General features: G+C 69.2%; 37 protein-coding genes and 1 tRNA gene. 31 read left to right on the top strand and 7 right to left on the bottom strand.

Going from position 1 to position 40440, the window contains the following annotated elements; genetic code table 11:
- Positions 1-100 precede the first annotated feature (100 nt).
- From G6034_RS17595 to G6034_RS17535, 13 genes are all read left to right on the top strand, one after another.
- Positions 101-1300, top strand: coding sequence for an amidohydrolase (locus tag G6034_RS17595; protein WP_176636406.1), 1200 nt, complete (start codon positions 101-103; stop codon positions 1298-1300).
- A gap of 158 nt (positions 1301-1458) precedes the next feature.
- Complete coding sequence (locus G6034_RS17590; RefSeq protein ID WP_176636405.1) at positions 1459-1896, top strand: MarR family winged helix-turn-helix transcriptional regulator; 438 nt, start codon at positions 1459-1461, stop codon at positions 1894-1896.
- 31 nt (positions 1897-1927) lie between these two features.
- Positions 1928-2362 carry an organic hydroperoxide resistance protein gene (locus G6034_RS17585; RefSeq protein ID WP_176636404.1) on the top strand — a complete coding sequence of 145 codons (435 nt, stop codon included), beginning with the start codon at positions 1928-1930 and terminating at the stop codon, positions 2360-2362.
- A complete protein-coding gene (locus tag G6034_RS17580) occupies positions 2359-3372 on the top strand; it encodes an NADP-dependent oxidoreductase (protein ID WP_176636403.1) in 1014 nt (337 codons plus the stop codon). The genes G6034_RS17585 and G6034_RS17580 overlap by 4 nt, the downstream gene beginning before the upstream one ends.
- A 149-nt stretch (positions 3373-3521) precedes the next feature.
- Complete coding sequence (locus G6034_RS17575; RefSeq protein ID WP_425485544.1) at positions 3522-4640, top strand: BMP family lipoprotein; 1119 nt, start codon at positions 3522-3524, stop codon at positions 4638-4640.
- A gap of 123 nt (positions 4641-4763) precedes the next feature.
- A complete protein-coding gene (locus G6034_RS17570) occupies positions 4764-6332 on the top strand; it encodes an ABC transporter ATP-binding protein (RefSeq protein ID WP_176636401.1) in 1569 nt (522 codons plus the stop codon).
- A complete protein-coding gene (locus G6034_RS17565) occupies positions 6329-7537 on the top strand; it encodes an ABC transporter permease (RefSeq protein ID WP_343038148.1) in 1209 nt (402 codons plus the stop codon). The genes G6034_RS17570 and G6034_RS17565 overlap by 4 nt, the downstream gene beginning before the upstream one ends.
- Positions 7534-8829: an ABC transporter permease gene (locus G6034_RS17560; RefSeq protein WP_176636400.1), complete on the top strand. Its 1296-nt coding sequence runs from the start codon at positions 7534-7536 to the stop codon at positions 8827-8829. Before G6034_RS17565 ends, G6034_RS17560 begins: the two co-directional genes overlap by 4 nt.
- Before the next feature lie 9 nt (positions 8830-8838).
- Positions 8839-9237: a cytidine deaminase gene (locus G6034_RS17555; RefSeq protein ID WP_176636399.1), complete on the top strand. Its 399-nt coding sequence runs from the start codon at positions 8839-8841 to the stop codon at positions 9235-9237.
- Positions 9234-10556: a thymidine phosphorylase gene (locus G6034_RS17550; protein ID WP_176636398.1), complete on the top strand. Its 1323-nt coding sequence runs from the start codon at positions 9234-9236 to the stop codon at positions 10554-10556. The genes G6034_RS17555 and G6034_RS17550 overlap by 4 nt, the downstream gene beginning before the upstream one ends.
- A 282-nt stretch (positions 10557-10838) precedes the next feature.
- Positions 10839-11870 carry a DedA family protein gene (locus tag G6034_RS19980; protein ID WP_343038147.1) on the top strand — a complete coding sequence of 344 codons (1032 nt, stop codon included), beginning with the start codon at positions 10839-10841 and terminating at the stop codon, positions 11868-11870.
- 34 nt (positions 11871-11904) lie between these two features.
- Positions 11905-13059, top strand: coding sequence for an adenosine deaminase (locus tag G6034_RS17540; RefSeq protein WP_343038146.1), 1155 nt, complete (start codon positions 11905-11907; stop codon positions 13057-13059).
- The gene (locus G6034_RS17535; RefSeq protein WP_176636397.1) at positions 13046-13741 is read left to right on the top strand and encodes a MazG nucleotide pyrophosphohydrolase domain-containing protein; all 696 of its coding nucleotides are present in this window, start codon (positions 13046-13048) and stop codon (positions 13739-13741) included. Before G6034_RS17540 ends, G6034_RS17535 begins: the two co-directional genes overlap by 14 nt.
- A gap of 133 nt (positions 13742-13874) precedes the next feature.
- Here G6034_RS17535 and G6034_RS17530 read toward each other — a convergent pair whose 3' ends face one another.
- Positions 13875-14678, bottom strand: coding sequence for a PadR family transcriptional regulator (locus G6034_RS17530; RefSeq protein WP_176636396.1), 804 nt, complete (start codon positions 14676-14678; stop codon positions 13875-13877).
- Positions 14679-15064: 386 nt separating this feature from the next.
- Here G6034_RS17530 and eno point away from each other — a divergent pair, with 386 nt between their 5' ends.
- The 9 genes from eno to G6034_RS17490 all read left to right on the top strand — a co-directional run bounded on the left by eno (position 15065) and on the right by G6034_RS17490 (position 24084).
- Positions 15065-16345 carry a phosphopyruvate hydratase gene (eno, locus tag G6034_RS17525; protein ID WP_176636395.1) on the top strand — a complete coding sequence of 427 codons (1281 nt, stop codon included), beginning with the start codon at positions 15065-15067 and terminating at the stop codon, positions 16343-16345.
- Between the two features lie 122 nt (positions 16346-16467).
- On the top strand, positions 16468-17190 hold the full coding sequence (locus G6034_RS17520; protein WP_176636394.1) for an FtsB family cell division protein: 723 nt from the start codon (positions 16468-16470) through the stop codon (positions 17188-17190).
- 193 nt (positions 17191-17383) lie between these two features.
- Entirely contained in the window at positions 17384-17995 is a 612-nt protein-coding gene (locus G6034_RS19975) for a DUF501 domain-containing protein (protein WP_343038145.1), read from the top strand.
- Positions 17996-18046: 51 nt separating this feature from the next.
- Entirely contained in the window at positions 18047-19021 is a 975-nt protein-coding gene (locus G6034_RS19970; RefSeq protein ID WP_246296232.1) for a Ppx/GppA phosphatase family protein, read from the top strand.
- 32 nt (positions 19022-19053) lie between these two features.
- Positions 19054-20526, top strand: a complete 1473-nt coding sequence (locus G6034_RS17510; protein ID WP_176636393.1) for a S8 family serine peptidase — start codon at positions 19054-19056, stop codon at positions 20524-20526.
- 184 nt (positions 20527-20710) lie between these two features.
- Positions 20711-22234 carry an NAD(P)/FAD-dependent oxidoreductase gene (locus G6034_RS17505; RefSeq protein ID WP_176636392.1) on the top strand — a complete coding sequence of 508 codons (1524 nt, stop codon included), beginning with the start codon at positions 20711-20713 and terminating at the stop codon, positions 22232-22234.
- A 206-nt stretch (positions 22235-22440) separates the two neighbouring features.
- A complete protein-coding gene (locus G6034_RS17500) occupies positions 22441-22941 on the top strand; it encodes a GNAT family N-acetyltransferase (RefSeq protein WP_176636391.1) in 501 nt (166 codons plus the stop codon).
- 65 nt (positions 22942-23006) lie between these two features.
- Positions 23007-23079, top strand: a tRNA-Leu gene (locus tag G6034_RS17495).
- 159 nt (positions 23080-23238) lie between these two features.
- Complete coding sequence (locus G6034_RS17490) at positions 23239-24084, top strand: Bax inhibitor-1/YccA family protein (protein WP_176636390.1); 846 nt, start codon at positions 23239-23241, stop codon at positions 24082-24084.
- A gap of 20 nt (positions 24085-24104) precedes the next feature.
- Here G6034_RS17490 and galK read toward each other — a convergent pair whose 3' ends face one another.
- The 3 genes from galK to G6034_RS17475 are packed head-to-tail and all read right to left on the bottom strand — an operon-like array spanning position 24105 to position 27327.
- On the bottom strand, positions 24105-25310 hold the full coding sequence (gene galK / locus G6034_RS17485) for a galactokinase (RefSeq protein WP_176636389.1): 1206 nt from the start codon (positions 25308-25310) through the stop codon (positions 24105-24107).
- The gene (gene galT / locus G6034_RS17480) at positions 25307-26500 is read right to left on the bottom strand and encodes a galactose-1-phosphate uridylyltransferase (RefSeq protein ID WP_176636388.1); all 1194 of its coding nucleotides are present in this window, start codon (positions 26498-26500) and stop codon (positions 25307-25309) included. The genes galK and galT overlap by 4 nt, the downstream gene beginning before the upstream one ends.
- The gene (locus G6034_RS17475; protein WP_176636387.1) at positions 26497-27327 is read right to left on the bottom strand and encodes a DeoR/GlpR family DNA-binding transcription regulator; all 831 of its coding nucleotides are present in this window, start codon (positions 27325-27327) and stop codon (positions 26497-26499) included. The genes galT and G6034_RS17475 overlap by 4 nt, the downstream gene beginning before the upstream one ends.
- A 148-nt stretch (positions 27328-27475) precedes the next feature.
- Here G6034_RS17475 and G6034_RS17470 point away from each other — a divergent pair, with 148 nt between their 5' ends.
- From G6034_RS17470 to ilvA, 3 genes are all read left to right on the top strand, one after another.
- On the top strand, positions 27476-28414 hold the full coding sequence (locus G6034_RS17470) for an aldose 1-epimerase family protein (protein WP_176636386.1): 939 nt from the start codon (positions 27476-27478) through the stop codon (positions 28412-28414).
- Between the two features lie 282 nt (positions 28415-28696).
- Entirely contained in the window at positions 28697-29950 is a 1254-nt protein-coding gene (locus G6034_RS17465; protein WP_176636385.1) for an AI-2E family transporter, read from the top strand.
- Between the two features lie 69 nt (positions 29951-30019).
- Positions 30020-31258, top strand: coding sequence for a threonine ammonia-lyase (gene ilvA, locus G6034_RS17460; protein WP_176636384.1), 1239 nt, complete (start codon positions 30020-30022; stop codon positions 31256-31258).
- Between the two features lie 188 nt (positions 31259-31446).
- Here the strand turns inward: ilvA and greA are convergent, their stop codons facing one another.
- Together greA and G6034_RS17450 are read right to left on the bottom strand one after the other, a co-directional pair.
- Complete coding sequence (greA, locus tag G6034_RS17455; protein WP_176636383.1) at positions 31447-31938, bottom strand: transcription elongation factor GreA; 492 nt, start codon at positions 31936-31938, stop codon at positions 31447-31449.
- A 196-nt stretch (positions 31939-32134) separates the two neighbouring features.
- Positions 32135-32506, bottom strand: coding sequence for a DUF4307 domain-containing protein (locus tag G6034_RS17450; protein ID WP_218064031.1), 372 nt, complete (start codon positions 32504-32506; stop codon positions 32135-32137).
- Between the two features lie 210 nt (positions 32507-32716).
- Here G6034_RS17450 and mca point away from each other — a divergent pair, with 210 nt between their 5' ends.
- The 3 genes from mca (at position 32717) to G6034_RS17435 (ending at position 36434) form a co-directional block, all read left to right on the top strand.
- Complete coding sequence (gene mca, locus G6034_RS17445) at positions 32717-33619, top strand: mycothiol conjugate amidase Mca (RefSeq protein WP_176636408.1); 903 nt, start codon at positions 32717-32719, stop codon at positions 33617-33619.
- A gap of 74 nt (positions 33620-33693) precedes the next feature.
- Positions 33694-34056, top strand: a complete 363-nt coding sequence (locus G6034_RS17440) for a hypothetical protein (protein WP_176636381.1) — start codon at positions 33694-33696, stop codon at positions 34054-34056.
- 86 nt (positions 34057-34142) lie between these two features.
- Positions 34143-36434, top strand: coding sequence for a thioredoxin domain-containing protein (locus G6034_RS17435; protein ID WP_176636380.1), 2292 nt, complete (start codon positions 34143-34145; stop codon positions 36432-36434).
- Positions 36435-36594: 160 nt separating this feature from the next.
- Here the strand turns inward: G6034_RS17435 and trhA are convergent, their stop codons facing one another.
- Complete coding sequence (gene trhA / locus G6034_RS17430; protein WP_176636379.1) at positions 36595-37242, bottom strand: PAQR family membrane homeostasis protein TrhA; 648 nt, start codon at positions 37240-37242, stop codon at positions 36595-36597.
- Between the two features lie 172 nt (positions 37243-37414).
- Between trhA and G6034_RS17425 the strand changes: the two genes are divergently transcribed.
- From G6034_RS17425 to phoH2, 3 genes are all read left to right on the top strand, one after another.
- A complete protein-coding gene (locus G6034_RS17425) occupies positions 37415-38197 on the top strand; it encodes an isoprenyl transferase (protein ID WP_176636378.1) in 783 nt (260 codons plus the stop codon).
- Positions 38198-38209: 12 nt separating this feature from the next.
- Positions 38210-38860 carry a YoaK family protein gene (locus G6034_RS17420; RefSeq protein WP_176636377.1) on the top strand — a complete coding sequence of 217 codons (651 nt, stop codon included), beginning with the start codon at positions 38210-38212 and terminating at the stop codon, positions 38858-38860.
- Between the two features lie 168 nt (positions 38861-39028).
- Positions 39029-40357 carry an RNA 5'-3' helicase PhoH2 gene (gene phoH2, locus G6034_RS17415; protein WP_176636407.1) on the top strand — a complete coding sequence of 443 codons (1329 nt, stop codon included), beginning with the start codon at positions 39029-39031 and terminating at the stop codon, positions 40355-40357.
- The last annotated feature ends 83 nt before the right edge of the window (positions 40358-40440 follow it).

The raw sequence follows: 40440 nt of genomic DNA, 5'->3' as shown, positions 1-40440 counted from the left end.
GGCTCTGCCGGTCAGCCGGTCAGCGTGCCGGCCGGGGCGGCGCGTAACGCGGCGACCGCCAATGACGCCCCGGCACGGCGACATGGCTAAAGTTTGTGTTGTGCGCAACTATTCGCTGGAAACAGAACCTACGGAATTGGTCAGTCCCTGGCTCGAGCCGCTGATCGACGAGGTCACCGCATTCCGGCGCGAGCTGCATGCCCACCCCGAACTGTCGTTCCAGGAGCACCGCACCACCGCGGCCATCTACGACCGCCTCGCCGCCGCCGGACTCTCGCCGCGCCGCCTGGACGGGACCGGCGTCATTGTTGACGTGGGGGAGGGCCCCATTGCGACGGCGTTGCGCGGGGACATTGACGCCCTGCCCATCATCGAGGAGACCGGGCTGCCCTTTGCCTCCCGCAACCACGGGGTGACCCACGGCTGCGGCCACGACATCCACACCGCCACCATGCTGGGCATCGCGCTGGTCCTTTCCCGGATGCACAATGACAAGCCGCTTGGCGGCACGGTCCGCATCATCTTCCAGCCCGCCGAGGAAACCCTGCCCGGCGGCGCGCTGGCCTGCATCGACCAGGGCGCACTCGACGGCGTGCCGCGCATCCTGGCGCTGCACTGCGACCCCCGCATTGAAGTGGGCAGGATCGGCACCCGGATCGGGCCCATCACGAGCGCCTCGGACACCATCAAGATCGAACTGACGGGCCGCGGCGGCCACAGCTCGCGCCCGCACCTGACCGAGGACCTGGTTTTCGCGCTGGCCCAGATCGCCATCAACGTCCCGGCCGTGCTGTCCCGCCGCGTGGACGTGCGCAGCGGCGTGTCCATGGTGTGGGGCCAGATCAGCGCAGGCTCGGCGCCGAACGCGATCCCCGGCCACGGCGTCATGAGCGGCACCATGCGCTGCCTGGACCGCGAGGCCTGGCATGCAGCCGGTGAACTGCTGGACGCGGTGGTCCAGCAGGTGGCGGCACCCTATGGCGTGGACGTGCAACTGGAACACACCCGCGGCGTGCCGCCGGTGGTCAACTCCGAACATGAAACGGCGATCATCGAGGCCGCCGCCCGTGCCGAACTGGGCGAGGACTCCGTGGTCCTGGCCCCGCAGTCCATGGGCGGGGAGGACTTTGCCTGGTTCCTGCAGGGGGTCCCGGGCTCGTTGATGCGCCTGGGCACCCATGTCCCCGGCGGCGAGGAATACGACCTCCACCGCGGCGACTACATTGCAGACGAGCGCGCCCTCGCCGTGGGCATCCGCGTCCTGACGGCCGCGGCCCTGCGGACCCTGCGCGCCGCCTGACCCTCCGCGGAGTTGGCGACAACCACCGCCCTCATTGTTGAGGTTGGACTTGATCCCCCCCTCCTTGGGGATCAGCTCCAACCGGTCTGCGGGGCGGGCCTTGTCAAGTTGTGCACAATTTAGTTGTGCACAACCAAAAACAGGGGTAGGCTGTGGCCATGTCCGAACGCAGCATCCTCAAGCGCCAAGTCTGCTTCTCCCTGTACGCAGCTTCCCGCGCGGCCACCGCCGTCTACCGCCCCCTCCTCCAGGAGCTGGGCCTGACCTACCCGCAGTACCTGGTCATGCTGCTGCTGTGGGAGCGTGACGGCGCCTCCGTCCGGGAACTGGGGGAGGAGCTCCAGCTTGATTCCGGCACGCTGTCCCCGCTGCTCAAGCGCCTGGAGTCCGCAGGCCTGCTGGAGCGCCGGCGAGCGCCCGACGACGAACGCCGGGTGGCCGTGCACCTCACCGCCCGCGGCGCGGCGCTCCGCGAACAGGCCGCCAGGGTTCCCGCGCAAATCGCCGCGGCCGCCGGCCTGACGCGCGCCGAGGTCGAGCAGCTGAACAGCACGCTGGCCAGGTACACCGATGCCCTGCAGGCCCACGTCAAATAGCCAAAAAGCCAAACAAACCGAAGGAATCCCCATGAGCGCCTTGTACACCGCCCGCGCCCTCGCCACCGGAGACGGACGAGACGGCCAGGCCCGCACCGACGACGGAAGGCTCGTCGTGGACCTCGCCGCGCCCGCCGAAATGGGCGGCAGCGGCAGCGGCACCAACCCGGAGCAGCTCTTCGCCGCCGGCTACGCCGCATGCTTCCACTCGGCCCTGCGCCTGGTGGCCCGGCGCGCCAAGGCGGACGTCACCGGCTCCTCGGTCCGTGCCGAAGTGGACCTCGGAGCCATCGGCAAGGGGGCGTTCGGCATCTCCGTCCGCCTGGAGATCTCACTGCCCGAGCTTGGCGCGGAAGAGGCCGCGGCCCTCGTGGAAAAGGCCCACCAGGCCTGCCCCTATTCCAACGCGACCCGCGGCAACGTCGACGTCGAGCTGACCCTCGCCACGGAAGAAGCCGCAGCATGAGCGCCCTGACGTCCCGCGAAATCCAGCTCGCCTCCCGCCCCCACGGCTGGCCCGTCCCCGAAAACTTCCGGCTCGTTGAAAAGCCGGTCCCCGAGCTGGGTGACGGCCAGGTCCTGGTGCGCAACCTGGCCATGAGCGTGGACCCCTACATGCGCGGGCGGATGAACGACGCCAGGTCCTACAGCGCCCCCTTCGCCCTGGATGCCGCGCTCGACGGCGGCGCCGTGGGTGAGGTGGTGGCGTCCAGGAGCGACGGGCGCAAGGAGGGGGACGTCGTCGTCCATGGACTCGGGTGGCGTGACTACGCGGTGCTCCCGGCCACGGCCACCAGGAAGGTGGATCCCTCGCTGGCCCCGCCCACGGCGTTCCTTGGCGCGCTTGGCATGACCGGCCTGACCGCCTACGCGGGGCTGACCCGGGTGGCGGCGTTCACACCCGGGGACGCTGTGTTTGTCTCCGGCGCGGCAGGGGCCGTGGGATCGCTCGTGGGCCAGATCGCCAAGGCGCTGGGGGCCGGGCGCGTCGTCGGCAGCGCCGGCTCGCCGGAGAAGGTGGCGCACCTGCTCGGGCTCGGCTTCGACGCGGCCTTCAACTACCACGACGGCCCGGCGAAGCAGCTGCTGCGCGGCGTCCTGGGGGAGGGCTCCGGAATCGACGTCTACTTTGACAATGTGGGCGGCGAACAGCTGGAGGCGGCGATCGCCGTGATGAACCCGTTTGGACGCATCGCCCTGTGCGGCGCCATCTCGGCCTACAACAGCACCGAGGCCCCCACAGCCCCGCGGAACCTGGCCACCGCCATCGGCAAGCAGCTCACGCTGCGGGGTTTCTTGGTCGGATCCCACCAGGACCTCGCCGGCGAATTTGCGGCGAAAATGGCGGGCTGGCTGGCGGCGGGAACCGTCCGCTTCGACGAAACCGTGGTGGCCGGGCTGGAAAATGCGCCGCACGCGTTCCTCGAGCTGATGCGCGGCGCCAACACGGGCAAGATGGTGGTCACCCTGCCGTAGCCGCACGCGTTGGTAACGGTTCCCCAACGATGCCCCGCCGCGGCGCGCATCGGGCTACCGGGCGGTAGTATCTCCCATTAGTGTGTTGTCTAGCACTGCGCAGGCGGCCGGGGGGTGGCCATGCGCTTTTAACCCTTATGGAGGAACCTTTGAAAAACCACATCACGGGCACGTTCAAGCGCGGGGCCACGGTCGGAACCGTGGCCCTGGGAGCAATGGCGCTCCTGCTCACCGGCTGCGGCCAGGCCCCGGCACCCGCCGGCGGCGGCGGCAGCACCAGCGGCAATGCCGCGGCAGCCAACTACCTCGGCTGCATCGTCTCGGACTCCGGCGGATTCGACGACCAGTCCTTCAACCAGTCCTCCTACGAGGGCCTGAAGAAGACGGTCGCCGACACGGGCATCAAGATGAAGGAGGCCCAGTCCACCACCAAGGCCGACTTCGAGCCGAACCTGAACCAGATGGCCAACGCAGGCTGCAACCTCACGTTCACGGTCGGCTTCCTGCTGGCCGATGCCACCAAGAAGGTTGCCACGGCGGACCCCAAGCTGCACTTTGCCATCATCGATGACAACTCCATCAAGCTGCCCAACGTCAAGCCGATTGTCTACGACACGGCCCAGGCCGCTTTCCTGGCCGGCTACACGGCAGCTTCGGTCTCCAAGACCGGCAAGGTCGGCACCTTTGGCGGCATCAACATCCCGACGGTCACCATCTTCATGGACGGCTTTGCCGAGGGCGTTGCCTACTACAACAAGCAGCAGTCCAAGAACGTCCAGGTGCTGGGCTGGAACGTGGGCACCCAGCAGGGCCTGTTCGCGAACACCTTCGACATCATCCAGGAAGGCACCAAGGCCACCAACAACCTGATCGGGGAAGGCGCCGACGTGGTCATGCCCGTCGCCGGCCCGCTCGGCAAGGGTGCCGGCGACGCCATCCTGGCCGCCAACAAGGGCGGCAAGGACGTCAAGCTGGTCTGGGTTGACTCGGACGGCTACCTCACGGCCCCCACGTACAAGTCCATCCTGCTGACCTCGGTCATCAAGACCATGGGCGACGCGGTGGAGACCATTGTCAAGGACGACCTTGCCGGCAAGTACAGCGCCACCCCGTACGTCGGCACACTGGATAACGGCGGCGTGGCCATGGCCCCGTTCCACGACCTGGATTCGGCCGTCAGCGCCGACACCAAGAGCCAGCTCGACACCATCAAGAAGGGCATCATCGACGGCTCCATCAAGGTGGAGTCGAAGTCCAGCCCCAAGTAGGCAGGCAGCTCTCCACACAAACTGTTGCGCCGTAACGACAGCACTGGCTGGCGGTACGGCGCAACAGTTCGTTTGGCCCCCCACTTTTTTCCGCATGAATTCTGACGTAGACGGGTTAAATCCTTGAAACTTGAACTCAGGGGCATCACCAAAAGTTTTGGTGCCCTCGTAGCCAACGACCACATAGACCTGGTGGTTGAGTCGGGTGAGATTCACAGCCTCCTGGGCGAAAACGGCGCCGGCAAGTCCACCCTCATGAACGTCCTGTACGGCCTCCATGAACCCACGGCCGGCGAAATTCTCATTGACGACAAACCCGTGAAGTTCTCCGGCCCGGCCGACGCCATGGCCGCCGGGATCGGCATGGTCCACCAGCACTTCATGCTTGTCCCCGTGTTCACCGTGGCGGAGAACGTGGCCCTCGGCGGGGAATCCACCGGCTTTGCCGGCATCCTCGACCTGGAGGCCACCCGCCGCAAGATCCGCGAAATCTCCTCCCGCTTCGGCTTCCACGTGGACCCCGACGCGCTCGTGGAGGAACTGCCCGTGGGCGTGCAGCAGCGCGTGGAAATCATCAAGGCGCTGGTCCGCAACGCCAGGATCCTGATCCTGGACGAGCCCACCGCCGTGCTCACCCCCCGGGAAACCGACGAACTCATGGACATCATGGGCCAGCTGAAGGCCGGCGGCACGTCCATCGTGTTCATCTCCCACAAGCTGCGCGAGGTGAAGGCGATCTCCGACACCATCACCGTGATCCGCCGCGGCAAGGTGGTGGGCTCGGCCGACCCCTCCGCCGCCACCACCGAGCTGGCCTCCATGATGGTGGGCCGCGCCGTCAACCTCACCCTGGACAAGGCCGACGCCACACCCGGCGATGAGACCTTCAAGGTCACCAACCTGACAGTGATGAACGACGCCGGCCAGCGCCTCCTGGACGACGTCACCTTCTCCGTGTCGGACGGCGAGATCCTCGCCGTCGCCGGCGTCCAGGGCAACGGCCAGACCGAGCTGACCGAGGCCGTCCTGGGCCTGCAAAAGCACGTCATGGGATCCATCATGCTGGACGGGAAGGAGCTGGTGGGCCGCAGCGTCCGACAGGTGCTCGACGCAGGCGTGGGCTTTGTCCCCGAGGACCGGCAGGACGACGGCCTGGTGGGGGAGTTCTCCATTGCCGAGAACCTGGTCCTGGACCTGTACACCAAGGAACCGTATTCGCGGTTTGGCTCCATGAACCGCGCCGTCATTGCAAGGAACGCCGAGGAAAAGGTCGCCGAGTTCGACGTCCGCACCCAGTCCGCGCAGGACGCGGCGGACACCCTGTCCGGCGGCAACCAGCAAAAGGTGGTGCTGGCCCGCGAACTGGCCCGGCCGCTGAAGCTGTTCATCGCCGCCCAGCCCACCCGCGGCGTGGATGTGGGCTCCATCGAGTTCCTGCACAAGCGCATCGTGGCCGAGCGCGACGCCGGCACCCCCGTCGTCATCGTCTCGACCGAGCTGGACGAGGTGCTTGAACTCGGCGACCGCATCGCCGTGCTGTTTGCCGGCCGGCTCATGGGCATTGTGCCCGGAAAATCCAGCCGTGAGCTGCTGGGCCTGATGATGGCAGGGCTGCCCGCCGACGAGGCGCGGGCACAGCTGGACGCCCCCGCCGCAGGCACTGCCGGACAGAGCGAAGGAGAACTCCCGTGAGCGAGACCCAGACCGTCAAGGAACCCACGCCACCGGCCAAGGAGAGCCAGGGCTCGCAGGTCATCCGCGAAATCATGGCCGGCAACGCCGTGATCTCCGTGCTGGCCGTCGTCGTGGCCCTGGTCATCGGCGGCATCCTGATCGCCGTCACAGACCCGCGCGTCACCGCCGCGGCAGGCTACTTTTTTGCCGATCCCGCGGCCACGCTGTCCGCCATCTGGTCCTCGGTCTCCGAGGCCTATGGCGCCCTGTGGCGCGGAGCCACCTACGACCCCACGGCCCGCACCTGGCAGGGACAGCTGGGCATTTTTGAGACCCTGACCTTCGCCACGCCGCTGATACTCTCCGGCCTGGCCGTGACGCTGGCGTTCCGCGCCGGCCTGTTCAACATTGGCGCGCAGGGCCAGATCATCCTTGGCGCCACCTTCGCCGGGGCCGTGGGCTTCGGCATGCACCTGCCGCCCGCCATCCACCTGCCGGCGGTCATCCTGGCCGGCGCCATCGGCGGCGCCATCTGGGGCGGCATTGCCGGCTTCCTCAAGGCCCGAACCGGCGCGCACGAGGTGATCGTGACGATCATGCTCAACTACATTGCCATCTCACTGGTCCTGTACCTGCTGAAGAACCAGCTCAAGGACCCCAACAGCACCAACCCGATCAGCCCGCAGATGGACGGCAATGCCGTGTTCCCGCTGCTGCTGGGCCCCAATTTCCGCGTCCATGCCGGCCTCATCGTCGCCATCCTGGCGGTCATCGGCGTCGCCTGGCTGCTCAACCGCTCCACCCTCGGCTTTGAATACCGCGCCATTGGCGCCAACCCCAAGGCCGCACGGACCGCCGGGATGCTTGTCTCGCGCGGCTACATCACCGTCATGCTGATCTCCGGCGCGTTGGCGGGCCTGGCGGGCGTGGCCCAAATTGCCGGCACCGAAAAGTCCCTCGACTCCGAAATTGCCGGAAGCATCGGCTTCGACGCCATCACCGTGGCGCTGCTGGGCCGCTCCAAGCCGTGGGGCACGTTCTTTGCCGCACTGCTGTTCGGGGCGTTCAAGGCCGGCGGCACCTCCATGGCGGTCAACGCCGACGTTTCCATTGACATTGTTGCGGTGGTGCAGTCACTGATCGTGCTGTTCATCGCCGCCCCGCCCTTGATCCGCTCCATCTTCCGCATCAAGGCCGCCCGCCGTGAAGGAGCCAGCGCATGAGCGTCACAGCCAACATCTCGCCGTCAAAGGCGGTAGACCGCGTCGCCGTCCGCAGCTGGAAGCTGCCCATCCTGTTCGGCCTGCTGGCCCTGTTCGCCGTCGTCGTCTTTGTGGTGCTGGGGCCCTCCGGCCAGGCGACCTTCCGCATCTCGCAGGAGGGCGACGCCTGGCAGGTGCCGGACCTGGCCGTCCCCGCCAAGGTGTTCGGCGTCGTCGTTGCCATCCTCTGTGTCCTGCTCGCGGCGCGCGCCTACCAGCAGATGAGGAACGGGGGCCGCATCGACAACTGGGTGAGCATGACATTCACCGTCGCCTTCGTCGTCGGCCTGCTCGTGTGGATCATCGGCGGCACCAAGACGCAGAACATCACCCTGGTGGGCCTGTTCACCGGCGCCATGCTCATCACCACGCCGCTGGTGTTCGGCTCGCTGTCCGGCGTGCTCTGTGAGCGCTCCGGCGTGGTGAACATCGCCATTGAGGGCCAGCTCCTGGCGGGCGCCTTCACGGCCTCGCTGGTTTCCTCCATCACGCACAACGCCTATGCGGGCCTGTTCGCCGCGGCCGTGGCCGGCGTGCTGGTCTCCTTCCTGCTGGCCGCGTTCAGCATCAAGTACGTGGTCAACCAGATCATTGTGGGGGTGGTCCTCAACGTCCTGGTCTCCGGGCTGACCGGGTTCCTGTTTGAAAAGATCATGAAGATCAAGGTGGACGGCGCCACCATCTACAACCAGCCGGCCCAGCTGCCGGACCTGCCCATCCCGCTGCTGTCCCAGATCCCTGTCATCGGGCCCACCCTGTTCCGCCAGTCCATCATCGGCTACCTCATGCTGGTGCTGGTGGCCGGCATCTGGTTCGGGCTGTTCCGCACCCGCTGGGGCCTGCGGATCCGGGCCGTGGGCGAACACCCCAAGGCGGCCGACACCGTGGGCATCAACGTCAACCGCACCCGCTTCCTGAACGTGCTGGCCGGCGGGGCCGTGGCCGGCGTCGGCGGCGCCTACTTCACGCTGGTGGCCGTCAGCAGCTTCAGCAAGGACATGACCGGCGGCCTGGGCTTCATCGCGCTCGCCGCGCTGATCTTTGGCCGCTGGAACCCGATCGGTGCGGCCCTGGCGGCCCTGCTGTTCGGAGTCGCCGGCAACCTGCAAAGCATCCTCTCGCTGGCCGGCACCCCCATCGACGGACAGTTCCTGGCCATGCTGCCCTACGCGCTGACCATCCTGGCCGTCTCCGGGTTCGTGGGCAAGTCCCGCGCGCCGGCCGCCGACGGCGAACCGTACATCAAGGGCTAGGAGATCCCGATGGACACGATCGACTGGGAGGCGCTGCACGCCGCGGCCACGGCGGCCATGGGCCACGCCTATGCGCCCTACTCAAAGTTCCCGGTGGGCGCCGCCGCCCTGCTCGATGACGGGCGGGTGGTGTCAGGCTGCAATGTGGAAAACGCCAGCTACGGGCTGACCCTTTGCGCCGAATGCACCATGGTGGGCGCCCTGCAGATGGGCGGCGGCGGCCGCATCCGCGCCTTCTATTGCGTGGATGCGGCCGGCGCCGTGCTCATGCCGTGCGGGCGCTGCCGCCAGCTGTTGTATGAGTTCCGGGCCCCCGGCATGGTGCTGATGACCGGCAGCGGGGTCCGGACCATGGATCAAGTACTGCCGGACGCCTTTGGCCCGGAGAATCTGGAGAATCAATCATGAGTGCACACGTCTACACCGGCCCGGCCTTCGACGCCGTTGACATCATCCGGATCAAGCGGGACCGCGGCACCCTCAGCGCCGACCAGGTCGCCTGGACCATTGACGCCTACACGCGCGGCGCCATCGCGGACGAACAGATGGCCGCCCTGAACATGGCCATCCTGCTCAACGGCATGGACCGGGCGGAGATCGCGCAATGGACCACCGCCATGATCAATTCGGGGGAGCGGATGGACTTTGCCTCGCTGCGCACCCCCGCCGGGGCGCCCATGGCCACCACGGACAAGCATTCCACCGGCGGCGTGGGGGACAAGATCACCCTGCCGCTGGCCCCTCTGGTGGCCGTGTTCGGCGTGGCGGTTCCGCAGCTGTCCGGCCGCGGGCTGGGCCACACGGGCGGCACGCTGGACAAGCTCGAGGCCATCCCCGGTTGGCGCGCCGACCTCAGCAACGAGGAGATGATGCGCCAGCTGTCCGAGGTGGGCGCCGTGATCTGCGCCGCCGGCGCCGGACTGGCGCCGGCGGACAAGAAGCTGTACGCCCTGCGCGACGTCACGGGCACGGTGGAGGCCATCCCCCTGATCGCCTCCTCGATCATGAGCAAGAAGATCGCCGAGGGCACCGGCGCCCTGGTGCTGGACGTCAAGGTGGGTTCCGGGGCGTTCATGAAGAGCATCGAGATGGCCCGCGAACTCGCGGAAACCATGGTGGCGCTGGGCAAGGACGCCGGCGTCAACACGGTGGCGCTGCTGACCGACATGTCCACGCCGCTGGGCCTGACGGCCGGCAACGCCATCGAGGTGGAGGAATCGGTGGAGGTGCTGGCCGGCGGGGGCCCGGAAGACGTCGTCGAACTTACCGTGAGGCTCGCGGAGGAAATGCTTCAGGCGGCCGGAGTGCGGGATGCGGACCCGGCGGCGGCGCTGAAGGACGGCCGGGCCATGGACGTGTGGCGGCGGATGATCTCCGCCCAGGGCGGGGACCCCGACGCGGCGCTGCCGGCGGCCCGCGAATCCGAGGTCGTCTACGCGCCGGCCGATGGCGTGCTGGTGGGCCTGGATGCCTTGTCCGTGGGCGTCGCCGCGTGGCGCCTCGGCGCCGGCCGGGCCCGCAAGGAGGACGTGGTCCAGGCCGGGGCGGGCGTGCGCATGCATGCCAAGCCCGGCGACCTGGTGCGCGCCGGCGAACCGCTCATGACGCTGCTTTCGGATTCCCCGGAGAGGTTTGCCCGGGCCAAGGAGGCGCTGGAGGGCGCGGTGACGATAGCCCCGGAGGGTTCCCGCCCGGCATCAAGGCTGATCATCGACCGCATCAGCTAACACCGACGCCCGGTTGCAATCGGGGCACTTTTTCCTGACGCTCCCGCACCGCAGGGGACCGGCTGGCCCCGGACGCCCCGTTTGCAACCGAGGGTCGGGGGGATGTGCCCCGTTTGCAACCGAGGGTCGGGGGGATGTGCCCCGTTTGCAACCGAGGGTCGGGCTGTCATCCCGTGGGGCGGGACGCCGGGCAGAATGTAGGCCGCCAGACGGATGCCGCGACTCCGGCAGACGTGGGAAACTAGTGAGTGGCACCCCGCCAGAGGAGAGGAACCATCCCCGGTGGATTTTTTGCACATCATCGATCAGATCAACTATGTCATTGCGCACTCGTCGGCGCAGTGGTGGGTCATTCCCATGGTCAGCCTCTTCTGCCTGATCGATGGCTTCTTCCTCTTCCTGCCCAGCGAAACCGCCATTGTGGCGTTGGCTTCCATCTCGCTGCGCACCGGTTCCCCCAACATTTGGCTGCTCATGGCCGGCGCCGCCGTCGGTGCCATGATCGGCGACAACATCGCCTACTTTCTGGGCCACAAGCTCGGCACCACCCGCTTCAAGTGGATGCGCAGGCCTCGCGGCGCCAAGGCATTCGCCTGGGCGGGCCGCGAACTGGACAAGCGCGGGGCCATGCTCATCTTCACGGCCCGCTACATCCCCGTGGGCCGCATTGCGGTCAACTTCACGGCAGGCGCCACCGGGTTTCCGTGGCGCCGGTTTGTGGTGCTCGACGGCGTGGCGGTGCTCACTTGGGTGGTGTACTCGGCTTCGGTGGGGCGTGTCGCCGGCCGCTGGGTGCACCACAATCCGCTGCTGGGCGTGGGCATTGCCATCGCCTTCGCGATCGTCATCGGTTTCATCGTTGACCACGCCATGAAGCTCCTCCACCGCCAGTTCGAGAAGAGGGGCAGGCTGGCACCCCGCCCGGCGCCCGGCACCATGGCCGCCCAGCTGGCCGCACGGGCATTGGCCGAGGCCCAGGCCGCGCCCCCCGCGGCTTCCCCGGACGCCGTCCCGTCCGGGCCCGACGGCGGCCCCGGCACCCAAGGCGGCCCCGGCGGCCCCGGCGGCCCCGGCACCCAAGGCGGCCCCGGCACCCAAGGCGGCCCCGGCACCCACGGGCCGCACGGTGCGCACGGCGCCCACGGCGGTCACGCCCCCAACGGCCCCACTAGTGCCCACGGCACCCACGGCCCGCCCTTCACGGCCGGGGCCGCGGCCGGGACGGCGGCGGGGATGCCGGCGGCCGGCGTCGCCCCCGGGGTGTCGGAGCGGACCCGGGATACGCCCGTAGCGCATCCAACCGTCCCGAAGTAGCGCGCACGGGCCGTGCATCCCTAAAGTGGGGACTGTGACTAACCCAACTTCAGACCTGCAGCCCGAAACACAGTCCCCCGTGGAACTGAAATCCCTGCCCAAGGTATCCCTGCACGACCACCTCGACGGCGGCCTGCGCCCGGCCACCATCATTGAGCTCGCGGCGGAGGCCGGCCACGAGCTGCCCGCCACCGACCCTGAGGAACTGCGCCAGTGGTTCCTGGACTCGGCCGACTCCGGCTCGCTGGTGCGCTACCTGGAAACGTTTGACCACACCATCGCCGTCATGCAGACCCACGACGCCCTGGTGCGCGTGGCCCGCGAGTTCGTCGAGGACCTCGCGGACGACGGCGTGGTGTACGGCGAGGTGCGCTGGGCGCCCGAGCAGCACCTCAGCAAGGGGCTGTCGCTCGACGAGGTGGTCGAGGCCGTGCAGGAGGGCCTGGAAGCCGGCATGGACGCCGTGGACGAGGCAGGGGGGTACATCGAGGTGGGCCAGTTGGTCACCGCCATGCGCCATGCCGACCGCGGCTCCGAGATCGCCCAGCTGGCCGTCCGCCACCGCGACAACGGCGTGGTGGGCTTTGACATTGCCGGGGCCGAGGACGGCTTCCTGCCCTCCCGCTTCACCGAGGCGTTCACCTACCTGGCCGAAAACAACTTTCCCGCCACCGTGCACGCCGGCGAGGCCGCCGGGCTGGACAGCATCCAGGACGCCCTGGTCCACGGACGGGCCCTGCGCCTGGGCCACGGCGTGCGCATCGCCGAGGACATCCACCTGGACGTCCAGGAGGAGGACGGGCACGACGTCGGCACGGTCACGTTGGGTGACCTGGCCCAGTGGGTGCGCGACCGCCAGATCCCGCTGGAGCTGTGCCCGTCCTCGAACCTGCAGACCGGCGCCATCGCCGCGTTCGGCACCACGATCTCCGAGCACCCCATCGACCTGCTGCACCAGCTCGGCTTCAACGTCACGGTCAACACCGACAACCGCCTCATGAGCGGGACGACGCTGACGGGCGAGTTCGAGCTGCTGCGCGACACGTTCGGCTACGACCTGGAAACCATGCTGGAGCTGACGCTCAACGCCGTCCACGCCGCCTTCCTGCCGATCGAGGCGCGCGAGCAGCTGGCCGACTACATCATCGAATGCTACGACGACGTGCTGGACGGTGATGACGAGGACTGATCCGCAGGCCGAGGCGGTGGGCGGCGCCGGCGCCGCCGTTGAGCGGCTGGCCGCCGTGGTGGCGGCGCTGCGGGAACACTGCCGGTGGACGGCGGCGCTGACCCACCGCTCGCTGATTGCGTATCTGGTGGAGGAATCGTACGAGCTCGCCGAAGTGGTGGAGGCGCCCGGCGAGCTCGACGTGGACGCGCTCAAGGGCGAGCTCGGCGACATCCTCTACCAGGTGGTGCTGCATGCCCTGCTGCAGTCGGAATCCGGCGGGTTCACACTGGCCGACGTGGCCCGGCACTTGGAAGAAAAGCTGGTCCGGCGCAACAGCCACGTGTTCCGGGCCGACGGCACGCTCCAGCCGTCGTTCCCGGACTCGATCGAGGCCATTGAACACAACTACGCCGCGGAAAAGGAACGGGAGCGGTCCACCGCGGCCTCAGCCTTTGATTCACTGCCAGGCTCGCTGCCCGCCCTGGCCCTGGCGGCGAAAACGCTGGAGCGCGCGGGCGACCGGAACTCCGGTGGTCGGGCTTGCCGAGATCCAGGCGGGCGACCACCGCAAACGGAAGACGAGCTCGGGGAGGCGCTGTTCGACGTCGTACGTGCGGCGGCGGCCCGGGGCCTGGATGCCGAACGGGCCCTCCGCACGGCGGTCCGCCGTTATCAGGAGCAGCACCCGTCACCGGCGTGAGCGCACCGGCGTGAGCGCACGCAGGAAGACGGTGCGGTGCCTGGATCCTGCGTTGGCGGGGTCAGATCGCCGCCGGCATCCTGCGCGGCCGGCCGGCATCCTGCGCGGCCGGGCGGCATCCGGCCGGCGCGGGCTATTCGGCCAGGAGCTTGTAAATGGTGCGCCGGGCAGTGTCGAGGGCCGCAGTGGCGGCCTTGACCTGCTCCTCGGTGCCCCCCTGGCCGATTTGGTGGACGGCGCCCATGAGCTTTCCGATGCTCCGGCGCAGCTCGCTGGCGGCGCCGGCCTCCTCGCTGACGTCGGCCCAGACGGCCGCCATCTCCTCCGGGTGCCCGGCGACGTAACTGCGGCCGGCCTCCGTCAGCTCAAATCCGGTCCGCTTGCCCTTGCCGGTCGACTCGATCAGGCCCTCGGCCTGCAGCGCCGCCAGTGCCGGGTAGATTGACCCGGGGCTGGGGCGCCAGGCGCCGTCGGTGTGCGTGGCGATGGCGCCGATCATGCTGTAGCCGTTGTAGCTGTGCTGGCTGAGCAGGGACAGAATGGCGCTGCGGACATTGCCCTTGCGGACCCGCCCGCCCCGGCCAAAGCCGCCCCGGAATCCGGGGCCGAAGCCGCCGAAGCCGGGGCCAAGGCCCCTGCCTGGGCCGAAGCCTGGGCCGAAGCCGCGGTGCGGCCCGAAGTCCTCATCGTCGCCCATCGGGGCGCCGCCGCCCCGTGGTCCGGAGCCCGGGCCAAAGCCGGCGCTGAATCCCGGGGCAACGCGGCCGCCGTACCCGTGGCGGTGCCCGTGGTGGCCTCCGTCGCCATGTGCGTGGCCGTGGTCCTCGGGAGCGTGCCCCGGATGGGGGAAATCTTCGCCCCCGAATCCCAGTGGCTGCGGGTCGTCCGGGCCAAGGCCCGCGGGTTCACTGCCCTGCGGGTTGTTGCTGCTGTTCATGGTGTTGGTTCCTGGTCTGTCGAGAATGTGTCTGTGGAAAATGTTTGGTGTATCGGGTGGCCGGAACGTGCTGGTCCCTGGGGAGGCACGGACGGCCGGGGTACGAAGCGGGCCGGGCCTGGGGTGCCGGTGGAGCTTCACGGGTGGGGTGGATGCCGCCTTGTTCTGTGTGCATTTAGCGATAGTTAACGATAGATCGCTATATTCGGATGTCAAGAGCCCACGGCAAGATTCCCAGCCAACTGGCAGGATGTGCCGCCACCGGCCTCCTTGGCATGCGGAACCCGCCGGCGTATTAATGAGTGCCCCCTCACGGCGACCGGTTAGGATTGTGCCGACAGCGAGGTCGACCTTTATCCGCTTGAAGCTCAAAAAAGGAGCAATACGTGGCACTTATTGAAGCCATTCACGCACGCGAAATTTTGGATTCCCGAGGCAACCCGACCGTCGAGGTCGAGGTTCTTCTCGCTGACGGCTCCGTGGGCCGCGCGGGCGTTCCCTCCGGTGCATCGACCGGAGCCTTCGAGGCCGTGGAGCGCCGTGACGGCGACATGGCCCGCTACCAGGGCAAGGGCGTCTTGCAGGCCGTCGAGGCCGTGCTGGAGGCAATCGCCCCCGAGCTTGAAGGCATCGACGCCACCGAACAGCGCCTGATCGACTCCATGATGCTGGAACTGGACGGCACCCCCAACAAGGGCAAGCTCGGCGCCAACGCCATCCTGGGCGTCTCCCTGGCCGTGGCCAGCGCCGCCGCCGTGTCCGCGGACCTGCCGCTGTACCGCTACCTGGGCGGCCCCAACGCGCACGTCCTGCCGGTGCCGCTGATGAACATCCTCAATGGCGGTTCCCATGCCGATTCCGACGTCGACATCCAGGAATTCATGGTCGTCCCGCTCGGCGCCTCCACCTTTTCCGAGGGCCTGCGGTGGGGCGTCGAGGTCTACCACAACCTCAAGGCCGTCCTGCAGGAAAAGGGCCTGTCCACCGGCCTGGGCGACGAGGGCGGCTTTGCGCCGAACCTGCCGTCCAACCGTGCCGCCCTGGACCTGATCCTCGAAGCCATCAAACGTGCGGGCTACGAGGCCGGCAGGGACGTCGCCCTGGCGCTGGACGTTGCCTCCTCCGAGTTCTTCAAGGACGGCACGTACCAGTTCGAGGGCAAGTCCCTCACGGCTGCCGAGATGAGCGCCTACTACGAAGAGCTGGTCCGCGACTACCCGCTGGTCTCCATCGAGGACCCCCTGGATGAGGACGACTGGGAGGGCTGGAAGACCCTGACCGACGCCATCGGCGACAAGGTCCAGATCGTGGGCGACGACCTGTTCGTCACCAACCCGGAACGCCTGGCCCGCGGCATTGAGTCCAAGACCGCCAACTCGCTGCTGGTGAAGGTCAACCAGATCGGTTCGCTGACCGAGACCCTGGACGCCGTGTCCATGGCCCAGCGCGCCGGCTACACCACCATCACCTCGCACCGCTCCGGCGAGACCGAGGACACCACCATCGCCGACATCGCGGTGGCCACGAACGCCGGCCAGATCAAGACCGGCGCCCCCGCCCGCTCCGAGCGCGTGGCCAAGTACAACCAGCTGCTGCGCATCGAGGAAGACCTCGAGGATGCCGCCAGGTACGCCGGCCGCAGCGCGTTCCCGCGCTTCAAGGCCTAAACGCGCCCGCCGGAAATAACTGCGGATGGGCCGGTGACTGGCTAAGGTGGATACACACCCAGCCAGCCACCGGCCCTTCGGTTTTAAGCCGCTAAGGTCACCGGGGAAGTACCAGGAGAACCATGGCCACGCGTCGTCCCAAGGTGCCCAGTGCACACCTCAGTGCCGGGGCGAAGAAGGCCGCTGAACCAAGTACGACGCCGGACCCCCGCCAGGGCGCGCACGCCGCGGCCGCGGGGGCACGCCAGCAGGCACCGGACAAGCACGGTTCCGGGCGGGCGCCGCGGAAGGCCGTCACCGATCCGCACGCCATGGCCGGAACGGCTTCCGGCGGGCCGCGCCGCAATGCCGACGACGGGGTCATCCGCAATGCCGGTTCCGGCAGCACGCCGGTCCCGGCCCGATCGTTCAACGGGCGGCTGCTGGTGCTTGGCCTGGCCATGGCCGCCGTCACGGTGGCGCTGGCCCCCAACATCCACACCTACATGGACCAGCGGGCTGAGATTTCCGCCCTGAAACAGGACATCGCCGCGCAGACGACGCAACAGTCCGCGGCCCAGTCGGAACTGGCCCGCTGGGACGACCCCGCCTATGTCAAGCAGCAGGCCCGTGACAGGGTCAGCATGCTCATGCCGGGGGAGACCGGCTACTGGGTGTACGGCGCGGGCCCGTCCTCCGGCAGCACGGTGTCCGGGGCGGCCGCCAGCCCCGGGGAATCGGCGAAGGATGCCACCGCGGTCACCACGACGCCGTGGGTGGACGGCCTGTGGCAGGCAGTGGAGAAGTCCGCCGCCGTAAAGCCGGCCGCCACAGCCAAGGCCACACCGAAGCCGGCCGCCAAGTAGGACGCGGCGGCCTTCCCGCCAGGCCGGCGCCACCGCCGTCGGGCAGCGGCCGGGAAGCGCCCGGGAAGCGGGAGCCCGCCCACACGGTAAAATGGCGAGTTGGACAGGGCTGCGCAAAGGCGGCCCGCCACCACCGCGGCACCGCCCAGCCTGTCTGGTGCAACGGAACGAAAACCTGCAAGGAAGGACGCCGGTGCCCGCATCAGCCACCAACGCCGAAGACCCGCTTGTGCCCACCCGGCACGACCTGGACACCCTGAGCCGCCAGCTCAACCGGCCCGTCCGCGACGTCGTTGAAATTCCGGCCCGCTGTGTGTGCGGCAACCCGCTCGTGGCCGCCACCGCGCCCCGGCTGGGCAACGGCATCCCGTTCCCCACCACGTTTTACCTGACGCACCCGGTGTTGACGGCCGCGGCGTCGCGCCTGGAAGCGGCCGGGCTGATGGTGGAGATGACCGGCCGCCTCGCCGCCGACGCCGAACTCGCCGCGGCCTACCGGCGGGCCCACGAGCAGTACATCGCCGCCCGCACGGCCATTGGCGCGCGCGCCGGCACCGGGCCGGTGCCGGAGATCGACGGCATTTCTGCCGGCGGCATGCCCACGCGCGTCAAGTGCCTGCACGTCCTGGTGGGCCACGCCCTGGCCGCCGGCCCCGGAGTCAACCCGCTGGGCGACGAGGCCCTGGCGGCCCTGGCTCCGTGGTGGACGCCGGAGGTGTGCCGGTGCGACGGCGCCTGGGACCAGCTGGCCCCCGTGCCCCGCAAGGACCTCAGCCGCCATGTCAAGCACCTGGCGCAGGACTGAAACCCCCGCCCAACCAACCCATCCAGCGACGAGAAAAGGACCGGCCCTTCCATGCGTGTAGCAGCCATTGACTGCGGGACCAACTCGATCCGCCTGCTCATTGCCGACGTCACGACGAACGACGACGGCGCCACCACCCTCGCGGACGTCCACCGGGAAATGCGCGTGGTCCGCCTGGGACAGGGCGTGGACGCCACCGGCATGCTGGCTCCCGAAGCCCTCGCCCGCACCTTTGCCGCGGCCGAGGACTATGCGGCGCTGATCCGGGGCTGCGCCGCGGACGGCGCGGCCGTGGAGCGCCTGCGCTTCGTTGCGACCAGTGCCACGCGCGACGCCGGGAACCGGGCAGAATTCGTCAACGGCATCAAGGCCCGCCTGGGCGTGGAACCGGAGGTCGTTTCCGGTGAGGAGGAAGCGGCCCTGTCCTTCGCCGGCGCCGCCAGCGTGCTCCCCGCGCTCGACGGCGAACTGGTCCTGGTGGTGGACCTGGGCGGCGGCAGCACCGAATTTGTGGCGGGCGGCGCCGCGGGCGTGCAGGCGGCCGTGAGCACGGACATGGGCTGCGTGCGTTTCACCGAACGGTACCTGCGGGGCAATCCGCCCACGGGCGCCGAAATTGCCGCGGCCGAGGCCGCCATCGAGGCCAAGCTCGACGACGTCGCCACCCGGGTTCCCCTGGGCGCCGTCACCAAGGTGGTGGGCGTGGCGGGCACCATCACCACCGTCACGGCGCAGGTCCTCGGGCTGGCGGGCTACGACCGCGAGGCGATCCATGCCGCCGTCGTTCCCCTGGGGAAGATTGACACGGCGGCCGGGGAACTGCTGGCCATGACACGTGACGAGCGGGCGGCCCTGGGCTTCATGCATCCCGGGCGCGTGGACGTCATCGGTGCCGGTGCGCTAATCTGGCGGACCGTGCTGCGGAGGATGCGGGTGCTGACACACGGGCGGCTCGAATCGGCAACCACCAGCGAACACGATATTCTGGACGGAATCGCCCTGGGCGCCGCTGGAGGCTCCACCTGATCCTGCGCGCCCCTCGACGGAAACGAGCCTGAATGCCGCAAGTGACACAGCCGCCCAAACGACGGCTGCGAGGCATTGGCGCTGCCCTGCTGGCACTCGCCCTGGCGGCGCCGCTGGCCCTGGCCGGGGCCCCGGCCGCCTCCGCGGACGAAATCCGCAACCGCGAATACTGGCTTGACTCGTCCGCAATCACCAAGGCGTGGGACATTTCGCAGGGTGCGGGCGTGAAGGTGGCCGTGATCGACAGCGGCATCGACGCCAGCCACGCGGACCTCAAGGGTGCCATCGCCGGCGGCACGGACATCTCCGGCTCCGGCAATGCCAAGGGCACCAAGGGCGTGGGTGCCGAACCCGAACACGGCACGCTCGTGGCCACCATGCTGGCCGGCCGAGGGCACGCCGACGTCTCGGCCTCCGCCACCAAGGGCGCTTCGACGCCTGCGGGCGCCAAGGTTGGCGCGGGTCCCGCCGGCGTCATCGGCGTGGCGCCCAAAGCCGAGCTCCTCAGCGTCTCCGTCTGGCTGGGCAGCGACAACCCGTCCGGGAAGACCATCGACGCCCAGATTCCCGCGGCCGTGAAGTGGGCCGTGGACCACGGCGCCAAGGTCATCAACATGTCCCTGGGCAGCACGTCCACGGCCTGGCCGCAAAGCTGGGACAGCGCCTTTGCCTACGCCGAGTCCAAGGACGTGGTGATTGTGGCCGCTGCCGGGAACCGGAAGTCCGGCAGCGAGCAGGTGGGCGCCCCGGCCACGATTCCGGGCGTGCTGGCCGTGGGCGGGCTGGACAAGGACGGGACCGCCAGCGTTGATTCCTCCTCCCAAGGCATCAGCATTGGCGTCTCGGCGCCGGCCGAGGACCTGGCCGGGGGGCTGCCCGGGGGCGGGTACGCCCGCTGGAGCGGCACCAGCGGCGCGGCCCCGATTGTCTCCGGCGTGGCCGCCCTCATCCGGTCCAAGTACCCGCAGATGTCCGCCGCGCAGGTCATCAACCGGATCATTTCCACCGCCAAGCACAAGGGCAACGGCACGCCCAACGCCATCTACGGCTACGGCATCCTTGACGCATACGCCGCCCTGACGGCCAACGTGCCCGTGGTCACCGCGAACCCGCTGGGCAGCATTGCCGACTGGATCCGTGTCCACCGCCGCGGCCAGGCCGCCCCGCCCGCCGGCGGTTCCACAGTGACCACCTCGCCGCTGCCCCGGCCGACGCTGAAGGACGCGACCGCGCCGACGGCGGCCGCTGAGCTCGGCAGCATGGAACCGGCCGCGATCGTGCTGGGCTTCCTGACCCTGCTGGTGCTTGTGCTGGCCGCCGGCAGCACCCACCTGCTCCTGGTGCGGCGCAGGATCCTGGCCGGGGGCGGTGCCCCCGGGACGGCCAAGGGCCAGGGTTCCGGAGACGGAGGCAACGGTGGCGCCCCAACAACCGACAGCGCAGCCGGCGGCGAGGCGGAAGGCCCGCGCACCGGTTCCGGGACCCCGGCCGGCCACAAGCACTAGCCGCGGCAGCGGCCTGCTCCCACGCTGCCAGCCGGGAGCACTCCCGGAAGAGGCGGCGGGGGAGCGGCGCACGCGCGCCGCGTTGCGCCGTCGTTCTTCCCGGATGGAAGGCCTCCACAGGGCAGGTGACTTCCCCGCGTAACGCGCTAGTGAATGTTTTCACAAAGGGTTGTACACTTGAGGCATGGCACTTACTCCCACATACTCAGACCGTCCCCGCGTCCTGGTGGTAGGCGGCGGATACGTTGGCCTCTACACGGCGTTCAAGCTGCAGAAGAAGATCGCAAAGTCCGGTGGCATCGTCACCCTTGTCGACCCCCTGCCCTACATGACGTACCAGCCGTTCCTGCCCGAGGTGGCCGGCGGCAACATCGAGGCGCGCCACGCAGTGGTCTCCCACCGCAGGCACCTGTTGGAGACCGAGCTGATCCAGGGCTCCGTCACCGGGATCGACCATGAGAACCGCACGGCGGTCATTGCCCCGGCCGACGGCGGCGCCCCCATTGAACTGCCCTACCACGACGTCGTCGTGGCTGCCGGCGCCATCACGCGCACCTTCCCGATCAAGGGCCTGGCCGAATCCGGGATCGGCCTGAAGTCGATCGAGGAAGCCGTGGCCCTGCGCAACCAGGTGCTCTCGCTCATCGAGCAGGCCTCCACGGAGACCGACCCCGCCCAGCGCAGGCGCGCCCTGACATTCGTGGTGGTGGGCGGCGGCTTCGCCGGCATCGAGACCATCGCCGAGCTCGAGGACATGGCCCGCGCCGCGGTCAAGCTCAACGACCGCGTGGACCAGTCCGAGCTCCGCTTTGTGCTGGTCGAGGCCATGGGCCGCATCATGCCCGAGGTCACCGAGGCCCAGGCCCTGTGGGTCGTGGAGCACCTGCGCAGCCGCGGCGTTGAGGTCCTGCTGAACACCTCTCTGGACAACGCCGAGGGCAAGTTCATCAAGCTCATCAACCTGCCGGACAAGTCCGTGGCGCAGGAATTCGATGCCGAGACGCTCATCTGGACGGCCGGCGTCATGGCCAACCCAATGGTCCGCTCCACCGACTTCCCGATTGAGCCCCGCGGCCGCGTGTCCGTCAACGCGCAGCTGCAGGTTTCCGGCGAGTTCGGCGTCATCGAAAACGCCTGGGCCGCCGGCGACGTGGCGGCAGTCCCGGACGTCACCGGCGGCCTGCCGGACGGTACCTGCGTGCCGAATGCGCAGCACGCCGTGCGCCAGGCCAAGCGCCTGGCGAAGAACCTGTGGGCCAGCCGCTTCAACAAGCCGCTGAAGGGCTACAAGCACAAGAACCTCGGTGCCGTTGCCGGCTTCGGCGAGTGGAAGGGTGTTGCCAAGATCATGGGCATCCAGCTCAAGGGCGCCCCGGCCTGGCTGGCACACCGCGGCTACCACGGCCTGGCCATGCCCACCGTTGAGCGCAAGTTCCGCGTCCTGATGGACTGGTTCATCGCCATGTTCACCGGGCGCGACCTCACGCAGCTGGAGAACCTGGCCGACCCGCGCGGCTCGTTTGTCGCCGCAGCCACCCCAAAGCCGAAGCCGGCCGCGGCCGCCCCTGCCGCTCCGGCGGAGGCCCCGAAGGCTGAGGCCCCAAAGGCTGAGGCCCCGAAGGCGGAGGCCCCGAAGGCGGAAAGCCCGGCTGCCCCCACCGGCGCACCGAAGGCCCAGGTGCGGGAAGAAGCCACGGCGGCCAACTAGCCGCCCGCTTCTCCGCTCACGACGGCTTCTCCGCGCACGACGGCGGCCCGCCCCACCTGGGGGAGGGCCGCCGTCGGACGTTAAGGGCCCGGGAGCGGGGCGCGAACCCGTCCGGCTTTGAGGCTGCGCCGCGTCGAAGTCCGCGCGGGCCGCACCGCAGCCAAGTTGGGTATTCCGATGACGCCACGGCGGAATAGACTGGGGCGATGATCCTCCGTCGCGAGCAGGCACCCGACAGGCCGGAAATCCTTGCCCTTATCGAGGCTGCCTTTCCGGAACCGGTGGAGGCGCGGCTGCTGCGGGAGCTGTTTGCCTCGCGCGAGTACCTGCCGGAGCTGTCCATCGTGGCGGAATCCGCCGACGGCGAGATCATGGGCTACGTCATCAGCACCCGTGCCTGGATTGGCGACAGCCCCGCCGTGGGCCTGGGTCCCATCGGCGTCCTGCCGCAGTGGCAGCGCCGCGGCGTCGGGGCCGCGCTCATGCATGCCTCGATCGATGCGGCCACGGAGCAGGGTGAACCGGCGATCGTCCTGCTGGGCAGCACCGATTTTTACCCGCGCTTTGGCTTTGTGCCCGCCGATTCCGTGGGGATCACCTCGCCAGACCCGTCCTGGGGATCACATTTCATGGCCCTGCCCCTGCCGGCCTTTCACACGGGCATCCGCGGCCACTTTCGCTATGCGGAGCCGTTCAGCAAACTGTGACGGTTGGGTTCCGCCGGGCAGCATCCAGTAATGTTAACGCGGCGGGCGCCCCCGGGCCGCCACGCGCCCCAGTAGCCCAATGGCAGAGGCAGCAGACTTAAAATCTGCAAAGTGTCGGTTCGAGTCCGACCTGGGGTACCGCCAGGGCCACGGCTTGGAAGCGGGGCGCCACGGTGGCGCCCGCAGCACCGCGGCCCGGGGCGCAGCGCACGCGGGGAACCAAACGTGGAAGCCGATCGTCCTTTATTGGTAGGGTTGAAAATATTATCTACCCCCTATTTTGGAGGAATCAGCACCATGGCGCTTGGTGGAAACCCGGTCTTTGCCAACAACAAGAACTTCAAGGACAGCCCGGCCGTGCGCCGGGGCTTTCTCAGCGGCGGGGCCGACACCATGGCCGGGCAGGGCGCCCTGTCCGCCCGGCAGCTGGAGGACCTCTACCGCCAGCCGTCCGCCAACGCCCAGAAGACCGGACGCATGACGTTCGACGACGTCATCATGAAGACCGTGGGCACCCTCGCCCTGGTCCTGGCAGGTGCCGCACTGGGCTGGATCGTCCCGGCGCTCATGATTCCCGGCCTGTTGGTGGGCCTCGTGCTGGGGCTGGTCAACTCCTTCAAGAAGCAGCCCTCGCCGGCCCTGATCCTTTGCTACGCCGCCTTTGAGGGCATGTTCCTCGGCGGGCTCTCCGGCATGCTCGAAGGCATTTACCCGGGCATTGTGGTGCAGGCCGTGATCGGCACGCTGAGCGTTTTTGCCGTGACACTGGTGCTGTTCCGCAACGGCAAGGTCCGCGCCACCCCGAAAATGACCCGCTTCTTCATGATCGCCCTGGGCGGCTACGCGCTGTTCTCGCTGATCAACCTCGGCCTGATGATGTTCGGCGCCACCAGCAACCCGTGGGGCCTGCGCGGCATGGACATCCCCGGCACCAGCATCCCCTTCGGCTTTGCCCTGGGCCTGCTGGCGATCGGCCTGGCCGCATTTTCGCTGATCGTCGACTTCACGTCCATTGAACGCGGCGTCCAGAACGGGCTGCCCGCCAAGTATTCCTGGACGGCCGCCTTTGGGCTGACGGTGACGCTCGTGTGGCTTTACGTGGAGATCCTGCGCCTGCTGGCCATTCTCCGCGGCAATGACTGACCCCCAGGCAGGCGCCCAAGCTACAGGGCGCGCCGGGCGCCCGGCGCGGGCGAGACGGCGAAGATCTCCGGGGCGGTGAACCCGGCCTCGGCAAAGGCCCGGACGACGGCGGCCCTCACCATGGCCTCGCCGGCCGCCGGGATGAGCGCGATGGCCGAGCCGCCAAAGCCTCCGCCGGTCATCCGGGCGCCCAGTGCGCCGTTGGCCAGGGCCGTGTCGACGGCAAGGTCCAGTTCGGCGCAGGAGATTTCAAAGTCGTCGCGCATGGAGGCGTGGCTGGCGGTGAGGAGGGCGCCAATGGCGGAGGGGCCGGCGTCGGCCAGGACGGCCACGGTGTCCAGGACGCGCTGGTCCTCGGTGACGATGTGGCGCACGCGGCGGAATGTCTCCGCGTCCAGCAGGCCCGCCGCTTCGGGCAGGTCCGCCTCGGCGACGTCGCGCAGGGCGTGCACGCCCAGCACCTCCGCCCCCAGCTCGCAGGACGCGCGGCGGGCGGCATAGCCGCCGGTGGCATGGGCGTGGGAGACCTTCGTGTCCACCACCAGGATCAGCAGGCCCGCGGCGGCCAGGTCCAGCGGGACGAGCTTGGACTCCTGGCTCCGGCAGTCCAGGAAGATGGCGTGGCCGTCGGTGGACAGCAGCGACGCCGACTGGTCCAGGATGCCCGTGGGTGCCCCGACCACCTCGTTCTCGGCCCGCTGGCCGACGAGCACCAGCTGGCTGGCGGACAGCCCGGCTCCGCACAGCTCGTTGAAGGCGGACGCCACGGCACACTCGATGGCGGCCGAGGAGGACAGTCCCGCCCCGGTGGGGACGGTGGAGTGCAGGAACAGGTCGAAGCCGCCGATCGCCACGCCCATCTGGCGCAGCACCCACACCACGCCCAGCGGATAGGCCGTCCAGCCGCCCATGGTGCTGTGCGAAAGCGTGGCGAGGTCAACGGTGGCCACCACCTGGTCGCCGTAGCTGGAAAGCAGCCGGGCCGTGGTGCCCTCCCGCAGCTTCACGGCCACGGCGGCGGAGCGGTCAATCGCGAAGGGGAGGACGAAGCCCTCGTTGTAGTCGGTGTGCTCACCAATCAGGTTCACCCGGCCGGGGGCCGTCCATACTCCGTCCGGCGCATGGCCGAACGCGGCGGTGAAGCGGGCGGCAACGTCCTCGGGCCGGGGGGTTCCGGGGTCAGGGGCGTGGGGGGCGCGGGCGTCGGGGGCCGGGGATCCAGTCATGACATGGCAGCTTTCTGCCCGGAGGCGGCGGGTGCGGTGGCGGCGGGCGCACCGGGCGCACCGGGCGCATCGGCCGAAGCGGCCGGCCGGCGCGCCGTCGAGGTTGCCCGCAGCACGGCGGCGGTCTGTTCGGGGGTGGTGTCGTTGATGAAGGCCCCCATGGCGGCCTCGGAGCCGGCCAGGAACTTCAGCTTGTCTGCCGCCCGGCGGGGGGACGTCAGCTCCAGGTGGAAGCGGCCAGCCGGGCGGAGCGCCGAATCCAGCGGGGCCTGGTGCCACGCGGAGATGTAGGGGGTGGGCGTGTCGTAGAGGTTGTCCAGGCGGCGCAGGACGTCCAGGTAAATGACGGCCAGCTCGTCCCGTTCGGTGTCGATCAGCGCGGCGAAATCTGGGACGTGGCGGTGCGGGGTGATGTGGATTTCCAGCGGCATGTGCGCGGCAAAGGGCACGTAGGCGCTGAAGTGGCGCCCCTGGGCGACCATCCGCTCGCCCGACTCGGACTCCTTCGCCACGATGGAGCCCAACAGGGTCTCGCGCCCGGAGGTGCCCTGGAAGTGGGCCAGGGCCGCGGCGGCCATGACGGCGCTGCGGGGCGGGATGTAGGAGTACGCGTAGATCTGCCCGTGCGGGTGGTGCAGCGTCACGCCGATGTCCTGGCCGCGGTTTTCAAAGGGAAACACCTGCTTGACGCCGGGCAGGGCGCTGAGCGCCGCGGTGCGGTGCGCCCACGCGTCGATGACGGTGCGGGCACGCGCGGTGGACAGGCCGCCGAAGGAGCCGGTGTGCTCGGGCGTGAAGGCCACCACCTCGCAGCGGCCGAACGCGCGGCCCCTGGTGCCCCAGGCCGGGTCTTCCGGCACCAGGCCCACGGCCGGGCCCAGCGACGGGAAGCGGTTTTCAAACACCGCCACGTCGTAGCTGGAGTCCGGGATTTCCGAAAGGTTGGCCCCTGTGGTGGGGCACAGCGGGCACTGGTCGGCCGGGGGCAGGTAGGTGCGGCTCTGGCGGTGGGCGGCGACGGCCACCCAGTCGCCGGTCAGCGCGTCAAAGCGCAGCTCGCCGGTGGTTTCCCCGCTGCGCGCGTCCAGCGGGCGCGTGTCCACGGCCGTGTGGCTGTGTGCGGTGGAGCCGTCGTCGAAGTAGATGAGTTCGCGGCCGTCGGCCAGGCGGGTGCTGGTGGGAATGGTCATGAGGACTTCCTGCTCGGGGTCTTGGCCGACGCGGCGCCGGCGGCGGGGACCACCGTCAGGGTGGGCACGCCGGCGGCGAAGGTTTCGCGCACGGCGGCACTGACTCCGTCGTCCGTGATGACGGTGTCCACGGCGGAGAGCGGGGCAATCGTGGCCAGCGACCGGACCCGGAACTTGGTGCTGTCGGCCAGCACCACCAGCCGGCCGGTGGATTCGATGAAGGCGGCGTTGGTTTCCGCCTCCAGCAGGTTGGGGCTGGTCAGCCCGCGCTCGGCATCCAGGCCGTGCACCCCCATGAAGCAGAGGTCGGTGTTCAGGCTGCGGAGCGCCAGCCGCGCCACGGGGCCCACCAGGGCCTCCGACGGCGTACGTTCCCCGCCCGTGACAATGACGGTGCAGGAGGAGGCGCCCTTCTGCTGGTAGAGCAGCTCCGCGGCCTTGAGGGAATTGGTGACCACCGTCAGGTCCGGGAGCCGGTCCAGCGCGGCGGCCAGGTGGACGGCCAGCTGGTAGGTGGTGGTGCCGCCGGTCAGGCCCAGGGTCATGCCCGGCTTGACCAGCCGCAGTGCCTCGGCGGCGATCCCCAGCTTCGACTCAAGCTCCTTGTCGACGTTGAGCAGGAAGCCCGGTTCCAGCGCGCTGAGCCGGGCCAGGCGCATGGCCCCGCCGTGGATTTTGCGGACCAGCCCGGTGGCGTCAAGCGCCTCGATGTCGCGCCGGACGGTCATCTCGCTGACCTTGAGGGTGGCGGCGACGTCCGCCACCCGCACCGCCTCGTGCAGCTGGAGCTCCTTCAGGATGCGCGCCTGGCGCTCGGGTGCCAGCATGGGGACCCCTGTTCTCCGGCGCCCGCGGCGCCCGCCTCGATAAAAAACAATAGTTTCAAACAAAATCTTACATTATCGATGCGCCGGGGGCAGCAGCAGTCGCGAAATGTAGCGGATTCGGTGCACGAAAGGCGGTAACGTGGCGTGCATGACCAACACCACCTCGGGCGCCCGTGCGGCGTCGGGTCCGCAGTTCACCCTGACGCGGGGCGGGGCCACCGCCATTGTCGCCTCACTGGCCGCGGGCCTGCGCCACTACGACCGCGGGGGCGTGGACCTCGTGGAGGGCTACGGCCGCGGCGAGATCGCCCCCGGGGCCGCCGGGATCACCCTGGCCCCCTTCGCCAACCGCATTGACGGCGGCCGCTGGGAGCTCGACGGCGCCCCGCAGCAGCTGGACATCACCGAAGTCCGGCGCAACAACGCCATCCACGGGCTGCTGCGCAACACCGGCTACGCCGCGCTGGACTCCTCGGACCACCACGTGGTGCTGGAGGCCACGATCCACCCCCAGCACGGCTACCCGTTCCTGGCCCGCCACCAGGTCCGCTACGAGCTCACCGCGGACGGCGCCCTGCGCGTGGCCCAGACGCTCGTCAACGACTCCCCGCGGCGGGCCCCCTTTGTCCTCGGCGCGCACCCCTACTTCCGCCTCGGCGACACCGCCCCGGAACAGCTGCGCATCACCCTGGACGCCGCCAGCTACCTGGCCGCCAATGACAGGATGATCCCCACGCAGACCGTCCCCGTCGACGCCGCGCACGATCTCCGCGGCGGCCGCCTGCTCCCCGATGTCCTGATGGACACGGCCTTCACGGACCTGGCCGCCGGCGGCATCCCCCCGCGCGATGGCGCCACAAGCGCCACGCTTTCGGCCCCGGACGGGCGCTCCGTGAGCCTCTGGCACGACGATTCCGTTTCCTTTGTCCACGTGTTCGTCACGGCCACCTTCCCCGGCCGGACGCTGGCCGTGGCCATGGAACCCATGACGGGGCCCGCGAACGCATTCAACTCCGGCGACGGCCTCCAGTGGCTGGAACCGGGGGAGCAGTCCACCATGCGCTGGGGCATCGACGCCGCGCTGTAGCGCTTGCGCCGCGTCGGGCTTGGCCCGCAAGTCGACTGGGGCGGGTCGGCCGTGGGAGGCGTCGATGCCGTCGTGTACCCGAGGGGCTGTCTCTCGCCGGCAAACTTCCCTGTGGGGCAAAACCCGGCGATAAGTGCACATTTCCGGGAATTAACGCAGGTGCCTGAGTGCGGGTTGGGTGCTCCCGGCTCTGCTGAACGTCCCGGTCCTGCAACGGGTCGACGGGCGCCCCGAAATGGACGTCGTTTTAAGAATTTTTGCCGCATGGGGAATTATTGGTCTATGACGCCCGTGCAGCAGCAACCTGAGCGCCCCCACCCCAACGACCCCGGCCACCAGCCGGTGGTCCCGTTCGGCATGCAGGTGGCCGGCGCGTGGGCCTGGCGGGTGGGGCTGATCCTGGTGGTCTCGGCCATGGTGCTGTGGCTGCTGGGCCAGGTGGGCATCCTGGTCATCCCGCTCATGGTTGCCGCGCTCTTCGGCGCCCTGCTGATGCCGGTGGTGAAGTGGCTGCGCAGGATCGGCCTGCCGCAGGGCCTGGCCGTCGCCGGCACGCTGGTCGGCCTCATTGGGGTGGTGCTGGGAGGGCTCTTTCTGGTGGGACGCCAAATGGTCTCCGGCATCGCCAGCCTGGGACAGCAGGCGGTCAAGGGCCTCATCCAGATCCAGGGCTGGTTGACCTCCGGGCCGCTGGGCCTGAGCAACGACCAGATCGATTCGTACCTGCAGGAAGCACTGGATGCCCTGCAAAACAACAGCAACACCATCCTGACCAAGGCGCTCGGGGTCGGCACCGGCTTTGGCCACTTCGCCGCCGGCCTGCTGTTGTGTGTTTTCATCCTGATCTTTTTCCTGCTCGAAGGGGAACGGATTTGGGGGTTCCTGGTCAGCTTCTTCCCCCTCCGCGCCCGCCCTGCCATTGACGGGGCGGGGCGGCGCGGGTGGCTGTCGCTCGGCAACTACGTGCGCGTCCAGATCCTGGTGGCCGCCGTGGACGCCGTGGGCATCGGGGCCGGCGCCGCCATCATCCAGGTGCCGCTGGCCCTGCCGCTGGGCGTGCTGGTCTTTCTGGGCTCCTTCATCCCGGTGGTCGGCGCCCTGGTCACCGGCGCCGTGGCCGTGCTGCTGGCCCTGGTGGCCAACGGCTGGGTGAATGCGCTGATCATGCTGGGGATCGTGCTGCTGGTCCAGCAAATGGAGAGCCACCTGCTCCAGCCCTTCATCATGGGCCGGGCCGTCTCCCTGCACCCCGTGGCGGTCATCCTGGCCGTGGCGGCCGGCTCCACCGTGGCCGGCATCCTGGGCGCCCTGTTCGCCGTGCCGGTGCTGGCCGTGGCCAATTCCTTCATCCGCTACATCGGCGCCCGCGGCTGGGAACACGATCCCAGCCTCCCCGACATCCATGGCGTGCCGCCCGCACCGCCGGAAGACACGACGCCGGGTGCCCCCGCCGGGGCCGCGCACGGCAGCGCGCCCCAGGGCCCGACGGACGGGCCGGCGTCGTCCGTGGGGGCCATGCCGGACCCGCAGCCCTAGGTCCGCGGCCCTGGTTCCGGCAGCCCGCAGTTTTTATCCACGCAACAACCTTCGAAAGAGATCCATACAGTGAACGCAGCCAGCAGCCTTCCAGTCACCCTTGCCGACGTTGAAGCAGCACGGGAGCTCTTGAAGGACATTATTGCGTTCACGCCCATTGAGAGTTCGCGGGCGCTGGGGCGGATGACCGGTTCGGAGGTTTTCTTCAAGTGTGAAAACCTGCAGCGCGCCGGTTCGTTCAAGGTGCGCGGGGCGTACGTGCGCATGGCGCGGCTGTCGCCGGAGGAGCGGGCGCGCGGCGTGGTGGCGGCATCGGCCGGCAACCATGCCCAGGGCGTGGCGGTGGCCGCGAAGGCGCTGGGCATCAAGGCCCGCATCTACATGCCCGTGGGCGTGGCCCTGCCCAAGCTGGCGGCCACGCGCGGGCACGGCGCCGAGGTGGTGCTGCACGGCTACAACGTGGACGAGTCCCTGGCCGAGGCCGAACGCTACGCCAATGAAACCGGCGCCGTCTTTGTGCACCCGTTCAACAACGTCGACGTGGTGTCCGGGCAGGGGACCATCGGCCTGGAAATCCTGGACCAGATTCCCCATGTGGACACCGTCATCATGGGCGTTGGCGGCGGCGGGCTGCTGGCCGGCGTCTCCGTGGCGATCAAGGCGCGCGCCAAGGAGCTGGGCAGGGAGATCCGCGTGATCGGCGTGCAGGCCGAAAACGCCGCCGCCTACCCGCCCTCCCTGGCCGCCGACGCCCTGGTCCCGCTGAAAAGGGTCTCCACCATGGCCGACGGCATCGCCGTGGGCCGGCCCGGGCAGCTGCCGTTCTCGATCATCCGCGAGCTTGTGGATGACGTCATCACGGTCAGCGAGGACTCGCTGGCCCGCGCCCTGATCTTCCTGCTGGAACGGGCCAAGATGGTGGTGGAACCGGCCGGCGCCGTGGGCGTGGCCGCGCTCCTGGAGGGCAAGATCGAAAACCCCGGCACCACCGCGGTGATCCTCTCCGGCGGCAACATCGACCCCATGCTCATGCTCAAGGTCATCCAAAGGGGCCTTTCGGCGGCCGGGCGGTTCTTGACGGTGCGCATGATGCTCAACGACCGCCCGGGTTCGCTGGCCACCATCTCGCGGATCATCGCCGAGAACGACGCCAACGTCACGGGCGTGGACCACACCCGCGTGGGCGGCTCCATCTCCATGGGCGACGTCTCCATCACCGTCAACCTCGAGACGAAGGGCCACGAGCACTGCGAGCAGGTCCTGACGGCCCTCCGCTCGGAGGGCTTCCAGCCGATCGTCGTGCACTGATTTTCGGCACCGCCCGGGAATCCCCGGCCGGGGAGACTGTCGTGACCGCGTCGGCACCCTGCTGATGCTCCGGCGTCGAACGCGCGGCTGCAGGGTTTAACGCGGCTGCGGGGTTTAAAAAGACTTTCCCGCGCCCCGGCCGAAGGATCGGCAGGTGGCGCGGGAAAGGTGGTTCTGGAACCTGGCCGCTAGCTCTCGTACGGCTTGGCGGAGAGAATTTCGACGTCGATCGTCTTGCCGTTGGGGGCCACGTAGCTGATCTTGTCGCCGATCTTGTGGCCCATGATCGCCATGCCCAGGGGGGAGCGCTCGCTGTAGACTTCCATGTCCGTGGCACCCACTTCGCGGCTGCCCAGCAGGAACCTGGTCTTGTCGCCGGCGATGGTGGCGCCAACCACCATGCCCTGTTCCACGATCCCGTCGTCGGCCGGGGCCTCGCCCACATGGGCGGTGCGCAGGAGCTCACTCAGCTGGCGGATGCGGGCCTCGATCTTGCCCTGCTCATCCTTGGCTGCGTGGTAGCCGCCGTTCTCCTTCAAATCGCCCTCGGACCGGGCCTGCTCGATCTTGGCCACGATCTCGGCGCGGCCGGGGCCGGAAAGCTGCGTCAGCTCGGTCTGGAGGCGGTCAAATGCTTCCTGGGTCAGCCAGGCAGCGGATGCACTGTTGGTGGTGGGCACGAAGAACTCCTTGATTGTACATAAAACAAAGACCCCGCCGGCGGCCGAACCAGTGGTGTTTCACGGCTGGCGTGCCCATCGGGCGACGGACACCATCCATCCGCGGAACATCCACGGAACAACCAAGCGGGGTGCAGGTAATAGTGACAAGTTTAGTCAATAAGGCGGATAAACCCAAGAATGGGCGCCGGGCGTGTCACTTCGGTGGCACGATCCAGCATTCCTGGACCACCCCGGTCACGGCCAGGGAGTCGGTGCGCACCTGGCCGCGCACCGTCGTCGTCCGGCCGGAATCCGTGCCGGCGCCGGAACCGTTGGGGCCTATGGTGATCACGTTCCAGCCCACCACGGCGTAGGAGTCGTTCATCGCCTGCAGGGCGCACCGGGCCGTGGCGGCGGGATCCTTGGTCACGGCCACGTCCACCGTGGACAGCGTGGAATCCACCACCTGGTAGCTGATCAGCCTGTTGGAGACCCCCGTGCTGTTGCCCACCGTGGCCCAAAAGACCCAGGCCAGGCCCAGGACGCCCACCGCCGCGAGAATCAGGATCCGCGCCTTTTTGGACATCGCCCGCTTGGGCGTGCCGTAACGATTGGTTAGGCTGGTAGCTGCCGGAGTTTCAGAATTTGTCACTGCATCCACTGGTGTCTTGATCCGCGGCTGCGCCGGGGGCTGGCCGCCCGCTGGGGGCGTTAAGGACACTATGAGTTTAGCGTTGATTCCCGCACAGGTTTTTCGCCCACACAGCACTCAGAATCGAAGGTAGCCGACGTGACCATCACCGACGGGCCCACATCCGAACCATTGCGCCTGCTGGCGGTGCACGCCCATCCCGACGACGAGGCGAGCAAGGGCGCCGCCATGATGGCCTCCTACGCGGCGGCCGGTGTGAGGGTCATGGTGGCCACCTGCACGGGCGGCGAACGCGGCGGCATCCAAAACCCGGGCATGGCCGGCGACGCCCATTCCGCCCGCGACATGGGCGGCGCCCGCCGGCTGGAGATGGCCCGGGCGGCCAAGATCCTGGGCATTGAACAACAGTGGCTGGGCTTCACGGACTCGGGCCTGCCCGAGGGCGATCCGCTGCCTGCCCTGCCCCCGAACTGCTTCGCCCTGAAGCCGCTGGAGATTGCGGCCGCGCCGCTGGTCCGCCTGGTGCGCCGCTTCCGCCCGCACGTGATCGTCTCCTATGACGAGAACGGCGGCTACCCGCACCCGGACCACATCATGGCGCACAAGGTGGCCGTGGAGGCGTTCCATGCCGCGGGGGACCCGGAAAAGTACGACGGCGCGGGGGAGGCCTGGGAGCCGCAAAAGCTGTACTACGACCTGGCGTTCAACCCGCAGCGCTTCCGTGCCCTGCACTTTGCGCTCGAGGACGCGGGGCTGGCCTCGCCCTACGCCCAGCGCCTGGCGGCCTGGCTTGAGGCGGACAGCGAGGGTCACACCCCGCCGGCCGGCACGCACCCGACCACCACGCAGGTTGACTGCGGCGAGTTCTTTGAAAAGCGTGACGAGGCCCTGCGCGCCCACGCCACCCAGGTGGACCCCGACGGCTTCTTCTTCGCCGTCAGCCCGGAGATGCAGCGCAAGGTGTGGCCGTGGGAGGACTATTCACTCATCGAATCCCGTGTGCCCACAACCCTGCCGGAAAACGACCTGTTCGCTGGCCTACGATAGGTAGTGGACGATTCCCGCACCGCACCCAGCCTTCCGGGACAACAGCCGGCCGGGGATGAAACGAAAGACAAATTGTGCACACATTGATTTTGCTCGCCGCCACACCGTCGCCGAGTCCCACCATCCCGAGCCTGCGCGCGGGCCTGAGCGACGACCAGGTCGGCCCGGGCTTCCTGGGCTTCCTCGCGATGGCCTTCATCGCCACCCTGGTGTTCTTCCTGATCCGCGACATGGCCAAGCGCATTCGCCGCGTCCGCTACCGGGCCATGGTTGAGGAAGGTGCCGCCGGGGGCTCGCACGGCCCGGATGCCGAGTTCCTCGCCATTCCCATTGTGGCGGACGACGCCGCCCGTTCCGAAGGTGCCCCCGGCACCGACACGTCGGACGCGCAGGCGCCGGACGTTCCCACACCCGGCACCAACGGACAGCAGGGCTAATCCACCGGGCCCGGGCAGCCGGATCCGGCGAACCGGACCCGGCGGGCCGCGGCCCACTCAACGAGGGCAACAACCAGGGGGCACGCATGAATCGGCTGGCCGGCGAACCCAGCGCATACCTGCGCCAACATGCCAACAACCCGGTGGACTGGCAGCCCTTCGACGATGCCGCCTTCGCCGAGGCCCGGGAGCGGAATGTTCCGGTGTTCCTGTCCATCGGCTACGCAGCCTGCCACTGGTGCCATGTCATGGCCGGGGAATCGTTCGAGGACCCGGCCATCGCCGCGTACCTGCGCGGGCATTTTGTGTCCATCAAGGTGGACCGCGAGGAACGCCCCGACGTGGACGACGCCTACATGGCGGCCACCCAGGCCCTGAGCGGGCAGGGCGGCTGGCCCATGAGCGTCTTCCTGACGCCAAGCGGACAGGCCTTCCACGCGGGCACCTACTTCCCGCCACAACCGGTCTCCGGGCGGCCGTCGTTCCGGCAGGTGCTGGAGGCCGTGGCGGAGGCCTGGGCCCAACGGCGCGAGGAGGTGCTGGCCACCGCGGGCTCAGTGGCGGCGGCACTGGCCGACCCGGTCTGGCGGGTGCGCAGTGACGGAAGGGGCCTCCCGGGTGCCGGCGCCGGCGCGGCTGCCGGCGGTGGCACGGATGACGGTGGTGGCACGGCTGACGCCGACAGCGCCACGGCGGTTGGGGCTGCCCGCACCGCCGCCGCCGGCGCCGGATTCGCCGTGCATGCCCCGGGCGGCCCGAACGGGTCCTCCTGGGCGCGGTCGCTGTCCGCCGCGGCGGTTGGCGCGGTGGTTGCCCTTGCCGCGGCCGAGGACCCCGTCCACGGCGGCTTCGGCACGGCACCGAAGTTCCCTCCCACGCCCGGGCTGGAATTCCTGGTCAGGCACGCCGCCGGCGCGGGGGAATCCGCACGGCAGGCGTTCGGACTCGCCGGCCGGACGCTCGGCGCCATGGTCAACTCCGCGTTGTTCGACCCGGTGGGCGGCGGCTTTGCCCGCTACAGCGTCACGGCCGACTGGTCCGAGCCGCACTATGAAAAGATGCTGTACGACAATGCCGGCCTGCTGCGCGTCCTGGTCCACTGGACGCGGCTGGCGGATGCGCGCCCGGAGGAATTCGCCGCACTGGAGGCCGCCGGGCCGGCGGTGCCGGTGCACCACATCCACGCGACCGCCAGGCCGGTTCCGCTGTCGGCCGCCGACACCCGCCGGGCCGTGGCGGACACCGTCGGCTGGCTGGTGTCGGAATTGCGGCTGCCGGACGGCGCCTTCGCCTCGTCCCTGGACGCCGACACCGTCATTGACGGGGTCCACCGCGAAGGCGCCGGCTACAAGTGGAGCCTCGCCGAGCTGCGCCGGGCCGCAGGCGCAGGCGGCGCGGAAGCCGCGTCCGCCGCAGGACATGTCATGGGGATTCCGGCGTCCGGCGCGGCCCCGCTGCACCCCGGCAGGGCCCTGGGGGCGGACGAGCGCGCCGCCTGGGACCGGCTGCTTCCGGGGCTGCGCGAACAGCGGGCCGCGCGGGTCATGCCGGCCCGGGACAACAAGGTGGTGGCGTCGTGGAACGGGATGCTCCTGGCGGCGCTGGCGGAGGCCGCGGTGGTGCTGGACGAGCCCGCGTGGCTGGGGCACGCCGTCGAGCTTGGCCACTACCTGCGCCGCGTCCACTGGGACGGGGCGGTGCTGCGGCGCGTGTCGCACGGCGGCGTGGCACGGGGGATCGACGGGCTGCTGGAGGACTACGCGGCGTGCGCGGACGGCTACTTCGCGCTCTATGCGGCGAGCGGCGACGGTCAGTGGTTTGATTTTGCGGCCGGGCTGGTGGATGCCGCGCAGCGGTTTGTCCGGGACAGCACGGTGTACAACAGCGCCGGCGGTTCCGCGGCGATCGCCGGCGCCCCGGCCGGCGCCCGCTTTGCCGATCCCTTCGACAACGCGACCACCGGGCCCGTGGCACTGCTGGCGGGGTCCCTCGCGACCCTGGCGGCGTACACGGGGTCCACGCAGCACCGCGTGCTGGCCGAAAACCTGCTCGCGCCGCTGCCGGAGCTGGCCCGGCGGGCGCCGCGTGCCGCCGGCGGCCTGCTCGCCGTGGCGCAGGCGATGGCCGCCGGGCCCCTGGAGCTGGCCATTGTCGGTCCGCCCGGCGCGGAGCGGGATGCGCTGGTCCGCCGGGCGTGGGCGTCGCCGTCTCCCGGCGCGGTGATCTCCGTCTGGGACGGCTCCGGTGCGCCCGCCGTGCCGCTGCTTGAAGGCCGGTCGCCGAAGGACGGTGCCGGCCCGCCGCTGGCCTACGTGTGCCGCAACATGGTGTGCGGGCGTCCGGTCTCCTCCGTCGCGGAGCTGGACCGGCTCCTCTGACCGCCGCCCTCCACCGACGCTCCCGCGCAAGTGGGGCGTCTTTTCCCGACGCTCCCGCGCAAGTGGGGGTGTTTTTCCCCGATGCTCCCGCGCAAGTGGGGGTGTTTTTCCCCGATGCTCCCGCGCAAGTGGGGCGTTTTTCCCCGACGCTCATGCAGTGTCAGCGGGGCAGCACCAGGGCCACGGCAACAAAGTGGGCGGCGAAGCCGGCCACGGTCAGGGCGTGGAAGAGTTCGTGGAACCCGAAGTGGCGGGCGCTGAAGTTGGGCTGCTTGACGCCGTACACGGCGGCCCCGGCAATGTAGAACACGCCTCCCAGGCAGATGAGCAGGGTGGGGGCCGCGCCGGCGGCCCAGAACTGGGGCAGGAAGAACAGCGCCGTGATCCCCAGCAGCACGTAGAGGGGCACGTAGAGCCACCGCGGCGCCCCGACCCACACCACGCGGAACAGCACGCCCAGGGCGGCGCCGGTCCAAATCAGCCAGAGGAGCAGCGTGGCGGTGGGGCGCTGAAGCATCAGGAACGACAGCGGCGTGTAGGAGCCGGCAATGACCAGCATGATGTTGCTGTGGTCCAGGCGTTTCAGCAGCCTCTTGGCCCGCGGCTGCCAATCGAAGCGGTGATATAGCGCGCTCGTGCCAAATAAAAGCACGCCGGTGACGGCGTAGATCGCCGTCGCCACCTTGGCGCCGGTCCCCGGCGCCAGCAGCACCAGCACCAGGCCGGCCACCAGGACCACGGGGGCGGCGGCCGCGTGCAGCCAGCCCCGCCAGCTCGGTTTTGCCTCGGCCAGGAGAGGGGGTGTCATACCGAAAGCATAGTCCGCGCGGCCCCAAGTTACTCTTGGGTAGGGAACGGCCGCAGCCGGGCGGCTCCTGCCAGAGGGAGCCTGTCCGCATTTCGCGGGACCGGCGGGTAACCTAGGACTAGCACGTTACCCCGGCCGCCTGGCCCCGATCCGGAAGGTCCGGCGCTCTCCCATGCATTTGTTCTCCGGCCCCGTCCGGATGCCGAATTTCCTCTACGGCTACTATGAACGGCGCCTCGCACGGTCGCTGGACCTGGGCAGCGTCCCCCGGCACATAGGCGTCATGGTTGACGGAAACCGCCGCTGGGCCCGCCAGTTCAACGCCCCCACCAGCCAGGGCCACCAGGCCGGTGCGGACAAGATCCTGGAATTCCTCGGCTGGTGCCAGGACCTCGGCATCAAGGTGGTCACCCTGTACATGCTCTCCACGGACAACATGAGCCGCTCGCCCGAGGAGCTCGATGAACTCATGGGCATCATCGCCAACACCCTGGACCTGCTCGACGCCGACGCCGACATCAGCGTCCACGCCATGGGCGCCCCGGAACTGCTGCCCGAATACCTGGCCCAGCGCGTGTCCTCGCTGACCACGCGCGTGCCGGCCAAGGAACGCATCCACGTCAACCTGGCCATTGGCTACGGCGGCCGCCGGGAGATCGTCGACGCCGTCCGCGAGCTCCTGCACGACGCCGACGCCGCGGGGCGCACCATGGCGGACGTCGCGGACGCCCTGAGCGTGGACGACATTTCCAGGTTCCTCTACACCCGCGGCCAGCCGGATCCGGACCTGGTCATCAGGACCTCGGGCGAGCAGCGGCTCTCCGGCTTCCTCATGTGGCAGAGCGCCTACAGCGAGTTTTACTTCTGCGAGGCGCTCTGGCCGGCGTTCCGCCGCATCGACTTCCTGCGGGCCCTGCGCGACTTCGCCGGGCGCAGCCGCCGGTTCGGCAGCTAGCGGCAAGGTCCCATGCAAAAACATCACCGTCATGAAATAGCCATGGCCGGGGCGCTGTCACTGGCCGCCGGATTTGTCGACGCCGTGGGCTTCATCCACCTGGGCGGCTACTTCGTCTCCTTCATGAGCGGCAACTCCACCCGCGCCGGCGCTGCCCTGGCTGAGGGCAACCCGCTGGGATTCATGCTGGCCATGGGGCTGGTGGGGGCGTTCACGGCCGGCGTCATCACGGCCTCGATCCTGCGCCGGCTGGTCCCGTCCCGCAAACGGATGTGGGTCCTGCTGTACGTGACGGCGGCACTGGGGCTCGCCGTCGTCCTGTTTGACCTGGACGTGGCAGTGTGGCTGGCGCCGCCCGTCATCGCGCTGGCCATGGGCGCGGAAAACGTCATTTTTGAGCGCGACGGCGAGGTCAGCATCGGCCTGACGTACATGACCGGCACCCTGGTCAAGATGGGCCAGCAGATGGCGGCCGCCCTGACCGGCGGGAACCGTCTGGGCTGGGTGCGCTACCTTTTCCTGTGGCTGTCCTTGACGCTTGGCTCGATCGTGGGCGGCTTCACGTATTTCGCGATCAACCTCAACGCGCTGTGGGTTTCCGTGGGAATCTTCGTGCTGGTCGTCGCCTTCAACTCCCGCTCCTGGATGCCGGAGACCAACTAGCCCAAGCGTTCACGCCGCGTTCATCGGCCGGTCCAGCGTGGCGCACCGGATCACCACGCCGGCGCGGGTACTTTGGGCAGTACCGGAGGGCAACTCCGCCCGCGGTACCTATTTGAATTCCAGGCGCATCGCAGGCCTGGAAAGGCTGGAGTCGACGTGGTTGAGACGATGAAACTCGAACAGCAGGCACCGCAGGCGGCACCCGCCCGGCTGCGCAGCTACGTAATTGACACGTCTGTGCTTCTTTCGGACCCGCGGGCCATCCTGCGCTTTGCCGAGCACGAGGTGATTGTGCCGATCGTGGTGATTTCCGAACTGGAATCCAAGCGCCACGACCCCGAGCTGGGCTACTTTGCCCGCACGGCCCTGCGCCTTCTCGACGAACTCCGCGAAAAGCACGGCGGCCTTGCCAACCCCATTCCCCTGGGGGACGACGGCGGGACCTTCCGCGTGGAGCTCAACCACATTTCCGCTGAGGTGCTTCCCGCCGGGTTCCGGGGCACGGACAACGATTCGCGCATCCTGGCCGTCGCGAAGAACCTGGCCAACGAGGGCATGGACGTGACAGTGGTGTCCAAGGACGTGCCGATGCGCGTGAAGGCCTCGGCCATGGGCCTGGCGGCGGACGAATACCGCAACGAGCTGGTCAAGGACTCCGGCTGGACCGGCGTGGCGGAGATCGACACCACGGAGGAGGAAATGGCGGCGCTCTACAACCACGAGGCCGTCGCCGTCCCCGAGGCGGCGGTCCTGCCCGTCAACACCTCGCTGGTGCTCACCAGCAACCGCGGCTCCGCGCTCGGCCGGGTGGGCGCCGACCAGCAGGTGCACCTCGTCAAGGGCGACCGCGAGGTGTTCGGACTGCACGGCCGCTCCGCCGAGCAGCGCCTGGCCCTGGCCCTGCTCATGGACCCGGAGGTCGGCATCGTCTCGCTGGGCGGGCGCGCCGGCACCGGCAAGAGCGCGCTGGCCCTGTGCGCCGGGCTCGAGGCAGTGCTGGAGCGCAACGAGCACCGCAAGGTGGTGGTCTTCCGGCCGCTCTACGCCGTGGGCGGCCAGGAGCTCGGCTTCCTGCCCGGCTCCGAGGGCGAGAAGATGAACCCCTGGGCACAGGCAGTCTTTGACACGCTGGGCTCCGTGGTCAGCGACCGGGTCATGGACGAGATCATGGAGCGCGGCCTGCTCGAGGTCCTGCCGCTGACCCACATCCGCGGCCGCTCGCTGCACGATTCCTTCGTGATCGTCGACGAGGCCCAGTCGCTGGAGAAGAACGTGCTCCTGACGGTCATGAGCCGCATCGGCCAAAACTCCAAGATCGTCCTCACCCACGACGTCGCCCAGCGCGACAACCTCCGCGTCGGCCGCCATGACGGGATCGCCGCCGTCGTCGAAACACTCAAGGGCCACCCGCTCTTCGGCCACGTCACCTTGACCCGTTCCGAGCGCTCGCCCATCGCCGCGCTGGTCACCGAGATGCTCGAACGCGCCGAAATCTAGCGCCTGCGCGGCACGCACGACGCCGGCCGCCCCGGTCCCGGGGCGGCCGGCGGGGGGTGCGGGGCCGGGGGCCCTGTGGGTTT

This window comes from Arthrobacter wenxiniae (genome assembly GCF_013376105.1).
In the GTDB taxonomy this organism is placed as follows: Bacteria; Actinomycetota; Actinomycetes; order Actinomycetales; family Micrococcaceae; genus Specibacter; species Specibacter wenxiniae.
This window is presented reverse-complemented; position numbering and strand designations above follow the sequence as displayed.

Excerpts from the sequence above, each read along its gene's own strand:
- G6034_RS17470 (WP_176636386.1), top strand. The coding sequence starts at position 27,476 with ATGACCAACACCACCTCGGGCGCCCGTGCGGCGTCGGGTCCGCAGTTC.
- G6034_RS17475 (WP_176636387.1), bottom strand. The coding sequence starts at position 27,327 with ATGCTGGCACCCGAGCGCCAGGCGCGCATCCTGAAGGAGCTCCAGCTG.
- phoH2 (WP_176636407.1), top strand. The coding sequence starts at position 39,029 with ATGAAACTCGAACAGCAGGCACCGCAGGCGGCACCCGCCCGGCTGCGC.
- G6034_RS17585 (WP_176636404.1), top strand. The coding sequence starts at position 1,928 with ATGAGCGCCTTGTACACCGCCCGCGCCCTCGCCACCGGAGACGGACGA.
- G6034_RS17490 (WP_176636390.1), top strand. The coding sequence starts at position 23,239 with ATGGCGCTTGGTGGAAACCCGGTCTTTGCCAACAACAAGAACTTCAAG.
- G6034_RS17425 (WP_176636378.1), top strand. The coding sequence starts at position 37,415 with ATGCATTTGTTCTCCGGCCCCGTCCGGATGCCGAATTTCCTCTACGGC.
- G6034_RS17555 (WP_176636399.1), top strand. The coding sequence starts at position 8,839 with ATGGACACGATCGACTGGGAGGCGCTGCACGCCGCGGCCACGGCGGCC.
- G6034_RS17520 (WP_176636394.1), top strand. The coding sequence starts at position 16,468 with ATGGCCACGCGTCGTCCCAAGGTGCCCAGTGCACACCTCAGTGCCGGG.
- G6034_RS17450 (WP_218064031.1), bottom strand. The coding sequence starts at position 32,506 with ATGTCCAAAAAGGCGCGGATCCTGATTCTCGCGGCGGTGGGCGTCCTG.
- G6034_RS17465 (WP_176636385.1), top strand. The coding sequence starts at position 28,697 with ATGACGCCCGTGCAGCAGCAACCTGAGCGCCCCCACCCCAACGACCCC.
- G6034_RS17535 (WP_176636397.1), top strand. The coding sequence starts at position 13,046 with ATGACGAGGACTGATCCGCAGGCCGAGGCGGTGGGCGGCGCCGGCGCC.
- G6034_RS17435 (WP_176636380.1), top strand. The coding sequence starts at position 34,143 with ATGAATCGGCTGGCCGGCGAACCCAGCGCATACCTGCGCCAACATGCC.
- G6034_RS17560 (WP_176636400.1), top strand. The coding sequence starts at position 7,534 with ATGAGCGTCACAGCCAACATCTCGCCGTCAAAGGCGGTAGACCGCGTC.
- G6034_RS17510 (WP_176636393.1), top strand. The coding sequence starts at position 19,054 with ATGCCGCAAGTGACACAGCCGCCCAAACGACGGCTGCGAGGCATTGGC.
- G6034_RS17580 (WP_176636403.1), top strand. The coding sequence starts at position 2,359 with ATGAGCGCCCTGACGTCCCGCGAAATCCAGCTCGCCTCCCGCCCCCAC.
- G6034_RS17420 (WP_176636377.1), top strand. The coding sequence starts at position 38,210 with ATGCAAAAACATCACCGTCATGAAATAGCCATGGCCGGGGCGCTGTCA.
- G6034_RS17530 (WP_176636396.1), bottom strand. The coding sequence starts at position 14,678 with ATGAACAGCAGCAACAACCCGCAGGGCAGTGAACCCGCGGGCCTTGGC.
- G6034_RS19970 (WP_246296232.1), top strand. The coding sequence starts at position 18,047 with ATGCGTGTAGCAGCCATTGACTGCGGGACCAACTCGATCCGCCTGCTC.
- trhA (WP_176636379.1), bottom strand. The coding sequence starts at position 37,242 with ATGACACCCCCTCTCCTGGCCGAGGCAAAACCGAGCTGGCGGGGCTGG.
- G6034_RS17550 (WP_176636398.1), top strand. The coding sequence starts at position 9,234 with ATGAGTGCACACGTCTACACCGGCCCGGCCTTCGACGCCGTTGACATC.
- G6034_RS17500 (WP_176636391.1), top strand. The coding sequence starts at position 22,441 with ATGATCCTCCGTCGCGAGCAGGCACCCGACAGGCCGGAAATCCTTGCC.
- G6034_RS17505 (WP_176636392.1), top strand. The coding sequence starts at position 20,711 with ATGGCACTTACTCCCACATACTCAGACCGTCCCCGCGTCCTGGTGGTA.
- galK (WP_176636389.1), bottom strand. The coding sequence starts at position 25,310 with ATGACTGGATCCCCGGCCCCCGACGCCCGCGCCCCCCACGCCCCTGAC.
- galT (WP_176636388.1), bottom strand. The coding sequence starts at position 26,500 with ATGACCATTCCCACCAGCACCCGCCTGGCCGACGGCCGCGAACTCATC.
- G6034_RS17590 (WP_176636405.1), top strand. The coding sequence starts at position 1,459 with ATGTCCGAACGCAGCATCCTCAAGCGCCAAGTCTGCTTCTCCCTGTAC.